The sequence below is a fragment of the Winogradskyella vidalii genome, assembly GCF_013403955.1.
Classification (GTDB): Bacteria; Bacteroidota; Bacteroidia; order Flavobacteriales; family Flavobacteriaceae; genus Winogradskyella; species Winogradskyella vidalii.
Map to the genome: position 1 here is coordinate 57,672 of NZ_JABFDG010000001.1, position 57,671 is coordinate 115,342.

The 57,671-nt window shown below is 34.2% G+C and carries 48 protein-coding genes and 1 riboswitch (2 of these 49 cut by a window edge); of the genes, 19 read left to right on the forward strand and 29 right to left on the reverse strand.

What is annotated here, in order from left to right; translation table 11 throughout:
- Nucleotides 1–4,621: the 5' portion of a choice-of-anchor D domain-containing protein gene (locus HM982_RS00265; protein ID WP_179351127.1), read on the reverse strand. It extends 974 nt beyond the left edge of the window; only the first 4,621 of its 5,595 coding nucleotides appear in the window; it begins with the start codon at nucleotides 4,619–4,621; its stop codon lies beyond the left edge, outside the window.
- A 320-nt stretch (nucleotides 4,622–4,941) separates the two neighbouring features.
- On the opposite strand from HM982_RS00265, the gene HM982_RS00270 reads away from it, so the two are divergent.
- Nucleotides 4,942–5,418 (forward strand): regulatory protein RecX, encoded by a 477-nt coding sequence (locus HM982_RS00270; RefSeq protein WP_179352336.1) that lies wholly within the window; start codon nucleotides 4,942–4,944, stop codon nucleotides 5,416–5,418.
- Between the two features lie 251 nt (nucleotides 5,419–5,669).
- Here HM982_RS00270 and HM982_RS00275 read toward each other — a convergent pair whose 3' ends face one another.
- The 6 genes from HM982_RS00275 to HM982_RS00300 all read right to left on the reverse strand — a co-directional run bounded on the left by HM982_RS00275 (nucleotide 5,670) and on the right by HM982_RS00300 (nucleotide 12,688).
- Nucleotides 5,670–6,155, reverse strand: a complete 486-nt coding sequence (locus HM982_RS00275) for a DUF6646 family protein (RefSeq protein WP_179351128.1) — start codon at nucleotides 6,153–6,155, stop codon at nucleotides 5,670–5,672.
- Nucleotides 6,156–6,214: 59 nt separating this feature from the next.
- Complete coding sequence (locus HM982_RS00280) at nucleotides 6,215–7,075, reverse strand: cupin-like domain-containing protein (RefSeq protein WP_179351129.1); 861 nt, start codon at nucleotides 7,073–7,075, stop codon at nucleotides 6,215–6,217.
- A 121-nt stretch (nucleotides 7,076–7,196) separates the two neighbouring features.
- Nucleotides 7,197–7,901, reverse strand: a complete 705-nt coding sequence (locus tag HM982_RS00285; RefSeq protein WP_179351130.1) for a T9SS type A sorting domain-containing protein — start codon at nucleotides 7,899–7,901, stop codon at nucleotides 7,197–7,199.
- A 233-nt stretch (nucleotides 7,902–8,134) separates the two neighbouring features.
- Nucleotides 8,135–9,502, reverse strand: coding sequence for a flotillin family protein (locus HM982_RS00290; protein WP_394354344.1), 1,368 nt, complete (start codon nucleotides 9,500–9,502; stop codon nucleotides 8,135–8,137).
- An 82-nt stretch (nucleotides 9,503–9,584) separates the two neighbouring features.
- Nucleotides 9,585–10,226, reverse strand: a complete 642-nt coding sequence (locus HM982_RS00295; protein WP_179351132.1) for a hypothetical protein — start codon at nucleotides 10,224–10,226, stop codon at nucleotides 9,585–9,587.
- Between the two features lie 635 nt (nucleotides 10,227–10,861).
- Nucleotides 10,862–12,688 carry a TonB-dependent receptor plug domain-containing protein gene (locus tag HM982_RS00300; protein ID WP_179351133.1) on the reverse strand — a complete coding sequence of 609 codons (1,827 nt, stop codon included), beginning with the start codon at nucleotides 12,686–12,688 and terminating at the stop codon, nucleotides 10,862–10,864.
- A 159-nt stretch (nucleotides 12,689–12,847) separates the two neighbouring features.
- Between HM982_RS00300 and HM982_RS00305 the strand changes: the two genes are divergently transcribed.
- Nucleotides 12,848–14,344, forward strand: coding sequence for an aminotransferase-like domain-containing protein (locus tag HM982_RS00305; RefSeq protein WP_179351134.1), 1,497 nt, complete (start codon nucleotides 12,848–12,850; stop codon nucleotides 14,342–14,344).
- Here the strand turns inward: HM982_RS00305 and HM982_RS00310 are convergent.
- Complete coding sequence (locus HM982_RS00310; protein WP_179351135.1) at nucleotides 14,334–14,750, reverse strand: putative signal transducing protein; 417 nt, start codon at nucleotides 14,748–14,750, stop codon at nucleotides 14,334–14,336. The two genes, HM982_RS00305 and HM982_RS00310, sit on opposite strands and share 11 nt — an antisense overlap.
- A gap of 91 nt (nucleotides 14,751–14,841) precedes the next feature.
- A complete protein-coding gene (locus tag HM982_RS00315; RefSeq protein WP_179351136.1) occupies nucleotides 14,842–15,390 on the reverse strand; it encodes a hypothetical protein in 549 nt (182 codons plus the stop codon).
- A 236-nt stretch (nucleotides 15,391–15,626) separates the two neighbouring features.
- On the opposite strand from HM982_RS00315, the gene HM982_RS00320 reads away from it, so the two are divergent.
- The 5 genes from HM982_RS00320 (at nucleotide 15,627) to HM982_RS00340 (ending at nucleotide 18,842) form a co-directional block, all read left to right on the forward strand.
- Entirely contained in the window at nucleotides 15,627–16,136 is a 510-nt protein-coding gene (locus tag HM982_RS00320) for a hypothetical protein (RefSeq protein WP_179351137.1), read from the forward strand.
- Nucleotides 16,137–16,145: 9 nt separating this feature from the next.
- Nucleotides 16,146–16,655: a DUF2975 domain-containing protein gene (locus HM982_RS00325; RefSeq protein ID WP_179351138.1), complete on the forward strand. Its 510-nt coding sequence runs from the start codon at nucleotides 16,146–16,148 to the stop codon at nucleotides 16,653–16,655.
- 2 nt (nucleotides 16,656–16,657) lie between these two features.
- A complete protein-coding gene (locus HM982_RS00330; RefSeq protein ID WP_179351139.1) occupies nucleotides 16,658–16,870 on the forward strand; it encodes a helix-turn-helix domain-containing protein in 213 nt (70 codons plus the stop codon).
- A gap of 57 nt (nucleotides 16,871–16,927) precedes the next feature.
- Nucleotides 16,928–18,184, forward strand: a complete 1,257-nt coding sequence (locus HM982_RS00335) for a Y-family DNA polymerase (protein ID WP_179352337.1) — start codon at nucleotides 16,928–16,930, stop codon at nucleotides 18,182–18,184.
- A 214-nt stretch (nucleotides 18,185–18,398) separates the two neighbouring features.
- Nucleotides 18,399–18,842 carry a LexA family protein gene (locus HM982_RS00340; RefSeq protein ID WP_179351140.1) on the forward strand — a complete coding sequence of 148 codons (444 nt, stop codon included), beginning with the start codon at nucleotides 18,399–18,401 and terminating at the stop codon, nucleotides 18,840–18,842.
- Here HM982_RS00340 and metF read toward each other — a convergent pair.
- From metF to HM982_RS00360, 4 genes are all read right to left on the reverse strand, one after another.
- On the reverse strand, nucleotides 18,839–19,792 hold the full coding sequence (gene metF / locus HM982_RS00345; protein WP_179351141.1) for a methylenetetrahydrofolate reductase [NAD(P)H]: 954 nt from the start codon (nucleotides 19,790–19,792) through the stop codon (nucleotides 18,839–18,841). The genes HM982_RS00340 and metF overlap by 4 nt on opposite strands.
- A 177-nt stretch (nucleotides 19,793–19,969) precedes the next feature.
- A complete protein-coding gene (gene metH, locus HM982_RS00350) occupies nucleotides 19,970–22,660 on the reverse strand; it encodes a methionine synthase (protein ID WP_179351142.1) in 2,691 nt (896 codons plus the stop codon).
- Between the two features lie 27 nt (nucleotides 22,661–22,687).
- Nucleotides 22,688–23,689 (reverse strand): homocysteine S-methyltransferase family protein, encoded by a 1,002-nt coding sequence (locus HM982_RS00355; protein WP_179351143.1) that lies wholly within the window; start codon nucleotides 23,687–23,689, stop codon nucleotides 22,688–22,690.
- A gap of 60 nt (nucleotides 23,690–23,749) precedes the next feature.
- On the reverse strand, nucleotides 23,750–24,919 hold the full coding sequence (locus tag HM982_RS00360) for a trans-sulfuration enzyme family protein (protein WP_179351144.1): 1,170 nt from the start codon (nucleotides 24,917–24,919) through the stop codon (nucleotides 23,750–23,752).
- Between the two features lie 96 nt (nucleotides 24,920–25,015).
- A riboswitch (SAM riboswitch) is annotated at nucleotides 25,016–25,139 on the reverse strand.
- A 135-nt stretch (nucleotides 25,140–25,274) separates the two neighbouring features.
- On the opposite strand from HM982_RS00360, the gene HM982_RS00365 reads away from it, so the two are divergent.
- The 3 genes from HM982_RS00365 to HM982_RS00375 all read left to right on the forward strand — a co-directional run bounded on the left by HM982_RS00365 (nucleotide 25,275) and on the right by HM982_RS00375 (nucleotide 28,037).
- On the forward strand, nucleotides 25,275–25,865 hold the full coding sequence (locus HM982_RS00365; RefSeq protein WP_179351145.1) for a HupE/UreJ family protein: 591 nt from the start codon (nucleotides 25,275–25,277) through the stop codon (nucleotides 25,863–25,865).
- 105 nt (nucleotides 25,866–25,970) lie between these two features.
- Nucleotides 25,971–26,399 carry a deoxycytidylate deaminase gene (locus tag HM982_RS00370; protein ID WP_179351146.1) on the forward strand — a complete coding sequence of 143 codons (429 nt, stop codon included), beginning with the start codon at nucleotides 25,971–25,973 and terminating at the stop codon, nucleotides 26,397–26,399.
- A gap of 24 nt (nucleotides 26,400–26,423) precedes the next feature.
- Complete coding sequence (locus HM982_RS00375; protein ID WP_179351147.1) at nucleotides 26,424–28,037, forward strand: S41 family peptidase; 1,614 nt, start codon at nucleotides 26,424–26,426, stop codon at nucleotides 28,035–28,037.
- Between the two features lies 1 nt (nucleotide 28,038).
- Here the strand turns inward: HM982_RS00375 and HM982_RS00380 are convergent, their stop codons facing one another.
- Nucleotides 28,039–28,641 (reverse strand): FAD-dependent oxidoreductase, encoded by a 603-nt coding sequence (locus HM982_RS00380; RefSeq protein WP_179351148.1) that lies wholly within the window; start codon nucleotides 28,639–28,641, stop codon nucleotides 28,039–28,041.
- Between the two features lie 144 nt (nucleotides 28,642–28,785).
- Here HM982_RS00380 and HM982_RS00385 point away from each other — a divergent pair, with 144 nt between their 5' ends.
- A complete protein-coding gene (locus tag HM982_RS00385; RefSeq protein ID WP_179351149.1) occupies nucleotides 28,786–31,803 on the forward strand; it encodes a CHAT domain-containing protein in 3,018 nt (1,005 codons plus the stop codon).
- Nucleotides 31,804–31,835: 32 nt separating this feature from the next.
- Here HM982_RS00385 and HM982_RS00390 read toward each other — a convergent pair whose 3' ends face one another.
- The 5 genes from HM982_RS00390 to HM982_RS00410 all read right to left on the reverse strand — a co-directional run bounded on the left by HM982_RS00390 (nucleotide 31,836) and on the right by HM982_RS00410 (nucleotide 36,409).
- Nucleotides 31,836–33,458, reverse strand: a complete 1,623-nt coding sequence (locus HM982_RS00390) for a T9SS type A sorting domain-containing protein (protein ID WP_179351150.1) — start codon at nucleotides 33,456–33,458, stop codon at nucleotides 31,836–31,838.
- A 21-nt stretch (nucleotides 33,459–33,479) separates the two neighbouring features.
- Nucleotides 33,480–34,139 carry a hypothetical protein gene (locus tag HM982_RS00395; protein WP_179351151.1) on the reverse strand — a complete coding sequence of 220 codons (660 nt, stop codon included), beginning with the start codon at nucleotides 34,137–34,139 and terminating at the stop codon, nucleotides 33,480–33,482.
- Between the two features lie 37 nt (nucleotides 34,140–34,176).
- On the reverse strand, nucleotides 34,177–35,097 hold the full coding sequence (locus HM982_RS00400) for a hypothetical protein (protein ID WP_179351152.1): 921 nt from the start codon (nucleotides 35,095–35,097) through the stop codon (nucleotides 34,177–34,179).
- A gap of 63 nt (nucleotides 35,098–35,160) precedes the next feature.
- Nucleotides 35,161–35,868 (reverse strand): hypothetical protein, encoded by a 708-nt coding sequence (locus HM982_RS00405; RefSeq protein WP_179351153.1) that lies wholly within the window; start codon nucleotides 35,866–35,868, stop codon nucleotides 35,161–35,163.
- 1 nt (nucleotide 35,869) lies between these two features.
- On the reverse strand, nucleotides 35,870–36,409 hold the full coding sequence (locus HM982_RS00410) for an RNA polymerase sigma factor (protein ID WP_179351154.1): 540 nt from the start codon (nucleotides 36,407–36,409) through the stop codon (nucleotides 35,870–35,872).
- Between the two features lie 147 nt (nucleotides 36,410–36,556).
- On the opposite strand from HM982_RS00410, the gene HM982_RS00415 reads away from it, so the two are divergent.
- On the forward strand, nucleotides 36,557–37,027 hold the full coding sequence (locus HM982_RS00415; RefSeq protein WP_179351155.1) for a DUF6252 family protein: 471 nt from the start codon (nucleotides 36,557–36,559) through the stop codon (nucleotides 37,025–37,027).
- Between the two features lie 55 nt (nucleotides 37,028–37,082).
- Here HM982_RS00415 and HM982_RS00420 read toward each other — a convergent pair whose 3' ends face one another.
- On the reverse strand, nucleotides 37,083–37,289 hold the full coding sequence (locus tag HM982_RS00420) for a hypothetical protein (RefSeq protein ID WP_179351156.1): 207 nt from the start codon (nucleotides 37,287–37,289) through the stop codon (nucleotides 37,083–37,085).
- A 13-nt stretch (nucleotides 37,290–37,302) separates the two neighbouring features.
- Entirely contained in the window at nucleotides 37,303–37,884 is a 582-nt protein-coding gene (locus tag HM982_RS00425; RefSeq protein WP_179351157.1) for a MarC family protein, read from the reverse strand.
- Nucleotides 37,885–38,140: 256 nt separating this feature from the next.
- Between HM982_RS00425 and HM982_RS00430 the strand changes: the two genes are divergently transcribed.
- Nucleotides 38,141–38,710, forward strand: a complete 570-nt coding sequence (locus tag HM982_RS00430) for a DUF3109 family protein (protein ID WP_179351158.1) — start codon at nucleotides 38,141–38,143, stop codon at nucleotides 38,708–38,710.
- A 168-nt stretch (nucleotides 38,711–38,878) separates the two neighbouring features.
- Nucleotides 38,879–39,598 (forward strand): DUF4412 domain-containing protein, encoded by a 720-nt coding sequence (locus HM982_RS00435; protein WP_179351159.1) that lies wholly within the window; start codon nucleotides 38,879–38,881, stop codon nucleotides 39,596–39,598.
- Nucleotides 39,599–39,603: 5 nt separating this feature from the next.
- On the opposite strand, the gene HM982_RS00440 is transcribed toward HM982_RS00435, so the two are convergent.
- Both HM982_RS00440 and HM982_RS00445 read right to left on the reverse strand, forming a co-directional pair.
- A complete protein-coding gene (locus tag HM982_RS00440) occupies nucleotides 39,604–41,550 on the reverse strand; it encodes a tetratricopeptide repeat-containing sensor histidine kinase (RefSeq protein ID WP_179351160.1) in 1,947 nt (648 codons plus the stop codon).
- 3 nt (nucleotides 41,551–41,553) lie between these two features.
- Nucleotides 41,554–42,288 (reverse strand): LytR/AlgR family response regulator transcription factor, encoded by a 735-nt coding sequence (locus HM982_RS00445; protein WP_179351161.1) that lies wholly within the window; start codon nucleotides 42,286–42,288, stop codon nucleotides 41,554–41,556.
- Between the two features lie 808 nt (nucleotides 42,289–43,096).
- On the opposite strand from HM982_RS00445, the gene HM982_RS00450 reads away from it, so the two are divergent.
- A complete protein-coding gene (locus HM982_RS00450) occupies nucleotides 43,097–44,371 on the forward strand; it encodes a ribonucleotide-diphosphate reductase subunit beta (protein WP_179351162.1) in 1,275 nt (424 codons plus the stop codon).
- A 30-nt stretch (nucleotides 44,372–44,401) separates the two neighbouring features.
- A complete protein-coding gene (locus tag HM982_RS00455) occupies nucleotides 44,402–46,186 on the forward strand; it encodes a ribonucleoside-diphosphate reductase subunit alpha (protein ID WP_179351163.1) in 1,785 nt (594 codons plus the stop codon).
- 101 nt (nucleotides 46,187–46,287) lie between these two features.
- On the opposite strand, the gene HM982_RS00460 is transcribed toward HM982_RS00455, so the two are convergent.
- The 3 genes from HM982_RS00460 to HM982_RS00470 form a co-directional block, all read right to left on the reverse strand.
- The gene (locus tag HM982_RS00460) at nucleotides 46,288–47,007 is read right to left on the reverse strand and encodes a DUF6503 family protein (protein ID WP_179351164.1); all 720 of its coding nucleotides are present in this window, start codon (nucleotides 47,005–47,007) and stop codon (nucleotides 46,288–46,290) included.
- Nucleotides 47,008–47,119: 112 nt separating this feature from the next.
- Nucleotides 47,120–47,971 (reverse strand): OmpA/MotB family protein, encoded by an 852-nt coding sequence (locus tag HM982_RS00465; RefSeq protein ID WP_179351165.1) that lies wholly within the window; start codon nucleotides 47,969–47,971, stop codon nucleotides 47,120–47,122.
- Between the two features lie 240 nt (nucleotides 47,972–48,211).
- On the reverse strand, nucleotides 48,212–50,485 hold the full coding sequence (locus tag HM982_RS00470; protein ID WP_179351166.1) for an inorganic phosphate transporter: 2,274 nt from the start codon (nucleotides 50,483–50,485) through the stop codon (nucleotides 48,212–48,214).
- A gap of 533 nt (nucleotides 50,486–51,018) precedes the next feature.
- On the opposite strand from HM982_RS00470, the gene HM982_RS00475 reads away from it, so the two are divergent.
- Nucleotides 51,019–51,372: a toxin-antitoxin system YwqK family antitoxin gene (locus HM982_RS00475; RefSeq protein WP_179351167.1), complete on the forward strand. Its 354-nt coding sequence runs from the start codon at nucleotides 51,019–51,021 to the stop codon at nucleotides 51,370–51,372.
- Between the two features lie 77 nt (nucleotides 51,373–51,449).
- Here HM982_RS00475 and HM982_RS00480 read toward each other — a convergent pair whose 3' ends face one another.
- Both HM982_RS00480 and HM982_RS00485 read right to left on the reverse strand, forming a co-directional pair.
- Entirely contained in the window at nucleotides 51,450–54,275 is a 2,826-nt protein-coding gene (locus tag HM982_RS00480) for a TonB-dependent receptor (protein ID WP_179351168.1), read from the reverse strand.
- Nucleotides 54,276–54,348: 73 nt separating this feature from the next.
- Entirely contained in the window at nucleotides 54,349–55,608 is a 1,260-nt protein-coding gene (locus HM982_RS00485; RefSeq protein ID WP_218849743.1) for a hypothetical protein, read from the reverse strand.
- Nucleotides 55,609–55,790: 182 nt separating this feature from the next.
- On the opposite strand from HM982_RS00485, the gene HM982_RS00490 reads away from it, so the two are divergent.
- Entirely contained in the window at nucleotides 55,791–57,131 is a 1,341-nt protein-coding gene (locus HM982_RS00490) for a deoxyguanosinetriphosphate triphosphohydrolase (protein WP_179351169.1), read from the forward strand.
- Between the two features lie 92 nt (nucleotides 57,132–57,223).
- A complete protein-coding gene (locus HM982_RS00495; protein ID WP_179351170.1) occupies nucleotides 57,224–57,394 on the forward strand; it encodes a hypothetical protein in 171 nt (56 codons plus the stop codon).
- Here the strand turns inward: HM982_RS00495 and HM982_RS00500 are convergent.
- Nucleotides 57,368–57,671, reverse strand: partial view of a 1-deoxy-D-xylulose-5-phosphate synthase gene (locus HM982_RS00500; RefSeq protein WP_246296547.1) — the end only. The gene runs 1,499 nt beyond the window's last position; 304 of the gene's 1,803 nt are visible here — the last part of the coding sequence; the start codon falls outside the window, past its right edge; its stop codon occupies nucleotides 57,368–57,370. The genes HM982_RS00495 and HM982_RS00500 overlap by 27 nt on opposite strands.

The window sequence follows — 57,671 nt, forward strand, 5'->3', positions numbered from 1 at the left end:
TTAGATTTTCATTACCATTTTCAGTATCAGAAGGTGGAGTGCTTTGAGACCATAAATATATGGCTCCATTAATTATTGGGTTTGGCTCAGGTATGGCCTCATCTATTAATCCCATATTGGTAGCTAAAAAGACATCAGCACTAATGGCAGAAGGGTAAGGGTTTCCTACGAAGTTCCAATTGTTATCATTAAGCTCCTCATCATTTCTATATAAAGGGACTTCAATAATACCGTTATTGAAAAGTCCAGAAAAAGTATATTGTATTCTACAAGTTGGTCCAGGGCAGCCGAGTGTACTAGAAAAAGTAGAAGGGTCGTGAGTAGTTGCATAACCTACACCAGGGACTAAATAAGTAGTTGAAATGTTGCCCCAATCATCCCAATTATCATCGATATCATCTACTCCTGCTCCATTTGTTGTTGTACCATCATTTGCCGTTTCATATGTTGAATCTCTATAGTATTCAGCATTGTATTGGTAGCGTCTTGCAGGGTGTGCATTTGCAAAAGCAGAAGCTGGTGTTTCTTCAAATACTGGTGAACTCCAATAGGTATATTCATACCAATTGTTTGCTGGAGCTGTACGTTTGCTTACTGTGAGGTTTGTAGGTGTGGTTGCTGTTACATTACCAAAATCGTTAATTTGTATAAATGATCCTTGAGGCTCAATGTTGATTGCACTATCTTCTCCATTTACAATTAAATTGTTTTGTACTTCAACAAATGTATTATCTGATATAGTTAAAACGGCCCCCGAATTGATTTCACATTCACATGATGTAAAGCTTCCTCCGTCATTAGCAGTTACATAATCCCCATTTAAAATTGCTTTTTGAGTACTTGTAGGAGGTAATCCATCTCCACTCCATGCTACACCATCCCAAGTTTTCTCTTGAGCAACAGAGTTTGTTAGTTTAAAATTATCAAAACCAGCGCTATCGCTACCATTTTGGATAATACGTAATTCAAAATAAAAATTATTCACTGAGTCTGGAATATCGATGTTAACTGTACCTTCAGTTGAGAAATTACCTGAATTATTTACTAAGGTAACCTCTGGTTGCGGTACATTATCATAAAATAATTGATAATATACATAGTCAGGAGAATCGAATTCATAAACTTGATAATCAAAAGAAAAGGTGACATTTATTTTAGTTGAGATATTGACAGAATCAAAAGTAAGTACTCCTTCTCCGGTAGTATTTGAACAACCATCTCCACTCTCGCACTTTAAATCTTGTAAGAACAAGAAATTATCTTCAATTGGTAAGTAATCTATTTGGTTTGCTAATGCTATACCTCCTGAGTTTGTGGTTAAACCCCAAAATCCATCTGAAGAAGAGCCTCCAAAATCAAAAAAGTTAAGTGACCCGAGAGAGTAGCCCCATGTTGGTGTAGTAGAGTCAAAATCTTGTATAACTATTATTTCTGAATCTCCAGAAGCGCATTCTGTGTAATTTAATGCATTACCTTGTATAGAAAATGTATATGGGTTTTCATTGTTTGTACTGTCGTTATTTGCAATGGAAACAATTGCATTTTTAACTCCTAATGTTGTGGGATTAAAAGTAATAGTTATAAATTCAGTACTACCAGCAGCTACTGATAATAATGTTGGTGAAACAGTAAAATCTGTGGCATCAATTCCGGTAATTGTAATTGATGATATATCTAAAGGTAGGTTTCCTAAATTTTCAATTTCAAATATTTTAGATGCTGTAGTAGGGGTAATAGGATTTATATTAGAATTACCAATGTTGGTATAGTTTGATGTGCTTATATTAACATTTCCGTTCGGGATATTAATATTATTTCCTTTTACGTTTATTTCTGATCCATCTCCTGTGCCTTGAATATTAAAAATAAATGGATTTTCATCACTGTCATTACTAGTTATTTCAACAGTTGCGTTTCTAATGCCTAATGCTAAAGGAGAAAATCTTATTTCTAAAATTTCAATTCCATTTGGGGCAATTGTAAAGTTAGGAGCTGTTCCTGTAATAGTGAAATCTCCTGGATTATCACCTCCAATTACAATATCTGAAATGTTTAATGTTAAACTACCTGTATTCACTATTCTAAACGACTTATCTTGGAATTCTGAAATAAGTTGGGAAGCAAACAATGTATGATTAACACCAATCGGTATATTTGATCCATCTCCAGGGATATCAGGAAAGCCAGCTAAATTTCCCTCAACATTTATGTCTGGTTGTGGAGTAAATCCTTCGCCAATTAGATTAACAGTACAGGTCCCTTCATCAGCATCATCACTAGTAATGGTTAATTCTCCTATTAAAGTTTCGTCGGAAAGCGGTGTAAATCTTAAGGTCACAGTTTCAGAGTCCCCTGCAGGGATTGTAAATGGTGTACTAGCAGGTGATACAATAGTATAATCGCCAGTAATCGCTAAATTACTAATGTTAAGGTCTAGGGTTCCAATATTTTCAATGTCAAAGGTTAGGTCTGATGTTGACCCTATGGATACATCTCCAAAGTCTAAGGTGAAACCGCAGTCTTGATTGGTTGCCGTATTATCTACTAATTGTAGTTCGGCGTTTGGTGAAGAGGATCCACAATACACACTTAAATCGTCTATATAATGAGTTCTGCTATCTGCTGAACGTCTTAACCGCAATCTTACGTTCGTTAATGCAGTTATGCCACTTAAATCAGCCGTGAATAATTCATAGGACGTAGAAGTCGAAGTATGTTCAATAATATCGACCCAATAAGATCCATCGAAGTATTGCACCATAATTCTATTATTACCAGTTGCACTAGAGCTTATACTACCGTAATATTCTAAAGAAGATGGATTATCCACAGGTGGTAATTCTAACCAATCTCCAATATCATTCATCTGTATTCTTCTATCAGGATTACCTGCATATATACCATTACCGCTCCATATTTCACCATTAGAATCTGTGTTTGTCCAATTGCCATATCCATGATCACTCCAGCCATCTGCATTTTCAAAGCCAGTTGTTAAACAAGGTCCTGAAATAGTCGTTGCAGTATCTGTTAAAGGACTAGTAGTATTATAAGTTGGTCCACCAGAACAACTAGAATCATTAAGTGCAAAGACAAAAAAGTAATATTGTGTTGTTTGCGATAAGCCTGTTGCTGTAAATGTTGTAGTGTTAGAACTTTGCACCACAGTACCAGAACCCAAAGGGTCACCATTAGAATATGACGTTCCATTTACTGGGTTAGCACCTAAAGTAGGTGATGTGCTTGCTACAACTAAATAGTCATCTGCAGTAGTTGCTGTAAATGACCCATCAATAGTTGAGCCTGTAATGTTATTTAAAACTAATCCTGTTGGTTGGGTTGAAGGTGCGGCACATGGTGTTGGTGTAGAAACACAAATTCCAAAATCTCCAACTATATAACCAGAATATTGCCAAATGCGTATATATATGGTGTCCCCAGGTGTAAAATCATTTCTAGAAATTAATGACATAAATCCATTAGCACTATCGTCATCATCACATTCGATGGAAACTAAGCTACCACAAGAGCCAGAGTATATTTCCATACCGCTATCAGTGAAATCTATATTTTGAGTATCAATAGTTAATTCTCCAGATGCTGGTACTATAACAGAAAACCAAACATCTTCACCGCCATAACTAGAACAGCTAGGGCTGCCTATGCCACTATCTGTAGCATTGACATTTGTATATGACGTAAAATTACATGTACTCGTAGGTGTAAGACTAATAGCGCCACTACAATTATCGTTTGACGGGGCATTAATAACTTCTCCTTCTAAATTGACCACGGCATCTGTTGCTCCTGTACTTGATATTGTTGCGATAGAGGAAAAACTGCCGACTAACCCTTCCTTTAGTCTTACGTATATTGTAGTTGTACCATTAGCAGATGCTTGAGGAATAGTAACATCATCTCCATATGGACCCGCTGCTGACAGTGAAATTTCGAAACCTTGATTTATTGTTACAGCTACGTTTATTTCTTCAGTTAATAAAGTGCCTGTTACAGTAAAACTCTGCGCCGTAGAAGGGCCATTGCCAGTTGTGTAATCTAAACCTGTAATGGTTGTTGGTGTTGCTGTGATTGTTGGGCCTGATACTGCATAATCTGTAATTTCAAAATCGTCAATCATTAATCGTTCGTCGTAAGCGGTTGATAGTAACCTTATCCTTATATTATCTCCTGAAAGGTTTAAATCATAACTAAATTCAGTGTAAGTTTCAGATGTAACCACTACTTCTGTACCAAAATCAACCCAACCAAAATTGTTTTGATTATATTGCATTTTGAATTTAACAGAATTATTATCACCATCCCAATGCTTATACCATAAAGATACAGACCCTACACCATTGTCTTTGCCGCCACCATCTGTTCCATTATAAATTATTTCTCCCCCACTATCGTCATCAATATTTGCAGCATAGTTTCCGCTACGTTGTTTGTCACTTCCGTATAAACGTCCATTGTTAACTGTCCAGTCACCAAAAGTATAGTTGCTATTAGAGCTTGAATGATTATAAGAGGCATTTTCCCATCCTTGAGTTGTCTGCCCAAAACCAGACAAGCTAAAACATAGGAAGGCTATTAAAATTAGAGGGTAGTTTTTAATCATAGGGCTAATTAAAGAGGGTTAGTTGCTCGCAAATATAGTTGAATAGCTTGGCTATTGATGTTGCTTGAAAGGTATGTTTTTATTAACAAAACATTAATAAATCTTTACCAATAAACTATGAAATACCATAAAAATCGATAAGATGTTTGTTCTTGTGTTATTGCGCTATAATTAATGTAAGAATTTAAGATAAGTGTTAAGAATAATTTAGTGGGTGTTTTAGGTGGGGTTTTGGCGCTTTGGTTTTGTATAATTACCCTTACTAAAATCCTTAGCTGTTATAAATAAAAATAGCGCACAAAACAGTATTTTTGAATCTTATGGATACCAATAAAACCTATACTGTTGACCAGGCGCAAAAAAAACTAGAGCACTACTGTGCTTACCAAGAACGCTGCCATAAAGAGGTGCGGCAAAAGCTTAGGGATATGCGTATGATTCCGGAGGCGATTGATGCTATAATGGTGCATCTAATACAGCATAACTTTTTGAATGAAGAACGTTTTGCAAAAGCTTTTGTCCGTGGGAAATTCAGAATAAAAAAATGGGGTAAAAACCGCTTGTTACGCGAGTTGAAGTTTCGGGATATTTCTAAGTATAGTATTGACAGTGCGATGAAAGAAATTGACCTTGACGACTACTATAACACTTTAGATGACTTGGTGCAAAAACGCATTGCCCAAGTAAAGGAGCCTAATGTGTATAAGAAGAAGAAAAAAGTGGCTGATTATTTGTTGTATCGGGGTTGGGAATCTGGTTTGGTGTATGAGAGGCTTAATGCTTGGTTTGAGGTTTGAGGGATTAGGCAATTAAGGATTAGGGATTAGGTGTTAGGGATTAGGTGTTAGGGATTAGGTGTTTGGTGTTTGGGATTTGGTGTTAGATATTGGGTGTTAGGTGTTTGGTATTAGGGATTAGGTTAGAACTAAGAACTTTGATTTAGGGGTAATGGTCACTGTGGATTGGTTCTATAAATAAAGCCTTAACACGTGAATGAAAAGGCTTATTCTATTTGCTTTAGCCACTAGGCTAATCGCTCAAGGTTTTATTATAGGTTGAAAACAGCTCCCAGATTTAAAGTAAACTGGTTGTGTATGTCGATATAATCGTCTGGATCGTATTTTGCTAAAGGAAAGTTAGCTTCTGTAAAAAGACCAAAACCTTCTGTAAAGAAATAACGCGCCCCTACATGACCACCAAAGTTTTTAAGGCTTAGGTTTAATCCTGGGTAAAAATCAAAGTTTTCGTCAATGTTAATCACGTTTCCGAGGTTAGCGTTGAAACGTGCTTTTAAATCGAAACGATCACCGAAGTCTAAATCTTTAATGCCTTCAGCTCCACCTAAAGCATAAGATGAAGAGACACCTACAGAGATGTTTTCTCCTAAACCGTGATCGAAACTTACATTAATGCCTGTTGCGCTGTCTTGAATATTAGCACCTACTTGGAATTTTTGGTCACCATCGCCTATAAAGGCTTGTGCATTACCAAAACTAAACGCTACTAAAGCGACAATGAGTAAACTATTTTTCATGTTTTTATTTTTTTAATAGGGCTCAAATATACAAATAGTATTTTATTAACATCAAAAAATCACTCGAAACGCTTGGTGTTGATGATGGCCTTATTGTTTTTCCATGCTATCCATTTTTGGCCTTTGGTGCGCCGCATGAAATTATCGATGTTGCGCATGATTAAAATATTATAGAGTGCCTTAGCTAAATTTTTAGGCTGTCTGGGTATGGCGCGTAAGCTCATGGAAAACCCTGGGGTTATGTAGCGCATATAATGCCAGTAGCCTTCTGGCATATAGAGGACGTCGCCATGGTTGAGGTTGCCAACCCACCCTTTCGCTTTTTTTAAGGCGGGCCATTTTTCTAAATCGGGATTGTTAAAATCAATATCTTCTCTAGTGATGAGTGCATGTGGTACTTTATACAAATACGGCGTTTGTTTTTGGTCGAATAGGATACACTGTTTTTTGCCTTCAAAATGGCAATGGAAAATATTAGCCAAATCTATATCGTAATGCATAAAGGTGTAAGCGTCCTTTCCTCCAAAAAATAACATCGGCAATTTTTTCATGAGTCGCAGTCCGAAGTCGGGAAACTTAAAGTCGTTTTGAAGTTGTGGGACTTCCTTTAAAATATTCCAAAGAAATATGCGGTATTTAGTGGGTTCGGTTTGCAGTAAGTTGATATAGTCGCTCATCAACATGGTGGTGTGCGCTTGGTTAAATTTGTTTTTAGAGCTTATGGGTCTGTTATCGTATAGCGGAACGCTAAGGTCGCCAGCGATTTCTTTTATATAGTCTAAATTCCACTTGGTGTAGGCAGGCCAATCGGTGATGCTTTGCTCTATTATTACCGGTTTTTGTGGTTTGAAATAGCGCTTTATAAAGTCTGCCTTAGTGATGGTTTTAACACGTGGAATATTTTGAAGATTTAGTTTCAAATGTTAGCAGCGTTTAAGTTGTAAAGTTAAGAAAACGTTACCAATTTGTATGGCGTTGTTTTTAGATTGATACACTTCTGTTACAGCACCTATAAGAGACAATAGGGGTGATAATTTTAGATTACTCTTTTATAAATTTATGCAGATAACTATTCCCGTTTTCAAATATAATCTCGGCAAAATAGAGTCCGTTTTTTAAAAAAGACAGTTCAATTGCATGATCTTGATTTAAGTACTGGGTCTGAAAAACACTGGTACCTACCAATGAAAAGATATTTATTTTCTCAATGGCTAAAGCTTTAGAATCAATATACAACAGGTCTTTGGTTGGGTTAGGATAAATTTTAATGTTTTCTTTTTCAAATTCATTGGCGGATAGAACGTAGTTGCCATGTACAGCAGTATGACCTTCGGGAGTTGTTATAGTTAATATTTTATTGCCGTTTGACTCGTTAATTACTTGGTAAGCAAACTCTTTTTCAAACCCAAACAAGATGGTGTTTAAGTATTGATTTTCGAGTTCGCAATTAGGCTCGCAGTCCCCTAAAGTGACCGTGCCTTCATGAACTATGAAGGTATCTTGATTAAATGTTGATGGCGGTGCAAATTCAGCGAAATAATTAAGTCCATTTACTGTAGCAAAGACATCAAAACCCACCGCAGCATCATTGAAGACGATATAAGGGTAGGGCGGAGACGTTATATTAATAGTTTCTCCGTTAATAACCATATAATGTAAAATCCAATCGGTATCAGGTAAATCTTCTTGGGACAGCCCCGTAAGGGAAATCATTAGAACTTGAAAACATATGATAGCTTTTTTCATGATGTTGGTTTTTTTAAAGATACAGAAAAAGAAGTAAGTTCAAAAAAGACTCCATCGTTATGAATGGTAACTCTTATTTTGTTGAGGCCTAGTATTATGCCTCGATTAAGCCTATGGGCTTACTCAATTGGGGTTTTGAGTTGTAGTGTTTTATTTTGTGAGCTATAATAAAAAAACCAGAACCTTAATTTGGGCTCTGGTTTTTTTGATTGTAGTATTATAAGGTGAGCTGTTTAGCTTTCAATTTTAGCATCTTCGGCTTCAATCTCTTTTTTGTCTTTTCCTTTTAAGTATTCTGGTAAATCCATACCTGCCATATTAAACATTTCTTGTAGTGGTGGTACTGATTTGTACATACCCGATAAGAAGTTGGCCGTTGATGATTTGCCGTCTTCGCCAGTTGCGCCGCTATCCCAAACCGTTACTTTATCGATTTTAATATTCTTAATCGCTTCGGCTTGTGCTTTTACTAATTCAGGTAATTTGTCTGCAATTAGTAATAATACGGCATCTCTACTATTGTTACCCGCTGCTTTTACAATTTGCTCCATACCGGCCGCTTGTTTGGTTAAGATTTCAAACTGACCTTGTGCTTCGGCTTGTGCTTTAAATAAGATGGCATCTGCTTCCCCTTTTGCTTTACGTCTAATGCGTTCTGCTTCGGCTTCAGCATCAATTTCAACTTTACGCTTATCAATTTCTGCAGGGACAATTACATCTGCCATTTGTGATGAACGCTCGCGTTCTGCTCTAGCGGTTTCAGCTTCTTGCTCTGCCGCATACGATTCTTGTAAGGCTTTTGCGCCTTGTACTTTTTCTGAAGCGATTGCAACACGTTCTGCTTCAGCTTCACGTTGACGACGTAAGGAATCGGAATTGGCAACGGCAATTTTAGCGGTGTTTTCACCTTCTACGGCCTGTGCATTAGCAGCTGCAACCTGAGTTCTTTCATCTTGTACGGCATTAGCTTCACCAATAGAACCATCTCTAGTTTTTTCGGCTACCGATTTACGTGCGGCGTTAATAGCGTGTGCTGCTGCTTCTTTACCAAGGGCTTCGATATAGCCAGACTCATCAACGATATCGGTAATGTTTACGTTAATCAGTTTTAACCCGACTTTCTTTAATTCCGTTTCAACAGATTGCGAAATGTTAGTTAAAAACTTGTCACGGTCATTGTTAATTTCTTCAATATCCATAGAGGCTACCACTAAACGCAACTGACCAAAAATAATTTCTTTGGCTAATTCTTGAACGTCTTGAGCGCCTAAACCTAATAAACGTTCGGCTGCATTTTGCATAACGCCAGGTTCTGTAGAAACCCCAATAGTAAAACGTGATGGGACATTAACACGAATGTTTTGTTTTGAAAGTGCATTTACTAAGTTTACTTCAATTGAAATTGGTGTTAAGTCTAAGAATTCATAATCTTGAATGACTGGAATAATAAAGGCCGCACCACCATGAATACATTTGGCCGATTGACCACCACCCACTTTTCCGTAGACTACTAAGATGCGATCCGAAGGACAACGTTTATAGCGTTTGATTAAAATTAGTAAGGTTAATACAATAAATAGGACGACAAAAATGATGAGCATAGGCCCACCGAGACTGCCTACATTTAAATTTTCTTGAAAGGTTAATAGGTACATATAGTTATAAGTTTGAAAGGTTAATTTTTTAGTTTGATAGTTTCTTTTGACTGTTTTGGTTTAATAGGGTATCGTTATTTTGAAGTTGTGAAGCTTCTATAGGTTTCCGGGTTTGGTCAACAATAAGAATACCATTAGAGGTTACATCGACGACCTTTATGACGGTTCCTGTTTTTAATGTGGTTAAGGAATCGGTTAGTGCTTCTAATTCGCGCATACTTCCCTGCACATTTACATTTACTTTTCCTATGCTAGAGCGATCGGCACCAATGGTTAAATAGACTTCGCCAACGGCATCAATCGCATTTTTATAGTTTAATGTGCCGCTATCAGCAAGTTTGCTAATAAAATAGAATAGTGTTGCCATGATAACCATCATTAATAAACCACTAATTATTGAAATAATAATGGTTGTTGGTGTTGAAAACCCGGCATCAATACAAGCAATACCACTCCAGCCAAAGATGGTAAAAAAGCCCACCAGGTTTTTAAAGGATATGAACTGAAATCCGGCTTCGACATCAAAATCGGTATCTAAATCGCCAATCTCATCGGTAGCTCCTCCTGTAAAAGCCATCACCATTACTATAGAGAAAATGAGAGAACCAATAATAGCGACTAGCCAATACATTTTGGATAGAAATTCTAAATTTGAAAACCATTCTGCCATAACTTTTAAGCTTTAGTTTTTTGAGTTAATAAATATACGACCATTACACATTTAAAACCTTATTTTTTTTTGAAAGTAAATGAGTCGCACTTTTACCACTGGAACAGCGACTTATATTCTTAGGTTTTAAATTTTGTATTGAACGCAAAAGGTTCAAGGTTTGAAATATGAGTTGTGTTTTGATGGTGGTTAAAAGTACAGTCGTATTTTGTACTTCTGGTACCTCAAAAAGTTTTGAGTTTTAGACCACTTTCAATATATAAGTAGCGGTTGAAGAGGTTTTGTTACAAGAAAATTGGGAAATATTTTTATTTCACTTAAAACACCCCTAAAGTCCCCTCAAGGGGACAATCTACAGATTAGACATTTTGGATTGGATAAAAATTAGTTCTAATGCTCTATTTTGTTTCTCACTAATCCTTAAGGGGACCGTGTATTATATGAGATTATTATGGATGGGAGTAAAGCGGTGTTTGATTTGGTGGATGGGCTTTTTTTGGATGGTTCTCTATTACTATGCTTTAAGTTTTTTTTAAAAACAAAACCCACAAGGACGGATACTGAATCTATTGCAGTATATGCCTTGCAGGATTGTTACGATAAGTATTTAGTTTCAATTTATGTGGTTCCTTTTTTTAAAGGAATTTGTAACGCAATCCGAATAAGACATTACTTGGAGGCATTGGTGTAAAGCCTGATTCTATATAATCGGCATTAAAAATATTGTTTGCTGTAATAGAAAATTCTAGCTGTTTTAATTGCATAACCATAGAGGCATCCCAAACATTATAGGTTTGGCCAGTGGTACGTTCGGCATATTTGTAAACGATATTTTGACTGATGTTTTTGAATAATTTGGTACTGAAACGTGTGGTAAAATGATGTTTTAGTGTGTTTAGAGCGTAGCGCGATAATTCTTCGTTTTGTTCTAAAATATCATCATCTAAAAATGCATAGCCAAATGCTAAGGTTTGGTTGAAGTCTTTTAGTTTAAAATGGTATGAAATATCAAACTCTAGGCCTTTGGTATTTACTTCTGCAATGTTGGTTGCGGTATAGATTTCATCAGTTGTATTTGGTCTTATAAAATCAATGAGGTTGGTGGCATCTCTGTTAAAAGCAGATAGACTTGCTCTAATGTTTTGAGTGTTATACTTTATACCAATTTCTTGCGCAAAAGCTTCTTCGGGTTCTAAATTCTCATTTCCAATAGTTCCTGGGTCATTATAATATAGATCGGTATAGGTTGGAATTCTGTAAGTGAAGCCAATGTTTCCGTAGGCTTTTAGATTATTACTAATATCGAAACCAATATCTAATCCTGGAAAGGCGTTGAATTTAAAATCTGAAAAATAGGTGAGTGCCGCACCTGGTGTAATATCTAAGCGTTTGTCTAATAATTGAAATCTATGTTCTACAAACATGGTGGTCATAAACCGATTGCGATTGCCTAAATTATTACTTCGTAAATAGACTTTAGACATATCGATTCCGAAGCCTGTTATACCCCATTTAGACGTGTATGAGGCGTTAGCTTCTACGCCCATTTTGTTTGAGATATGCATGTTTCTAAAGAAATTAGGCTCATAACGTTTTAAAAGGAAGATATCTTGGTTGCGTTTCCAATAGATACGCGGTTGTATTTTTAGTTTTTCGGATTGAAATTTTGTGGTAAAGGCGATTAAGCTATTTTGGGTTTCTTCGTATTCTTTAAAATCAGGATTGGTGGTGTAGAAGTTTTCGGCGCCAAACTTTCGTTCTGAAAACATGGTTATCATCTCAACAGCTTGGCCTTTTTTGTTGAAGGTACTTTTTAAGAAATAATTAGAATTGTCGTAGTCTGTATTATCGGTATAGCCTTCTGAAGTCATTTTACCAACATGAAGCAGGTGCGTGGAATTTTCTAGTTCAGAACCTACGGTTACCGAACCATTAAGCTGGCCAAAAGAACCGGTTTCAACATTGGTTGACACCGAATTACCTAAGGTTGATTTGGTAACAATATTAATGGCCCCCGTAAAGGCATTTTGCCCAAACACACGTGCGGCAGGACCTTTGATGATTTCTATACGTTTAATCACTTCAATAGGAACAGCGGCATTTAAGGTATGGTGACCGGTTTGAGCATCGTCCATTTTAACGCCATCTACGAGTAGTAAGGTTTGGTCGAATCCGCCACCTCTAATAAATAAATCGGCCTGACTGCCGCCAGTACCACGACGTCTAATATCTACACCAGCGACTTGCTGTAGTAGATCGACAACCGTAATAGCAGCACTACTTTTAATGTCTGCTGCGCTGATAATATTTATGGTTCTGGAGTTGTCTTTAAAAGGTAAATCGATACGTGTTGAGGTAATGATTACTTCGCTTAACGAATCGGTTTTTATCTCTTGTGTTTGTCCATTAACTTTAAAAATGGCTATGAGGAAACACAAGAAAAGTGGCGCTTTATTTTTCATTGATATAAATTTTGTAATCCTTTATTGCTTTAGTATTAGCGGATTTTAGGCCGTTATAAAGTTACTAAATCTGTACTATATACAGTGCTGTAATGGGGTGTTTTTATAGTGTAAAATTCGTAACTTTCCGGACGATTAAACTAGTCCAGTTTTAAAATAATGAATAGTCCGGTTACTGATATCATAAAACAACTTGTCACTATTGATAAGGCAAAGGTGCAGCCTGTGTACATACAAGTGGCACAGCAAATTATAAATGCGATACAGCGTGGGTATTTGCATAAAGGGAGCAAATTGCCAGGAACCCGTGTGCTCAGTGGATTGTTGACTATTCATAGAAATACAGCTGTGGCTATTTATGATGAATTAGCATCACAAGGTTGGGTAGATATTGTCGCTAATAAAGGCACGTTTGTTTTGGTTCCGGAATCTACAACAACAAAAATTAAAGCGGCCACACAGCACTTAGACCATGCTTATACCTATCCGAAAGTTGCGGGCTTTCCGTTTCAAAAGTCGTTTCATTTGGCTTCAACAGCACAAGAAACCACGGCGAAATATAGTATTAATGATGGTCAACCCGATTTACGTCTGCATCCTGTGCACCAGTTTTCTAGATGGTATAGTGCAGCTATGAAACGTAAAACGCTTATAAATAAATGGAATCATACAACGGCATTAAGCGCCTCTATGTTTAGTACGCAGCTGTGTAATTATTTGAATGCGACGCGTGGTTTTCATATTAATTCGGATAATTTAGTAAATACCCGTAACACAGACTTGAGCCTTTTTATGGTTGCACAATTGTTAATAGCGCCTAAGGATTTGGTGTTGGTAGGGCAGTTGAGTAATTATGCGTCTAATATGATTTTTCAACAAGCCAAAGCTACCATTAGAACTATTCCGATGGATAAGGAAGGTTTAGATGTTGATTATATACGCAAGCATTTTGTAAAGCGTAGTATACGATGTGTGTATTTGTGCGCCAATAGAGACTATCCTACTACCATAACGTTGAGTGCTAAACGTCGTTTGGAATTGCTTGAACTGGCAAAAACCTATGAATTTGCGATTATAGAAGACGATTATGATTTTGATTTTCAGTTAGAAGGTTCTGCTATGTTACCGATGGCAAGCGCGAATGCTAATGGGATGGTGATTTATTTGGGGAAATTGGGGCAGTCTTTGTTTCCAAGTTTTCAGACCGGCTTTGTGGTGGCGCCAGAAAATTTTATCTCAGAAGCTAAAAACTATTTGCAATTATTAGATAAGCAAGGCGATTTAATACAAGAGCAGATGTTGTCTGAACTTATTGCTGAAGGTGAAATTTATCGGCTTAAGAAGAAAAATATTGTGACATATAAGCAGCGTCGCGATTGTTTGTGTCATTATTTGACATCTTATTTTGAAGGTGTTCTCACTTGGGAGAAACCGTCTGGAGGCTTGGCGATATGGTTGCAATTTGTGGCAACGATTTCTTTAGTGAAACTTGCAGAAGAAGCCGAAAAATTGAATTTATTTCTGCCAAAAACCATTTTGTATCAAGATAAAACGACTTGTGCGATTCGTTTTGGTTTTGGTCATTTAAACGAAAATGAAATAGAAATTGTAATGAAGACCTTGAAAAGCGCTTATAATAACACCCTTAGTTGTTAAGCGGGAATTCAGTTTTACAGTCTTCACATTTGTATTGGTAGCGTGTGCTAAAAGGCAAAGTTCCGGTTATAAAACCAATGAGAAAAGATATTAAGGATTTAAAGTCGGTAATGGTAGAATAGAGCTCAATACGGTTGTTGCCACAATTAGGGCAGGTAATCGGTTCGCCAACATCATTCAGCGCATATGCATTTATAGATTGTAAAATATCTTTTGCTTTGTCTTGGTCTTTTGCTAGGACGTTTAATTTAATGCCACCAATTGCATGGCTGACCAATGGGTCGGTATCAATGGTGATATTGTCTTTTAAAAAGACTTGAATGCCATCAGATTCTAAACGGCCTTTGATGATTTCGGCTTCAGCAGAATATTGAAATTTAGCGATGGTAACAAAGGTGTCTTGCATTTGGTAAATATACTATATTCTTGTGGAGACTTGTTAGGTTATATATTGAAACAAGTTCAGCATTAAAGAAACCTGACAGGTCTAAAAACAGTTAATCAATTTTGCCAGAAGCTATTTTAGCTTTCCATTCGTCTTTATCCACCCATTTAAAATCGTTAGGCACTGTAGCGTCTAATAAATCGATGTTTAGTTGTTCTGAAAGTTCGTAACCCATTAGAAACGCTTCTTGGTAATTATTAACGAAATAGAGTTCAAAATGTTTATTGTCATCGTACCATAAATTCACTTCAAAAATGTAATTACCATCTACAGTAGGTTGGTGAAATACAGAAACATATTGGTAGTTTTTAATGGTTTGCCATTGCCCAAATTTTAAAGGGCCAACGCTAAAGGTAGGTCTGAATTTTGAGTTTTTAAGATCTACGTGAACACTTTTTCTTAATGAAAATGCGACGCCAGGTGCCATAAATAGAACGCATGATTTAAGCTCATAAAGAAACAGTTTTAATCCGTCTTCATTAAAACTGAGATTAGATAGCGCTAAAATTAGTATCGCTGTTGCGATTGTAAAAAAGATTGCAGCAATGGGTATTTGCCAAATAGGCCTGTCACTTTCTGAAATGATGGTGCTCGATTTCATGTGTTTATATTTATTGTTTTTTATCGGTCACATGGTATATCCATTTTATCATTTCTTTGGGTATCAAGAGCGCGTTATGGATGTTTCATGTTTCATGTTTCAAATATAGTTTAAAGATTTTGAGACCTACTAGGTTTTCAAAACCTAGTAGGTCTAGTTCATAATTCACTCTTTTTTAATAGTAAATTATTGTTTTTCGATAATTTTAGTATATTTGTTATCGTAAAACGATAATTATGAATTCTGCCAAAACACTTTATGCAATACTAAATGTTATTATTTTCCTTATTCTAGCTAGCATTGGTTTAGGGATTTTTGTTTTAGCCATGGTTTTCTTTGGTGTAAAACAAGATATTATTGGTTTAAAATATGAGGAGATAATTTTTAAAACTGAAGCCATGCTTTATGGTTTTACCTTTTTAGAGCTTGTGGTTTATGCTGGCTTTGTCGTATCGCTTTGGAAATTAAGAAAGGCGACAAAATTGTTATTAAAAAATGATTTTTATAATACTGAACTTATGAGTGGCATGTTCGATTCGGGAAAACTCATGGTTTTTTCTTCCGTTGCTTTATGGGTTATTGATGAGGTGAGCAATATGTTTTTTAAACGGCAAGTTGTACTTGGTTTAAGTGAAAAAACATTGGTCTATTTATTAATTATTGCGATGGGATTGTTTTTAATGCTAATCAGTACGGTTCTTAGAGATACTAAGGTTATAAAGGAAGAAAATGATTTAACTATATAATTATCTATAATGCGAAAATTAGTCATCTTAAAAAGCTTAATCGATGTTGTTTGGATACTGACTTGTATTCCTTCAATTCTGCTATGTTTATTTCTAATGGTCTATATGTTTGTAGCTCCTGAATCCTTAAGTCTCTTTGTTGATATTAATGATTCTATATTTGAAACTTCTACATTAGCAATTCAGATGTTTGGTTTGATCTTTATTGTTTTAGCGTTAGCTACTATTTATTGTGTGTATTTGTTTAGAAAAACGTTGCGCTATTTTCAGAAGGTCAAACCGTTTCATAAAGTTGTTATTGCTAATTTTTATAAGATAGGGTATTTGCTTTCGGGTATTGGGATTGTGTCTTCAGCATTGGTTTTTACGGCACAATTAGTTTTTAAAAGTGAATTTAAAATCCATTTGGGCTTAAGTCCTTATCTCATGCTTATTTGTTTGGGGTTATTTTTTATGGTTTTTAGTGAAGTGTTTAGGGTGGCGAAGTACGCTAAAGAAGAAAATGATTTAACAGTTTAGTTATGCCAATAGTAGTTAACTTAGATATTTTATTAGCTAAACGAGGAATGAAGAGCTATGAACTTGCCGAAGCTATAGGAATTACCACCGCAAACTTATCGATTTTAAAAACAGGCAAGGCTAAAGCGATTCGGTTTTCAACTTTAGAAGCCATTTGTAAAGCTTTAGAGTGTCAGCCTAGTGATATTTTGGAGTATGTGGAAGACGAATCATAAATTTTAACTAGACCTGACAAGTCTAATGTAATGACTTTCTTTTTACCTTTGTCGTCTATGTATGCCTTAGTCGATTGTAATAATTTTTATGCCTCTTGCGAGCGGGTTTTTAACCCCAATTTGCAACAACAGCCCATTGCTATATTAAGTAATAACGATGGTTGTGTGATTTCGCGAAGTGATGAAGCTAAAGCGCTAGGTTTGCCTATGGGCGCCCCTATTTTTAAATGGGAAAGCTTTTGTAAAGCCCATAATATTAAAGTGTTTTCTTCAAATTATCCCTTATATGGTGATATGAGTAGTCGGGTTATGCGCATCTTAGAACAATTTACACCCGATGTTGAAATTTACAGTATTGATGAAGCGTTTCTTCAGTTTAAAGGGTTTGAAAATTATGATTTTGAAGCTTATGGCATTCAAATGCGGCAGCGTATTTTAAAATGGACCGGTATTCCTACTTCTGTTGGTATTGCACCAACAAAAGCGTTGAGTAAAGTGGCGAATAAAATAGCGCGTAAGTTTCCTGAAAAAACTAAAGGTGCTTATGTGATTGATTCGGATGCGTCTAGAATAAAAGCCTTAAAATGGTTGAAAATTGAAGATGTTTGGGGTGTAGGTCGTGGTCTGCAAAAACGCTTAAAAGCAAAAGGCTGTCATACCGCTTACGATTTTACACAGTTGCCAGACGATTGGGTGCGGAAGACTTTTTCTATTACGGCATGGAAACTGAAGAAAGATTTGGAAGGCGTTTCAAAAATTACTTTAGACGAACCCACAACCAAACGTTCTATTGCCACTACCCGAAGTTTTGAATATACCTATTCGGATATCGATAATATAAAAGAACGTATTTCTACGTTTGCCACACGTTGTGCCGAAAAACTACGCAATCAAGGTTCTAGTTGTCATATGATTATTGTGTTGCTAAGTAGCGATCGGCATAAAACTGATACCGAACAGCATAAAGCAAGTACTATGGTAAGTTTTCCGTACCCAACGGATTCCTCGTTGTTGATTAGCACGCAGGCTGTACATGCTGTAAAATCGATATACAAGTCAGGTGTTAAGTATAAACGCGCAGGGGTTATCGTTACCGGTTTGGTGCCCACTGATAATTTTCAGTTAGACTTGTTTAATAAAGAAGACCCTAAACACAAGCCTTTAATGTCGGCCATAGATGTGATTAATAAAAAGTATAAAACCAATATGATAAAGTTGGGTAATCAAGATTTAGAGCGTACTTGGAAGATGCGCCAAGAACGTTTATCGCCCAGATATACCACTAATATTAATGATATTATTGTGGTAAAATAGAAAGCGATTATATTTTGCTAATTAATAAGTAGGTTTCGACTGCGCTTAACCAGAGATTTAGGTGAAATTTGAATCACTATTGGTAGTCGTTATTTAATGACTCTTAAATTTTTATAGAACTCGTGCTTCAATAAGTACTAATTCTTATTTATCATATTGTATATTTATAGACTGAAGTTTAATTTAAAAAGATTACCGCCGCTGCGGCAATGTTATGAAAACAAAATCAGCAGGAAGTTTAACGTTTTTTTTTCCAGAAGCCATAGAGGGTGGCGGAACTAATTTTTTTGATACCGGCATATCTGCAGGTTTTCCATCGCCAGCAGAAGATTTTAAAGAACAACGATTGTCTTTAGATGACGAACTGGTAAAAAATAAAGAAGCGACCTTCTATGCTAAAGTGAGTGGGCAATCTATGATTGGCGCCGGTCTCGATGATAATGATTTATTAGTTATTGATCGTAGCTTAGAACCGGCAAATAATAAAATAGCCGTATGCTTTTTAGATGGTGAATTCACGGTAAAACGCCTTAGAGTTTCTAATGACGAAGTATGGTTACAACCCGAAAACCCCAATTATCCTATTATAAAAATTACAGAAGATAATAATTTTGTGATTTGGGGCATTGTGACCAACGTGATTAAAAAGGTCTATTAAAACAAAGCAGAAGCAATCGCTTTTACATTATCACTTTTTCCCATAGAGTAGTAGTGCAATACTGGTACACCTGCTTGTTGTAATTCTTTAGATTGCTGAATAGCCCATTCTACACCAACTTTTCGCACTTGAGCATTAGATTTACAAGTCTCAACGGCATCGATTAAATCTTCTGGTAAATCAATTTTAAAAACCTGTGGCAATAGTTGTAAGTGTCGTTTTACCGCAAGGGGTTTTATGCCTGGAATGATAGGAACATTAATACCTTCGGCTTTAGCGGCTTCAACAAATTTAAAATACTTACTGTTATCAAAAAACATTTGAGTCACCACATAATCAGCACCAGCTTCTACTTTTTCTTTTAAGCGTTTTAAATCTGTTCTTAGAGAAGGGGCTTCTAAGTGTTTTTCAGGGTAACCCGCCACACCAATACAGAAATCAGCTTTATCATGACCTTCTACAACATCATGTAAATATTGTCCATTATTAAGTTTTTGAATTTGCTCAACCAAACCCTTAGCGTATTTATGACCACCATCGCAAGCTTCAAAATATTGTTGGTGTTTCATGGCGTCGCCACGTAAGGCCATCACATTATTAATACCCAAATAATGGCAATCGACGAGCAAGTATTCGGTTTCTTCTTTAGTAAAACCACCACACAATACATGTGGTACGGTATCTACATTATATTTATGTTTTATAGCCGCACAAATGCCAACTGTTCCCGGTCGCATACGTGTGATTTTACGGTCTAAAAGGCCATCTTTTTCAATATAAAGGTATTCTTCTCTAGAAGTCGTTACGTCTATAAAAGGTGGCTTAAACTCCATTAAAGGGTCAATATTATTATAGAGTTGTTGAATGCTATTTCCTTTTTTTGGGGGAATGATTTCAAAAGAAAATAAGGTTTTTCCGTTCGCGTTTTTTATATGGTCTGTTACTTTCATGTGCTTACCGTTAGTGTATTTTTATGGTCACATGCTGTTCGCTATTAATCATTTTGGTAAATGATGAGGTTTTGAACATGCTCGTTTCATAATTAGGCCTGCAAAAGCAGGGTCTTTTTAATTTTTATTTATACCTACAAGGTTTTTGAAACCTGCTAGGTCTGAGGTCTCGTTTTATTAATCTGCTAAATTTGGGCTTAACCATTTTGTAGCTTCTTCTATTGTTATGTTTCGTCTTTTACTATAATCTTTAAGTTGGTCTTCTTTAATTTTTCCAAGGCCAAAATATTTAGCTTCCGGATTACCAAAATAGTAACCGCTGACACTTGCTGCTGGCCACATGGCTAAGCTTTCCGTTAGTTTTACACCTATGTTTTCTTCAACCTTTAAAATATCCCAAATTGTTTTCTTTTCTAAATGGTCTGGACAGGCAGGATAACCTGGTGCTGGTCGAATTCCTTTATAATTTTCTTTAATTAATTCGTCGTTAGATAAGTTTTCATTGTTTGCATAACTCCAATGTTTTGTTCTTACTTCTTTGTGTAGATATTCTGCAAAAGCTTCGGCTAGTCTATCGGCTAAAGCTTTAATCATAATGGAATTATAATCGTCGTGTTCGGCTTCAAATTGCGCAGCTAATTCTGCGGTTCCAAATCCTGTAGAGACACAAAAACAGCCCATATAATCTTGTTTTCCTGTTGCTTTTGGTGCAATAAAATCGGCTAAAGCAATGTTGGGTTTGCCTGCTGATTTTTTGGATTGCTGACGAAGCGTTAAGAATTTATAGAGTTCTTCATTGTTCTCGACTGCGCTAGAACTGACAGAAATCTCTATGTCATCATCATTAACCGTATTGGCTTCAAACAATCCAAAAATGGCTTTTGCTTTAAGCAGTTTTTCGTCGAAAATGCGTTTCAATAACACTTGTGCATCTGCGAATAATTCTGTGGCTTGTTCGCCAACAACATCATCTGTTAAAATGGCTGGATACTTTCCATGTAAATCCCAACTTCTAAAAAATGGCGACCAATCAATGAATTCTTCAAGTTTAGTAATGTCAAAATCTTCAATAATTTGAATGCCTAATTGTTTAGGTTTTACAATTTCAGAGGTATTCCAATTGATTTTAAATTTGTTTTTTCGAGCATCAGCAATCGTTAAATATTCCTTTTTCTTGGTGCGTTTTAAGAACTGCTCTCGGAAGGCATCATACTCTTCTCTAATTTGATTTTTGTAAATCTTATTATCTTTCTTAAGCAAGTCGCCAACAACGGTTACTGCTCTAGATGCATCGTTTATATGAACCACAGTATCGGTGTAATGAGGTGCAATTTTCACCGCCGAATGTGCTCTAGAGGTAGTTGCGCCTCCTATGATTAAAGGGATTTCGACCTTTTGTTTTTCGAGGGCTTTAGAAACGTAAACCATTTCGTCTAAGGAAGGTGTGATTAAACCACTCAACCCAATGATATCCACATTTTCTTTTATGGCTGTTTCAATAATTTTTTCTGGTGGCACCATGACACCAAGGTCGATGATTTCATAATTATTACAACCTAAAACTACGCTCACAATATTCTTTCCGATATCGTGCACATCACCTTTTACAGTAGCCATTAAAATCCTTCCCGAGAACTCTTGTTTGCCATCTTTTTCTGCTTCAATAAAAGGTTGTAAATAAGCAACGGCTTTTTTCATTACTCGTGCTGATTTTACCACCTGTGGTAAAAACATTTTACCACTACCGAATAAATCACCGACGACATTCATACCAGTCATTAAATGACCTTCTATGACTTCAATAGGTTTGGCAGCTGCTAAACGTGCTTCTTCAACATCTTCAAGTATAAAAGCGTCAATTCCTTTTACTAAGGCGTGTGTAATTCTATCTTGTAATGGGTCATTTCGCCATTCTTGTACTTTATTGTCTTGCTCTTTTTTCTGTCCTTTTACCGACTCAGCAAAATCTAATAAGCGTTCCGTAGCATCATCGCGTCTATCAAATAAAACATCTTCAACACGCTCTAATAAATCTTTATCAATTTCATCATAAATCTCTAACATGGTCGGATTTACAATGCCTAGATTCATACCATTTTTAATCGCATGATATAAAAATGCCGAATGCATGGCTTCACGTACCACATTATTTCCTCTAAATGAAAACGAGACATTACTCACACCTCCAGAAACATTGGCGTAAGGTAAGTTTTCACGAATCCATTTGGTCGCTTCAAAAAAGTCGAGTGCATTTCTACGGTGTTCATCCATTCCTGTGGCTACCGGAAAAATATTGGGATCAAAAATGATATCTTGTGCCGGGAATTGAAGTTCATTCACCAAGATGTGATACGAACGTTTGCAAATTTCTATACGTCGGTTGTATGTATCGGCTTGACCTTCTTCGTCAAAAGCCATCACCACAACAGCAGCGCCATAACGTTTTATCAGTTTAGCATGATGCTTAAATTGTGCTTCACCTTCCTTTAAACTTATAGAATTAACGACACATTTACCTTGTGCGACTTGCAAGCCAGCTTCTATGATTTCCCATTTTGAACTATCAATCATTAACGGAATTCTTGAAATATCGGGCTCTGAGGCAATCAGATTTAAAAAGGTGGTCATGGCATACACGCCATCGAGCATGCCTTCGTCCATATTAACATCTAGAATTTGCGCGCCTCCATCAACTTGGTCTCGTGCTACTTCTAAGGCTTCGTCGTATTTTTCTTCTTTAATTAGTCGAAGAAATTTACGAGAACCCGTGACGTTGGTGCGTTCTCCAACGTTGATGAAGTTACTTTCTGGTGTTATTACTAAGGGTTCTAATCCAGATAACGTGAGGTATTTTTTATTTTGAGTCATGTGAGTCTTTTCAAAGTGGATTCTTGCCTACGCAGGAATGACAATTTTTCTTGGTTTGTATTTTTGAGCGACTTCCGCAATGGCTTTAATATGTTCAGGACTTGTGCCACAACAGCCACCAATTATATTGATGAGGTTGTCTTTGAGATAGGCTTCAATATAACCTTGCATTTGCTCTGGTGTTTCATCATATTCTCCAAAGGCATTTGGTAAACCTGCATTTGGATGTGCTGAGGTGAAAAATTCTGTTTCGTCAGATAAGCGTTGTAAATAGGGTTGTAGTTGTTGCGCGCCAAGGGCACAATTAAAACCAACACTCAATAAGGGAATATGAGATACTGAGGTTAAAAACGCTTCAACGGTTTGTCCGGATAAGGTTCTTCCAGACGCATCCGTTATGGTACCAGAAACCATAATAGGAATATCAATATGACGTTCTTCTTTTACTTCTTCAATAGCAAATAAAGCCGCTTTTGCGTTAAGTGTATCAAAAATAGTTTCGACTAAAAGCATATCTACGCCGCCATCAATAAGCGCTTCTACTTGCTGTTTATAGGCGATTCGCAATTCATTAAAGGTAATCGCTCTGTATTCTGGTCGGTTGACATCTGGCGATAAACTCGCAGTTCGGTTTGTTGGTCCAATACTTCCGGCTACAAAGCGAGGCTTTTCAGGATTCTCTTTCGTAAATTTATCAGCGACTTCTTTAGCGATTTTAGCGGATTCATAATTTAGTTCGTAAACTAAGTCTTCCATATCGTAATCTGCCATGGCAATTGTGGTGCCCGAAAACGTATTGGTTTCTACAATGTCTGCGCCAGCTTCAAAATACTTAGCATGAATTTCTGCTATGGCTTTCGGTTGCGTTATGGATAATAAATCGTTATTTCCTTTTAATGGCGATGGATAATCTTTAAAACGTTCGCCTCTAAAATCTTCTTCTGAGAAATTATATTGCTGAAGCATGGTTCCCATGGCGCCATCAAGAACTAAGATGCGTTTTTGTAATTCTTCTTTTATTTTGCTCATAATATGTATGTGTTCTCGATACAATTTTATTCCGATGTTATAAAATCACTCGAACTGACTTTAGTTTTCTAATGCCTGTTTTAAATCGTTAATAATATCTTCGGGATGTTCTAAGCCTACGGAAATTCTGATTAATCCTGAAGTAATTCCGGTTTCTAAACGTACATCTTCTGGTATTTTAGCATGTGTTGTAGACGCCGGGTGCGTAACTATAGTTCTGGTATCTCCTAAATTTGCAGAAAGGGATAATAGTTGAATTGAATTTAAAAATTGTCTTCCAGCTTCAATACCGCCTTTAATTTCAAAAGCGACAATACTGCCCCCGAGTTTCATCTGTTTTTTTGCTAATTTGTATTGCGGATGTGATTTTAAAAAGGGATACTTTACAAAATTCACCTTGTCTTGTGTCTCTAAAAATTTGGCTATTGTGAGCGCATTTTCGCAATGTCTATCTACTCGCACAGGTAGGGTTTCTAAACTTTTAGACAAAACCCAAGCGTTAAAAGGAGAAAGTGAAGGTCCTGTGTTTCTTGAAAACAAATAGATTTTCTGAATTAAATTGGCACTACCCACCGTGACACCTCCTAAAACGCGCCCTTGACCATCCATTAATTTGGTTGCGGAATGAATGACTAAATCAGCACCAAATTTAATAGGCTGTTGTAAATAAGGGGTTGCAAAACAATTATCTATAATGAAAATTAGGTTGTGTTTTTTTGCGATGTCTCCTAAATGTTGCAGGTCTAAAATATCTACAGCAGGATTTGTTGGACTCTCCGCATAAATGACTTTGGTATTGGGTTGAATTAGGCTTTCAATAGTGTCTAATTCATCAATTTTAAAAAAGCTTGTTGCAATATTCCACTTTGGTAAAATGTTATTAAATAAGGTCTGTGTAGAACCAAAAATACTTCGGCATGAAATAATATGATCATCTGCATTTAATAAGGCTGCAAAAGTTGAAAACACAGCCGACATACCAGAAGCAAAGGCATAGCCGCGTTCTGCGCCTTCCATTTTGCAAACCTTTTCTATAAATTCGGAGCTATTAGGGTTGGAGTAACGACTGTAAATATTACGTTCCTTTTCATCGGCAAACGACGCGCGCATATCTTCGGCATCTTCAAATACATAGCTCGATGTGAGATACATGGGGCTTGAATGCTCTAAAAATTGAGAACGTTCTATTTGTGTGCGTATAGCTTGTGTTTCGATACGTTTAGAATCCATTTTTTAAATTTTAAAAAAGCAAAAAACTAAAACCGTCAATGACGTATGAATAGAAAAAGTTATAAAGAATTTTAATTACAGATGAGTAATTATGTTGGGTTATCTATCCAATTGTGCGATAAATGAATCGACAATTACGTAGAAGTTAGCACCTTCTTAATAAGTTTAAGGGTTGCTAAGGTATCAAAGGGTCTAATCCCTCCACCTTTCTTGATAACGTTTCAATAAGTTGTTTGAACTTTGTGAACTGCAATATTGCAAAAGAAAAAGAGAAAAAGCAAATTTCACTCACTTTATTTAATGAAAAAATATTACTTTTTTAATTGTAACTTTGATTTTCCCAAACACACTGATTATGTTAGAAAATTTCTGGTTTAATGTTCAATATGGCATGAACCACGTATTAGATATTAATGGCTATGACCATGTACTTTTCTTAATGATTTTGGCTGTTCCTTATGTTTTTAAAGACTGGAAACCCGTTTTGTTATTAGTTACTACATTTACCCTAGGGCATACTTTGTCTCTAATTTTGGCGGCTTATGGTATTGTGAGTGTTAATGGATCGCTCGTGGAATTTCTAATTCCTATTACGATACTGATTGCAGCTGTTTACAACATATTTACAGCAGGAAAAACAGGTAAAAGCAATAAAATTGGTTTATTGTTTTTTACGACTTTGTTTTTTGGTCTTGTTCACGGATTGGGCTTTGCTAGAGAATTTAAGATGTTTTCGGGGCAGTCTGAAAATAAACTCGAATTGCTTATTGAATTTGCTTTAGGCATAGAACTTGCTCAGGTCATTATTGTATTTATCGTCTTATTTGTTGGATTTTTATGTCAAACAGTATTTCGATTTTCCCGTCGCGACTGGATACTTGTAATTTCTTCAGTAGTTGTAGGTCTAGTGATTCCGATGATTTCAGCAAGTGATTACATCAACTAAAAACGAAAAGTTTGGTAAAACTTTAACGACAGGTAAATTGGTTATAAAATACAATCCCTATATCTTCGTTAGTACCATTATACGTTTGTATAACACTAATTATTAATGTCAAAGACAAAACAGTTACGTTACGATAAAGCTTATTTGCGAATAGCCCGAGAATGGGGAAAACTATCCCATTGTAAGCGCAAACAAGTTGGTGCTCTTATTGTAAAAGATCGCATGATTATTTCGGATGGCTATAATGGGACACCAACCGGTTTTGAAAATTATTGTGAAGACGACGAGGGCTATACCAAATGGTATGTGTTGCATGCTGAAGCTAATGCCATTCTAAAAGTGGCCTCATCAACACAATCTTGCCAAGGAGCAACCTTGTATATTACGCTTTCGCCTTGTAAAGAGTGTAGTAAATTGATTCACCAAGCCGGCATTGTTAGGGTGGTTTACCGCCAAGGTTATAAAGATGAATCGGGCATTAAATTTCTTAAAAAAGCAGGGATAGAAATAGAACTTATTGAAGCTATCGATTAAGATTTCCATTTTGTAGGAAACCATATGACAACAAAAAATAAATACATACCATTAATTGTTGGTGCCGCTATTGCAGCGGGTATTATTATGGGTGGGAAACTAAATTTTTCGGATACTTCAGACAACCTCTTTACAACCAACAGCAAAAAAAATAAACTTAATCGGTTAATAGATTATATTGATTATGAGTATGTAGAAGATGTTAATACAGATAGCATTGTTGATGTTACTGTAAACGGGATTTTAAACAATCTTGATCCGCATTCTACGTATATTCCTAAGGAAGATTTACAGCGTATCACAGAAAACATGAAAGGTGATTTTGTGGGTATTGGGATTAATTTTTATCCTTATAAAGATACTATTACAGTGATTAAGCCCACCGAAGGAGGCCCTAGTGAACGTGCTGGTATTATGAGTGGTGATCGTATTCTTTTAGCCGATGGTGATACACTCTACGGCCGTAATATTTCTGAAGAGTATATTAGTCAAAAACTTAAAGGTGATAAGAACAGTTCCGTAACATTAACTGTTTTTAGAAAAGGCGAAGAAGAGCTGTTAGAGTTTGATGTAAAACGAAAAAGCATTGCTATTAAAAGTGTAGAAGCCGCCTATATGTTAACCGATGATTTGGGCTATATAAAGATGAATCGTTTTGCAGAATCTACTTTTAATGAATTTAAAGAAGCGCTTGCAGAGCTCAAAGATCTTGGTGCTACCAAAATGGCATTAGATTTAAGAGATAATCCTGGGGGGTTTCTTGGTATTGCAGAGCAGATTGCTGATGAGTTTTTAGAAGCTGATAAATTAATTTTATTTACAAAAGATAAAAAAGGAAAAGAAGAGCGTATTTACGCTACTCGACGAGGCAATTTTGAAGATGGTGAAATCTACATTTTAATTAATGAAAACTCGGCATCTGCAAGTGAAGTTATTGCTGGGGCACTTCAGGATAATGATAAAGGTGTTATTGTAGGAAGACGCTCGTATGGAAAAGGTTTGGTTCAGCGCGAAATGGCTTTGGGAGATGGTAGTGCCGTACGCCTTACGGTTTCTAAATATTACACGCCAACGGGGCGCTCTATTCAAAGACCTTATACTAATGGTGATAAGAAGAACTACTACGATGATTATTACAAACGTTTAAGAACTGGTGAATTGGTTGATGAAGGCAGTATAACTGTTGATGATTCTTTAAAATTTACGACACCCAAAGGTAAGGTGGTTTATGGTGGTGGAGGTATTATTCCAGATGTGTTTGTGCCTGTAGATCGTTTGTTTGATAATGAAACGATTAATTATCTAAGACGACGAGGCCATTTTGGGTATTTTGTATTTGAAGAGTTAGATAAAGACCGAACCTTATATCAGGATATTTCTAAGTACGATTTTATCAATAACTATGAGGTTAGTGATGATATCGTTGTGCGTTTTCAGGATTATGTGAACCAAAAAGAGTTAACCAACATAACTTTTGTAGCTTATAATGATGAAATAAGACGTCTCATTAAAGCGACACTTGCACGCCAGTTATTTGATGATAATGCTTTTAGTGAAATACTGAATAAGGAAGATATTGTGGTAAAGGAGGTTATACTTCTAAGTTCAGATTATCCGAGTATAAATAGTAATTATTAAGTTATAATTTATCGTGTACTTTAGTTTGTTTCCCATCATTCCAAAGTGTTAAAATATCTGTTGCCACATGTGCTCCACTGCCGCAAGCCATGGCAAACTGACTCCGCCAACCTGCTAAAGTTCCAGCTACGTACAAGTTTTTTTCAATAAGATGATCGGTGTTTTTTAACCAAATTCTATCTTTTTCGATGGCAGCTCTAGGGTGCGGCTCTATATAGCTTTCAAGCCCTGTTATGGTCATTAGATTCGTATAGCCAACCGTAACAACTACAATTTTGGAGTGGTAATTTTCTTTATTGGTGGTCACTATAAAACTGTCACCTGTTTTCTCAATGGCTGTAACTTTTTCATTTTCAATTTGAGAAACATGAGGGTATAAATCTTTTAATTGTGTTATACCACTGTCTAAAATATCAGCTCCTAAAGTACCAGGTTGTAGACCTAAGACATTATTAAATAAGGCATTTTGAAGATGTGATGTTTTTTGATGCGTTACAATACCAATGTGTTTGTTTTCTGCAAACGGTTTATTTTTTGCAGACCCTAAGACTAAAGCACAAGATAAACCAGCTGCACCAGCTCCAATAATTAATGTATTAAACATGTTTATTAATTTTATAACAAAATTAAGCTAATTGCCGGACATGAAATTACTTAATAAAAAGTGCCTGTTTTTATTCAATAGCCAAAGCAGATTGTTCATTTGGCTTATAAATCTTAAATTTAGCTAATTATTCTATAATTATTTATGAAGCATATATGTATTTTAATAGTTACACTATCTGGTATTTTTTCATTGTCTGCGCAAAATTCATGGGAGGATTATACTAAGGTGGCTGATTCATTAGAATTACTCTCTCAATTTAAGCAGGTTTTAGATTGTAGAGGCAAAGCTGTTGAAATTGCAAGTGTTACAACAAAAGACACTATCCCATATTTAGAGTTATTAAGAAACATTTCTCAAAACGAATCCCTAATTGAAGACAAAAATTCAAAGGAAGAGGCTTATAATAATTTGAAAAGTCAAATTGAGGAATTGAAGATGTTTAGTCCAAATCCAGATCGGTTATACAGAATATATAATCGATTATATAAAGCTTCAAGTCAATCTAATAATATTGACGACAGTGATTACTTTATAACTCAATCTTTAGAAAATCAGTACAAGAGTTCTGCAATTGATTCGTTGATGCTGTTAGAAACATTACAAAACGCGGGTGCAACATATAAGCAGATTGGTAAGTTAAATGAATCCGTAGCAATGTTTCAGAAAGCTGAAATTTATTGTCAAGATTTAAAAATCGAAGATGCCAGTATGCTTGGATTTAATTATATGAATTTGTCTGAACTTCATAGGTACAGATATCTCGACAATCCTAAAAAATTTATTGAATATTTAAAAAAAGCACAAGATGTTTATGAAAACGCTCATGCCGTAGATGATATGATACGTGTGTATCTAGGGCTTTCTGATTTTAAAAGTTCAGAAGGTGATTTTGAGCAGTCCATAAATTATTTAAAAAAAGCATTTCGGGCTTATAAAGAAGATGTTGAAGAATATAAAAAAGAAGGTTTAGATAAAAGTAATATTAATTTAGAGATGAAACTTCATAACTATTTTATTGAGAAATACAGAATGGTGGGTAATGAAAAATCAATGCTATACCATCTTAATGAAATGTTAAAGAAAGCGACACCAAAAGTTTTAAATGATAACATCAAAGATTTAATTAGCCTAAGTCATCTTTATCTAGTGGAATACTATGAAAATGATAATATTGAACAAGCCCTTATTTATTTAAATCAAGGAAGTAAATTTTTCCCAACGGAGGATTTGTATTTCATTCGACAAGAATACGATATGCATTATGTTAATATATTCATGAAAAAAAACGAATATGATAAAGCGCAGACTATTTTAAAGGCCTTGAGTGAAACAAAAGGATTACCGCTATTTATAGCAAAGACAACACTTGAAAAACGGATTATCCTGAACATAAAATCCGAAAAGTATGATGATGCTTTTTCAGGAATTAATGCGTTCTTAATACGCTATTATGATGCTAACGAAGCTACAGATATTAGAACATTGGCTTATAAAGATTTCAATCCAGGAACAGTTTTGAGTGATACACAGCGTTTTTTGAATATCGCTAAAGAACTTGAAGCAACACCAAATGACCAAGTAACCGAAAATTTATATTGGTTGGCATTAAAACAGTTTCAAGCCAATCTAAATCAAGAGATTTTAAGTGATAGAGTTAATTTACTTTACGCTGATGTTTGCTACTATTTTTACACAAAAGCATCAAACAAAGCATTGAGCCCGTCAAAATTAAATCAATTTATAACATTTACTGAAACGATTGAGTCAAAACATCTTTTAAATACCTTCATTAATAATAGAATAGATTCTCATGCCCTTGAAATAGATAGCTTAATCAACAAAGAGCAAAAAATAAGAGCCAACATTACTTATCTAAAAAAGCAAAATATTGAAAAGCCAATAGATAGTATTAATCAACTCATTTTTGAAGATAATTTAAAACTAGAAAATATTAATGAGCAGCTTAAGAAAAACTCAAATAGAATGGCTGGTTTGGTGAACACTGAAAATATTCTAGAACAGATCAAAGACAATTACATTATTAAGTATAAGCAGGTCAACAATAGTCTATTTAGAATTGAATTTAACACTACAAAAGACATTACTGTCAATGAAATTAAAGATTATGACATTTTAAAAGATAAAATAAAAGAAACCGTTGCGCTTTTAAAAAATCCAAATTCTTCACCTGAAACTATAATTAAAAACACGGATTTTTTATTTAACAAACTTTTGAGCGATACGATTATTCTCAAATTCTCTGATACGGTCTATTTAATTTTAGATGATGTTTTACACTATTTACCCTTTGAATTGTTGACTCATAATAAGTACTACCTTATTGAAAATACAACGATAAGTTATGCATCAGCTTTAAGCTTTATAAATAATAACAGTATGGCACAAACATCAGATGACAAAAAAAATATCGCTTTATTTGCTCCTTCGTATAAGTCATTTGCACCAACTAATGCGCAGTTAGCTGTGCGTGGCACACCGTATTATTTAGAAGGAACATTAAATGAGGTTAAAGCTATTTCTAAACTTTTTGCAAATAGCGATTTGTATATCAATGATAAAGCATCAAAAGAATCTTTTAAAAATCTATCGAAAGACTATTCTATTTTGCATTTATCCATGCATTCCTTTATAAACGACCAAGAAGCTGAACTGAGTAGTTTAGTTTTTTCAGATAATGACAAGGACTATGAGCTTTACATTTCAGAGTTATATGGTTTAAATTTAAATGCTGATATGGCGGTTTTAAGTGCTTGTAATACAGGTGTTGGGGAATTTAAAACAGGAAAAGGCATTGTGTCTATGAACACTGCTTTTACAGCAGCTGGAGTGCCTTCTGTTTTGTCAAGTTTATGGAGTGCACCAGATGAGGCTACAGAGAAAATAATGACCTCATTTTATAAGCATCTTAAAAAAGGTGAAACAAAAAGCGAAGCTTTAAAAAATGCAAAACTAGATTATTTAAAAATTACTGATGATCCTAACCTAAAACATCCTTATTATTGGGCAGGTTTTGTACTAACTGGAGACACATCTGCTATAGTCTCTTCGACTAATTATTGGCTTTATGGGGTTGTAACTTTTGTATTAATTTTAATTGTTTTTATAATTGCAAAAAGGCGATTAATACCGAAGCCATAATCGCCAAAACTAAAATTTTATAAGTTGGATTTTTACTGTTTTAAAAACTTTAAAGTACTGTGTTTTCCATCATTCAGTTTTATTGATGCCAAATAAGTGCCAGCAGATAGGTCTTGTACGGAAATAGCTTGAAAATTAGATGTAATGGTTTTAACTTTTCTGCCTTCAAGAGAGAAAATGGCTATTTCGTTAATTGTATTATTTAAATCTTTTATGGCGATAGTATCTGAACTTGGATTTGGGTATAATAAAAAGTTGGTTAGAGATGGTTCATTTTCTTCTATAGACAACAAGTTAGCATTTGTAATCCATAAGTCAATACCTTGATTTGAATTGCTCGCACCACTACCATCTCCGTTGGCCTGAAAAATGAGCTTGCCATTTGTATTGAAAAATTTGTCTGGTTGTCCTCGTCCACTTGAAGGGTTTATTGTTGTATTAAGCAGTGTCCCAGTTTCTGTGCCATTAGATGACCACAACTCTCCACTTAAATCGGCTTCTATATTGGGATCATCATCATAAAAAGTAGCTTCAAAAAACAATAAATTTCCGCCGTTGCCTAATGAGGGTTCGCCGACCAAGCTATCTTCTGGTCCTGGATTTATATCTCTAGTTAACAGCGTGCCTCCGGGTGTGCCATTTGTTCTCCAAAGTTCATAGCCGTTTGCGTCTGTATTTGCAGCAAAAAACAAGTAATTATTTGTTCTTTGAAATACATCAGCATAGTTTAGTCCGCTGGTTAAAATTGTGCTTCCAGCAACTGTTCCGTCGGTTTTCCAAAGGTCTACAAAATTGAATGAGGTGTCGTAAGCTGTAAAATAAAGTTCGTTATTATATTCATAAAACGGGTATTCAGAATTGCTATCCATTCTAAGATTTAAAAATATTACAGTTCCTGCTTCGGTACCATCAGTTTCCCAGATGTCATTCCCTAAACTAAAATAGGCTTTGCCATTAAAACTGGTTAGTCCATTTATAAAAGAATTCCCTGAAGTATTAATATCTTTTACTAACAGTGTACCAGCGTTTGTGCCATCCGTAACCCAAAGTTCTATGCCGTTGGTGCCATCATTAGCTATAAATACCACTTTGTCGTCACCAACCTTTGTGAAATAATTGGGTTGACTAGATGAAGTGCCTGGTCTTATGTCTTTTAAAAGTATTGGGCTGTTGGGTGTACCATCACTAATATATAGTTCATAGCCCGTAGTTATTGTTCCATGTCTAAATACAAAGTTGGTGTCTAAAATGGCAACGCTTCTGTTATCAAAACCAACGACTGGAGATTCTGTGTTTTCTTGAAGAAACGGAGTTTTTATAGCTCCATTTGTTTTATAAACTACGGTTTCTCCTAGTTGAAAGGCATTGTAGTATAATTCATTGTTGAAAACAAATATTGGACTAGCACTAGTAATGTCATTAGAGTTTATAAAATCGGATGTGCCAATTTCAGTTCCATTTGTTTTCCAAATAGTGCTTTCGGTAAAGTTTTTAGTAGCACTGAAATATCTGTAACCATTAAATTCAATACCTGTGTCTATAGTTAAATTGGTTGCGGTTGTAGTATTAATTGTTAAAAAATAATCTGCAGTTTGTGCTTTTATATTTTGCATACTTAGCACAGAGAAAGTAATAATGATGTATAAATATTTCATATTTAATTAATTTTATTTGTTTTAATGTAGGACCACCTCAAAAACACCTAATGGATCTGTTAAGTTAGGATTGCTATACAAATTACCTGTGTACTTAGCAGTTGTGTCAATGGTTAAAGTGCCTGAAAATGATGCTTGTACCCCGTTTTCCGGATTGGTGAGGTTTGCAATTATGGTTGTATTATTTTTAGTCCATGTGCCATATGCCGTTGGTGGACTGCCAGAGTCTTCTAATTTAACTATTATTGTACCGTCTGAGAAAAATTCCATTTCTAAGTACTCACTATTGCCATTAATAATAAAACCCGTGAAAACACCTTGAAGTGGATTACTCAAAGTGATATTCTTTACGGTTTGACCTGCACTATTTGTTATTGTAACCTGTAGATTGTGAATGCCAATTGGTAAAGATTTGTCCCAGCTAATTATGCCATTTGTAGTATCAATATCTAACCCAGCTAATGGTGTTGTCAGAGAAAATGTACCTTGGTCTCCATTCCAATCTATAGTAGGTGCGGTTGAGTTACCTGTTTGAAAAAATGTAGCATCAAAGTTAGTCGCAGTATAATTTACCGTAGGTATATCAACCGTTGAGGATTCATCATCTTTACTGCACGATGCGAAAATTAAAAAAGCTATAAATAAGCGTATTAATTTTGATTTAAATAAAATTGTTTTCATTGTTGGTTGTATTGATTAATAAAAAAAAGAGTTGGCTTCAATCTGTAGTATATTCCCAAAGGATCTCAGCTGAATAAGAAAAAAAACCGCCAGATATATTGACTTCTGAAGAGCTAGGGTAATCATCTATTAAATTGTAAGAATAATTTTCACTCAACGCATCATTAAACGGCGAAGAAATAATGGTACTTAAAATATTGTTTTGAGGTACGTAATTGATTTTAAAACCTTCGTAGTGACCAAAGGCAGTATTAGACAAAAACGATGGTGCTAGTTCTTTTAGCGTAATCATGGAAATAGAATTATTTAAATCTAGATTGTTATAAATTGGTACTAAGGGATTTCTTGAAGAATCATAGGTGATTTCTACTTCTTCAATTAATTCTAAAGGTGTGTTACTTTGTTCAGAAACAAAAATTTCATAATTGGTTAACTGTTCATCATTGTTGTATTCTAATACATATTTGTCTATTCTATAATTATTAGTTTCAGTTTCTAATATTTCAGTGATTTGATTATTATCATTATACGATAAGTCTCTAGTAATATGTAATTCTTCTTTGCTACCTATTGAGTTAGGTGCAACAATCTCTTGCCTTATTAATAGATTTTGACTATTGTAATGAAGTGTGCAAATACCATAATCTAAATTGGTTATCGTTTTTAAACGATTCTCGGTATCAAAAGTGTAGGTGTTGTTTGCAAACTTAAAAAGTTTGTCGCCTTCATAAATAACAGAGTGTATATTGCCATAAGTATCTAATATGGCTTGAGGCTTTCCATTGTTTAAATAATATATTTCACTTGTTTCTGAAGTATTAATAAAACCACTGATAGTGCTAGTGAATTTTTTAAGCTTAACGTTTGATTCAGATTCTTCTAATTTACCGTCATCATCGCTACTACAATTAAAAGCGACTAGAGTAATTAAAAGATATAGAATAGTTTTCTTTGTCATAAATTGCTCCATAATAGAATTTGTTTTCCTATTAATGGCAACTTTATAAAAAGGTAAACCTATTTATTTAATTTTTTTAAGAATGGCATCTGCAGCCTTGTATTTATAGGACTTTTTGGCTGTAATAGTCTGTAGTAAAACTTTAGCGTCTTTGATATTGTCGCTTTTTAAATACGCTAAAGCCAAATACCAATTGCGATGAGTTGCTAATTTATCCTCGAAGCCTTTATGTTGTTCAAATAAATTAATAGCTATTTGCGTATTACCCAATTGTAGTTCGCAGATGGCCTCATAAAATAGATAATAAGAGGTGTTCGTTGTATTAAATAAGGTATGAAACTTCTCTGATGCTACTTTATAATTATGTGCATCGTAATAAGCAAAAGCTTCTGTTTTGGTGTTGGTGTGTTCATCACCACGAGAGGCTGGTACTATAACATTAGCATAAGGTTGAAAATATTCCGCAAATAATTGCTCATTTGAAAAACGCTCTGTTGGTTGAAGTAGGCTAAAGATGCCTAGGGCAATAATTAATGAGGCTGCAATGACTATTGCATAATAATTAAAACGTTTTTTGGGAGCTTCTAGTTGTTGAAGCTTTCGTTTTAGATCATCTTTTTTTATTGAAATAATAGCTGTTTTTGTTTGTTTTTCAAATTCAATCTGTGCTCTGAATTCAGCATCTGTTGACATTAATTTATCAAACAAGGTTTTTTGATTGGCATTGAGTTTACCATCAAAATAAAGTGCTATTAATTCTTCGTTTTTCATACTATGCATTTACGAGATGTTTTAGTTTTTTTAAACATCTCGATTTTAGGCTTTTTACAACATCTGTTTTGTCATAGTTCTCAATTTCTTTAATGTCTTTTAAGGTATTTCCTTTAAGATAAAAAAGTTCTAAAATGCGCTGGCATTGTTTGCCTAGTTTTTTAAAATTTGCTTTTACGAGCTGTTCTCGCTCAGATAATACTTCATTTTCTAAAGTTAAATCCTCAAGAGTAATCTCCTCATTAATGGGGGCATCAATAATATTTAATTTAGAATGTGCTCTGAGGTGCTCATAAATTTTAAACTTGCCAATACTAAATAAGTAGGTTTTTATACTACTTGTAAATGCTGTTATTTTTCCATTCAATAAATTTTCATAAAGACTTAAAAAACTGTCTTGGTAAATATCTACGATTTCATTGTCCTTTAATGAGAACTTTCTACCAAAAGCTATAAAATCACCTTTATAGTTTTTATAAAGAAGTTCAAAGGCATTATCCTTATCCTTTAAAAGATCTTCTAGTGTAGGTTCTTTATTCATTAATGCGTTAGAGACTAAAAAGTAAACTCAAAGTTAGAAAAAACAATTGTAAAGAAAATATTTTTAAATAATTGTGCTTTATGATGTTTACCTTTTTAATTACATGTCATAAATGGAAGAACTATTAATTTAAAACCTATTTTAAAAATGAAAGTATTACAAACAATTTTATTTATGGCATTTGCGTTCTTAGCAACATCATGCAGTGGAGATGACGATTCTCCTTCGGAACCTTCTAATAATAATTTGTTTTCTGTGAAAATCAATGGAACAGATTATAATCCACAGTTTGTTAACGGATTAATTACAGTAATAGGCTCTACTATTACAATAAGTGGTAGCGAGTCTAATGGTGATAATGTGGTTATTAATTTTCCTATCAGTGCAGAAGCGGGAGATACGTTTGCCGTTGCAGACACACAGTTTGTGGCTAGCTACGACGCTAGTAATGGTGATAGTGCTCTATCGAGTAGCGGTAGCATTACAATTACAGCTCATAATACAGAGACTCAAAAAGTATCTGGTACTTTTAACTTTGTTGGAGATCCAATACTCACAGGAGGTACAACTTATACTTTTACTGAGGGGACTTTTGAAGTGACTTACAGTTTAAATTAAGTAAAGCTATTTTAAGCGTAATGAGCCTAATTACCACTATTTTGAGTTAGCTAGATTAGGCTCTATTTTTTTTAGAAAGCTTTTCAATCTTCTTAGAAATTCTAAGAATTTGCAATAGAATAAAAGCGCATAATGCAGTTATTATAGTAATTAATGCCGCTTGACTTTCGCCTTCAAAAAGCGCATTAAAATTCAGTTTAGTCGCATTAAATATAACTAGTGCTATTGCAATTACAGAGAGTATAAGCGTTAATATCTTCATGTTTAAATATGTATTATGCCAATAACTCTTTAATATTATGGGCAAATAGTTTTACAGCAATGGCTAACAAAATTACACCAAAAACTTTTCTTACAATCATAATGCCGTTAGCACCTATAATACGTTCAATTTTTGCTGAGGTCTTTAGAACAATAAAAATAACAATAACGTTACTAATAACTGCAACGATTATGTTTTCAATATCAAATTCTGCACGTAAAGATAATAAAGTTGTTAGAGTTCCTGGTCCTGCCATTAACGGAAATGCTAATGGAAACACAGAAGCGGTCATGGCATTGTGTTCTTCATCTTTATAAAGTGTGATGCCTAATACCATTTCTAAGGCGATAAAAAAGATAACAAAAGCACCAGCAACAGCAAACGAATTGACATCTACACCGATAAGGTTTAATAAACTTTTTCCGACAAACAGGAACACAATCATAATAATACCTGCTATGATTGATGCTTTTCCACTTTGTATATGGCCTACTTTTTTACGTAAGTCTATGATAATAGGAATATTTCCAATAATATCAATAACGGCAAAAAGGACCATAAAGGCTGTAAATATTTGTTTGAATTCGAGTTGCATTTTAGTGTAATTTTAAATCTTTAATAAATGGTTTTTTTTAACTATAAGTAATTGGTTTTTAAAAACTTATTAGCTAAATTTTTGTCATGGTTTTCAAATTTTTTGCAAAGGTGCGATAATATTATAGATATACAATACTAAATTAATGTTAAGTTTTTTTAACGCAGGTTAGGCTAATGTTTTGTAGGTTGTATTTTTAACTTTAAGTACTTGTTATTTTAGTTGCACTTCAAATTGAAACTCCTATTTTTGCACTATGTTTCAACTCGGAAAAACCATAGTCTCAGAAGACATTATAGAAAAGGATTTTATTTGTAACCTTTCAGCATGTAAAGGTGCTTGTTGCATTGATGGGGATGCTGGCGCGCCTTTAGATAAAGCAGAAGTTAAGATTCTAGAAGATATTTACCCTAAAGTTAAACCTTACCTTAGAAAAGAAGGTATTGCAGCTATAGAGCGCCAGGGGACTTCAATTACAACAGACTTCGACGATTTAGAAACACCATTAATTGATGGCGCCGATTGTGCTTATGTTATTTTTGATGATAAAAAAACGGCACTTTGTGGTATAGAAGAAGCTTATAATCAGGGTGAAATTGATTGGAAAAAACCGGTGTCTTGTCACTTATATCCTATTAGAGTGAAAGATTACACGGAATTTTCGGGTGTGAATTACGATAAATGGGAAATTTGCGATGATGCCTGTTCTCTAGGTAAAGAATTACAAGTACCCGTTTATAAATTTGTAAAAGAAGGCCTTATTAGAAAGTTTGGTGAAGATTGGTATGCTGAGTTGGAGAAGGTGGCTGAAAAAATGAATAGCTAAGCATTTATTTTAATTACGATATACTTTTTTAATACTTATAGGTTAAGGTTTTAAATTACATATCTACTTTCCGTTTATACATTATTAACCTCTACTTACACATTATCAGGTATATACTTTGGTTTAAAGTTTTATATTGAAAGAATTGTAAATCTAAAATTCTTTCATATGAAAACGTTAAGCGTCACAAAAAGCATTATAACACTGGTTTGTTGTTTGATGCTACAAACCACATTCGCACAATTCGGAAAAGCTAATAAAATAGAACTTCCCGAAACTTACAATTTTGATTATATCTACAAATTAAAAATGACGCATAAAAAAGGTGATATGACTATGGATTATTACCTTAAAAAAGACGCAAAATACTTTGGGTTTGACACTGCTGAAATGTCGAAAAGTTCTAAGGATACTAAAATGTTTTCGGTTATAGACGGTGAGCTAGAAGTTGTTGCTATGTTTATGGAGATGATGGGTAAGAAAATGGTGCAAAAAACAGCCATAAAAACTTCAGATTTTAACGCTGATGAGGAGGATATGTCTAGTTACGATGTTAAGCAAATAGCCTCTAAAACAATCAACGGTTATGAGTGTGAAGGATTTGTAAGTGAAAACGATAAGCATATAATCACCTTTTATATTACAGGTGATGTTGATGTAAGTTTTAATCAGGTATTTGGAAGTAGTAATGCTAAAAACCTTCCCAAAGGTTTTGATGCTGATTTAATGAAAAAATATGCAGAGAATGGTTTAATGATGGAAATGATTTATGAAGATAAAAAGAAATCCAAAAATAATATGACTATGTTATGTACAGGTTTAGAGCCCACTGATTTCTCTATTGATACTGGTGAATATCGTTCTATGCTAGGTGCTTTTGGTGGTTAAAACCGTTATTGTATATTAGTTTTGTTTGTTGGTATTTGTAAGGTAACCTTAGTTCCGCTGGGGGTTTCTCCATCATATAAATCTTCAATATCTAAGGTGTACGAATTAGGAAATGATTCTGAAAAGTTAGCCAAACGCGCTTTGGTAATTTTTATACCTACCGAGTTTCGATTAAGTCTTTTTCTTTCGTTAATTTTTCGTGAAGCAATTCTGCCAATACCATTGTCTATGATTTCAACGGTTATATAGCTGGGTGAATGTTTACTGACGTTTAAGTATATTTTTTTATTATCGGGTTTTGAAGATAAACCATGCCATAGCGAATTTTCTAAAAAAGGTTGAAGCACCATGGATGGTATTTTAGTGACTTCGGTGTTTATGGAAGGATCTACGGTAACAATAAACTCTATTTCATTAGAAAATCGAATGTTTTCGATATTCATATAAAGCTTCATGGTTTCTAGCTCCTCATTAAGTGATGTCTCTTTTTCTTGTGAAGCCATTAAAATTTTACGAATCAATTTTGAAAATTTATTGAGATAATAGACCGCATTCGTTTTATCATTATTAATAATGTAGAGTTTAATGGAGTTTAATGAATTGAAAATAAAATGCGGATTCATCTGGCTTCGTAACATATCTTGTTCTAAGGTTAGAATATGTTTGTCTCGCTTTAAAGCTTTTGTTCTATTAATAAGAAATAATGCCGTTCCTAAAATAAGCAGTAGTAAAGTGGTGTAGAGTAAAATATTTTTATTGCGTTCTAAACGTAAGCGAACAGCCTCATTTTCTATGGCTAAAGCTCTGATTTGATTGTTCTTGTTTTCATTTTCGTATTGAATAGCAATATCATTTACGTATTGCAGATTTTGCTCCGTTAAAATGGTGTTTTCTATTTCTACGGCTTCTTTGTAGTAGGCTAGAGCTTCTTCAAATTTGTTGTTGTTTTGGCTGAGTTCAGATAGTAATTTACTCGATTCTGCCACTGCTGATTTTAGATTATACGACTTGGCAATTTGGTATGCTTTTTCTAAATGCTCTTCGGCTATAGCGCATTGCTCCATTTCGAGCTCTAACTGTCCTAGATTAATATATGATGAGGTAATATAAAATTGATCCTCTAGTTCTAAAGCTTTTTCTAAAGCCACTTTAATGATAGGCGCTGCTTCTTTATAGTTTTTTTGTTTAAGATAGATGCCTCCAATACTGTTATAGCAAATCACTCTACCAATTTCAGAATCAATGCTGTTGTTATACTTTAGAGATAATTGATAGTTTGATAAAGCGATATCCAAATCTCCATTGGCTTCTTGTGCATAAGCTATATTATGATAATTTATAGCTAAGCCCAATTCGTTATTCAGCTCTTCTTCTAATTTAAGTGATTTGCTAAATTGTGAAATGGCTAAGTCGTACTGTTTTAAAGCTAAGTAAATATTACCTATACTGTTTTGGGAAACCGCAATACTGTGTTTTACTGTTTTTGAAGGATTGGTAACAGTGTAAGCAATTTTTAGAGCTTTGGTATGGTAATCTAGTGCTGGTTTTACAATATCCATACGTCTGTAAGCCACACCCAGCATATTAAGACTAATAATGTTAAGCTCCACGTTTTCTCCTTTTTTTGCGTAAGTGTTAGCTTCTTGGTGTAGTTTAATTGACGCATCATAATTAGAGATGTTTCTTTGTATTTCGCCTAAGGCATTTAGCGCATAACTAACACCTTCAAAATAGTAGCGGTCTTTAGAGGCGTTTTTTAAACGTTTCATTTTTAAACTGTCATGTTTAAACGCTTTAAAAACAGAATCAATTTTAAGATGTTGGTGTGGTTGGGTTTTTGTAATAAATTTTAGGGCATTATCAAATTTAGACTCTTGGGCAAAAGCACTAAAAGCAAAGCATAGAATAAAAATAAAAGCAGCAAGTGGTTTATGCTTTAGAAGATATTTCATTAACTATAATTTTTCTAAAAAGTCTGATTTTCGTTGTCTTGCCACAGGGATTTTTTGGCCACTGTCCATAACTACATAGCCTTCGTTTTTTATAAAGGCTTTAATTTTATTAAGATTTATAATGTATGAATTATGAATTCTAAAGAAATAATGTTCGGGCAATATGGCGTTGACCTCTTTTAGTTTTTTAGTGAGTACAATTTTTTTCTTGTTCTGTAAATATAGCGTACTATAATTTCCATCTGATTCGATGTATACAATGTCATCTACATCTAAAAAAAGTAATTTTCCGTCGGTGTTAAGGGTGATCTTTTTTTTGTCAAACTGAGAGTTAAAATTGGTTAGCATCCGTTCTAGTTTTTCAGAATTAACGGTTCGGTCGTTGTGCTTTTTAATTTTGGAAATACAATCTCTCATATCATCAGAATCTATAGGTTTTAATAAATAATCTATAGCTTCGTGTTTTAAGGCTTTTATGGCATATTCATCATAGGCAGTTGTTATGACTACTGCAAAATCGATGGTTTTTAATTGTTCTAAAAATTGAAAGCCACCAATAGTTGGCATTTGTACATCTAAAAATAAGCAATCTGGGGTGTGCTTGTCTAGGTATTCTAGAGCTTCGTCTGGGTTACTAAAAGATGCCATAACTTCTATTTCTTGGTTGAAGTTACTTAGTTCCCAAACTAAACTTTGGATGGCTTTTGGCTCATCATCTACAATTACGGCTTTTAACATCGTTATAAATTATTAATTATAAAGATATATAATAATGAGAGTTTTGTATATAAATATGTGTGTAATGCGTTATTTTATGTGTAGCATGTTAAAAAATAATCTTCAAAAATTAATTTTAGCCACTTATACATTTTTATTTACCAGTGATACATTAAAATTTAACGGAACGTAATTTATCTTGATATTTGACTAATGAATTTGACCAAAAAAATAAGCAATTGAGGGTTTGATTTTTGGTCGTTTATTAGTTATTACAAAAAATCAGAATGAACAAAAATTCTGACTTTTCATTATCAGTATTAATTTATAGTAAGTTTTTTGAAAATGCTTATTATTAATTTAAGTTAGTTATTAGGGAAAAAAAGAGCGTTATTATAACGCTCTTTTTTATGCCGCTATTTCAACCAAATTACTTTTGAGTAACCTTCAATGAAAACGCTTGGTGACCCATGATTTAATAAGATTAAACTTACATTTATAATTAAGTAGGTGTGTGTATAAGACTAACAAAATCAATCGATTATATTGTTTTTTGAAATTCTGTAGTTTTTCTATTCATAATTGAGTTTGTTAAAAACTTGTTGACAATGTTTATAAAATCCTCTTTCATTTTAAGTGACAAATGTCAATCTTTGCCTCGGGCAAAAAAATAGGTTTTCTAAATTTTTCATTTAGAAAAAAAATCTAAAAATACACGCCTCTTTATTCCTAGTTGGGGGAAAAATTAAAACAAATTTTACCGATTTACTATTAAGATTTTGAATGATGAAAATCGTTCTAATGACTTTTGGGCTTTAAATTAAAAATTATGGAGATTACGCAGATTATTAAAAGGGATTATGAAACAAGTCCGTTTGTTTTAAACAAAATTTCTAATGCCATTGAAAAAGCGATGCTTTCTGTTGGAAATGGTACAAAGGCAGATGCCAACACAATTTCGGTAAATGTTTTACAAACGTTATTGGATAGAAAAGGAAAAGATCATAACTATTTACCAACGGTAGAGGAGGTGCAAGATCTTGTTGAGGAGAAATTAATGGAGAGTGCTTTTCACGATGTAGCAAAAGCTTACATCTTATACCGAGATGAACAGGCCAGAAGTAGAAAAACAAATATTTTTGAAAAACGAATTAACCTAAAACCTTATGAGTATCCAGAGCTTAATGAGTATGTAGATGCTATTAGACATTCGTATTGGATCCATTCTGAATTTAACTTTACTAGTGATATTCAAGATTTCAAAACAAGACTGACTATTGTAGAGCAAAATGCCATTAAAAATACCATGCTTGCTATTTCTCAGATTGAGGTTGCTGTAAAATCATTTTGGGGAGACATCTACCACAAAATGCCAAAACCAGAAATAGGATCTGTTGGAGCAACATTTGCAGAAAGTGAAGTACGTCACCACGATGCATATTCACACTTATTAGAGATATTAGGTCTTAATAATGAGTTTAAAAACCTAAAGAAAAAGCCGGTAATAATGAGACGTGTTCATTATTTAGAAACCGCTTTAAAAAATGCTAAAAGTGAAGACAATAAAGAATATGCAGAGTCAATTTTATTGTTCTCTCTATTTATAGAGCATGTGTCTTTATTCTCTCAGTTCTTAATTATTATGGCATTCAACAAACATAAGAACATGTTAAAAGGAGTGTCTAATGTGGTTGAAGCAACGTCTAAAGAAGAACAAATTCATGGAGATTTTGGTATTGATATTATTAAAATCATCAAAAACGAAAACCCAACATGGTTTGATGCAGAACACAGCATTTTAGTACGCGAATTATGTACTGAAGCATTTGAATCTGAAAGTAAAATTATCGATTGGATTTTTGAAGCCGGTGAATTAGATTTTTTACCTAAAAACGTCATCAATGAATTTATAAAAAATAGATTTAACAATTCATTAGAAAGTATTGGCATCGAAAAAGTATTTGATGTAGACGAAAAATTATTAGAGCAAACCGATTGGTTTGATGACGAAATTATTGGAACAAAACACGGCGATTTCTTCGTTAAACGTTCTATAAACTATGCAAAGAGACAAAAAAGTGTCACCGGAGACGACTTATTTTAATACCACCTATTCTAAATTATACACGACCACATGAATCAAGACATCAAAGACAAAGTTATTCAAGAATCAACACAAGCATCTAGCCACGATGAATTAATTAAAGCTAGAAAAGAAGCTATTAAAGAAGCTAAATCAGAACCAGAAATAAAATGGTTAACAGAGCACAGTCGTCAATTTTTAGCCTCTGGTTACCTTACAGGAGATACAACTCCCGAAGAACGTATTAGAGAAATAGCTAACAATGCAGAAAAAATATTAGGTATCGAAGGTTTTGCCGATAAATTCTATGGCTATATGGCTGAAGGGTATTACTCATTAGCATCACCGGTTTGGTCAAACTTCGGTAAAAAACGTGGTTTGCCAATTAGTTGTTTTGGGTCGCATATTTCTGATGATATGGGAGATATTCTATATACACAGTCTGAAGTTGGTATGATGTCTAAATTAGGCGGTGGTACTTCGGGTTACTTTGGTAAATTAAGACATAGAGGTGCGCCAGTTAAAAACAATGGTGAATCTTCTGGTGCTGTTCATATTATGCAATTGTTTGAGAAAATGGTTGATGTGGTAAGCCAAGGGTCAGTGAGAAGAGGTCGTTTTTCTCCATATTTACCAATCGATCACCCAGATATTCATGAGTTTTTAGAAATAGGAACAGAAGGAAACCCTATTCAAGAGCTTACACATGGTGTCACTGTGGGTAACGATTGGATGCAAGAAATGATTGATGGCGACTCGGATAAGAGAGCTATTTGGGCAAAGGTATTGCAACGTAGAGGAGAGATAGGCTATCCTTATATTTTCTTTAGAGACAACGCAAATAACAATGCACCAGATGCATATAGAGATCAAAAACATGAGATTTTCGCTAGTAACTTATGTTCAGAAATTATGTTACCTACTAACGATCGTTGGTCTTTTGTTTGTGTATTATCGTCTATCAACTTATTACATTACGATAAGTGGAAAGATACCGATGCTGTAGAAACAATGGTATATTTCTTAGATGCCGTATTAGAAGAATTTATTACAAAATTAGAAGTTTATAGAGATTCTGATAGCCGTGACGATAGACATACATTTATGTTTATGGAGAAGGCTTATAACTTCGCAAAAGAAAATAGAGCATTAGGTTTAGGAGCTTTAGGATGGCATTCACTATTACAATCTAAAATGGTAGGTTTTGATAGTAAAGAGGCTTTTGATTTAAACAGTGAAATCTTTAAAACAATTAAAGATAAATCGGTAAAAGCATCAGAAGAATTAGCTAAGTTATTTGGTGAGCCAGAGGTGTTAAAAGGGTACGGAAGACGTAATACAACTTTAAATGCTGTGGCACCAACAACATCTTCAGCGTTTATTTTAGGACAAGTATCACAAGGTATTGAGCCAATTTGGTCTAATAGTTATGTAAAAGATATAGCAAAAATAAAAACGACCATTAAGAATCCTTATTTAGTAGCGCTTTTAGAAGAAAAAGGCATGAATACTAATGAGATTTGGAGAAGCATTAGAGATTACGATGGTTCAGTACAACATTTAGAAGGGCTTACCGAGCACGAAAAAGAGGTGTTTAAAACCTATTCTGAAATTGACCAAATGACGCTTATTTACCAAGCAGCAAACAGGCAAAACCACATTGACCAAGCGCAGTCTTTAAATATTATGGTGCATCCAGATATGCCTGTAAAAGACATTAACAAGATTTATGTGACCGCTTGGCAATTAGGTGTAAAATCATTGTACTACCAACACAGTATGAATGCAGCACAGAAGTTTAAGCAAAAGAAAGAATGTGCTAGTTGTGAAGGGTAATTAAACAAATTCCTGCGAAAGCAGGAATCTTATAAGGTAAAAGAATAAAAAAACATCTCAGAAATGGGATGTTTTTTTATGTTTTACATGTTTCAATTTTTTTATTCTTCCACCAAAGTATCCGTCCCCAAATATTTATCTGCTTTATTATAATACCAGGCTCTTACTTTAGGCATTTTAATACCGTTTACAAGCATTTCTTCAGATAATAAGATATACTCACCAGAGTCGGGTTTTATCTGGCCATTATTATCTGTTTTAAAGAATTGATAGATTTCCATGGCATAAGTCTTCGGATTAAAATAAAAGTACCATACATCGCTGCCTACAGCTTCGTCATAAGTTACTTTCAGTACTAAGTAGTCTTTGCCTTTAAAGGTTTTTTGTTCCACCTTATCACTAAGATTGGTACCAGCATCTTTAAGCTTCATAGGTAAGCCGTATAAATAAGAGTAATAGTTTTTATAGAGTGAGGCTCTATCGCAGCTCATTTGCTTTTCTTTTGCGCTGATGCTATCTAAAACAACACCATTATATGCCATGGTGCACTTTTGTTTTGTTAGTGTGTAAGCTGTAGTGATGCTGTCTTTAACTGCTGTAACACTAAAGTGTTCTTTAGGTAAATTTATCGTAATTGTACTGCTGCGTTTGGGTGCTTTTGGCATAGTCATTACAACGGTAAACGTACGGTTAAACTTTGCCCATTTACCATCGGGGTCGTGGTAGTTAATGGTTTTTTCTAATAGTGCTTCTGGGCTTATATGCTGACCAAAACTTAGCGATGTAAATACTAAGCTGAGGCTGAGAAGTAATAATTTCATGACTTTTATTTTGGCTTCAAATTACAAATTAATACAACAAAAAAAAGCACCCAATACCGAATTGTTCCGGAAGGATGCTTTTTTATATATACCCATAAATAGGCTAATGGACTTATTCTGCTTCCATTAAAGCAAAGAATTTATCAATGTTTGGCATTAAAATAATTCGCGTTCTTCTGTTTTTAGCACGGTTTTCTCTTGAATCATTTTCAACCAAAGGTTGGTAGCTACTACGACCCGATGCAATTAATTGCTCTGGTGCTACATTAAATTGGTTTTGTAATTTCTTAACCACTGAAGTTGCACGTAATACACTTAATTCCCAGTTGTCTGATACTTTTGCCGTGTTAATAGATCTAGAATCTGTGTGACCTTCAACCATAACATCTAAACTTGGCTCTGAATTAATAACATCAGCTAATTTCTTTAAGATTTTATCAGCCTTACTTCCAACTCTGTAACTTGCTGTGTTAAATAACATATCGTCAGCAATAGAAATCATGACCACAGTTTCGTTAATGTCTACAACAATTTCTTCGTCTTCTTCCAAATCGCTAGTGTCCATTGCTTTGCTTAAGTTGTATTGTACCGCAATGTTCATAGAATCTTTTAGCGTTTTTGCTCCAGCTAATTTTTCTGGATCTACGTTTTGTAGCGTAGCACGCATTTTTTCTTTGCTTGCTCCTGATGCTACTGTACCATCTTCAGAGACTTGAAATTTAGCTTTGTTGTCTAAAGTTAGGCCTTCAACATCGTCATTTAAAGATTGTATTTTAGTGTTATATTGATCAACACGCGCTTCAATAATGGCGAACTTAGTTTCTAATTCTTCTTTTTCAACTTTAGTTTTGGTGAGTTCACTTTTAATTTCGCCATTTTCTTGTTCCAAGGCAAGGTATTTCTTTTTTGAAACACAAGCGGTCATTAAAATTGTTGTGACTAGTAGGATTGAAATTTTCTTCATATTACAAATTTTAGTTAATATCATTTTAAAGTTATATATACGATAAAAGGTCGTTTTTGGATGTTGAAAAGTAAAAAAAATCTCAGAGATTACCATTTATAATGAATTATTAATTTATAGTAGTCTGAATTTGTTGCGCTTGTATGGGCTCTAATTTTTGTGTTAGGTTTAAAAAAATAAAAAGCTTCAAACCTTATTACAGTTTGAAGCTCTATTGCCTTTTTATTTTAGAGGTTAGTTCTAGTTTTCATCCTCATTATTAATGGTAGCAGGTTCTACAGTGCTATCATGAGAATTATAATATTCTTCAAGAAGATTCATTAAAGCGTTTAATAAATCTTTAGTTTCAAGTAGTAAACTAAAATAAAGTGTTGTGTTTTTTGGACTCGATTCTTCAGTACGTGTACGTTCAACTTGTTTTTGGATTTTTTCTTTCAACAAGCTATAAACTTCAGTTTTTTCTGTTAAAACAGCACCGATTTTTTCAAAAGAACGCGATTCAAATGCATTTTTAGTGGTTTCAAATAAAGCTTCAATTCGTATATCGATATCTTTAAGTTCTTTAATCTGGCTGAACTTTAATTTCTTATGATTATTATTAATGTGCTTATGGCTAACTTTAGATATATATTCTAAAGATTGTGCCATATCTTGTAAATAACCTAGTATATTGATGTAGAAATTACTGGCTTCAAGACTCGGTTCTTCAAGGTTCTTTATAAAATAGAAGACGTTATCTCTAAGGTCGTCTATTTCGTCAGATAGTTTCGTAATTTGTTTTTTATTCTTTTTTAATAATTTTAAATCTTGAACAGCTAAACCATTAATTGCAGATGAGTAAATTTTATTACCTCGCTTAATTACACTTGCTATATTAGAAGCACTTTCATGAATTACACCTTGGGTAGAACTACTTTCAGCTTTCTCTAATTGATCTTCTTCTTTTTGTGTTTTAGAACTTTTACGATGCGAAATAAAGCTTCGTATTAGTAATAATATCGCTAAAACTAATAAGCCTACTAAAGCATAACCTTCACCATGAAATAGTATAAAAGCCATAATTGCAGCCGCTACAAAAGCAATAAATGCCGTAAAGAACCAGCCGCCAATAACGTTCAGTACACCAGCAACTCTATAAACCGCACTTTCACTACCCCAAGCTCTATCGGCTAAAGAGGTTCCCATGGCAACCATAAAGGTAACATAGGTTGTAGATAGTGGTAATTTCATAGAAGTTGCTATTGAAATTAATACACTTGCTACCATTAAGTTTACAGCTGCTCTCACTAAATCGAACGCAGGCATATCATGTTCCTTTGTTATCAGTTTAGGTTTTGTAAATTGATTGTCTGACCAATTTTTATAAGATTTTGGAAGTACATAATTAAGACTATCAGAAAGCCCTATGGAATATCTCACTATACTTCGTGATAAAAAGTTAGGCTCAAAGCGTTCTTTTATATCATCTTGTCTAGATAAATCAACTGATGTTTTTACAACCGATTTAGCTTTGCTCGAAAACCAAAGGGTCAATACCATAATAAGCCCTGCGATAAGTAGTAAAATAGGCTGAGTTCTTACGGGTTGCTCTAATGCTGTCATTGCATATTCTGTAGGTAGAGCACCGCTTATAGACCAAGCCTCGTAAGAGTTGTAAGCTGCTATTGGTACACCTATAAAGTTTACTAAGTCGTTACCAGCAAAAGCGACAGCAAGTGCAAATGTTCCAATAACGATGATAATGGTATAGATATTAGTCTTAAAGAAATGAATTACTAAATACGATACAAGTGTTAAGACTATAAAGCTAATACTAATTAGAGCAAGCGGGTTAGCCGATATTAAGTTAGCAAATTCGGCGCTCATAAAGCTGGCATTCTTTACGCCCTTAATTAAGATAAAATATAAAATTGAAGTATTTGCCACACCACTAAATACAGCGCCATACCAAGACGGCTTTTCTTGAAACTTAAACGTTAGAAGTAACCTTGAGACGTATTGAATAATCGCCCCTACAGTAAATGCAATGGCGACGGATAGCAAAATTCCTAGGATTATCATAATAGCTTGGCTATTATTAATATATAGAGCTAGATCGGCAATGTTTTGGCTACTGTCACCATAAATCTTTATTAAAGCTACAGCTACGGATGCTCCTAAAAGTTCAAATACAATAGATACTGTAGTTGATGTAGGCATGCCCAATGTATTAAAGAAATCGAGGAGGAGGATATCAGTGAGCATCACAGCCATAAAGATGACCATAATTTCATTAAACATAAATTCACCGGGGTTAAAAATCCCTTTTCGGGCTACTTCCATCATACCGCTTGAGGTCATTGCACCAACGGCAACGCCTATACCGGCAACCAGCATTATTGTTTTAAATGAAACTGCCTTAGATCCTATGGCGGAATTTAAGAAGTTTACGGCATCATTACTTACTCCAACTACTAAGTCTGCTACGGCTAAAAATGCTAAAGCAGCCAGCATATAGACATAAAGGTTTTCCATTAAAAATGAATCATAAAAATTGAATGCAAAGTACCTTTTTTATTTCCAAGATAATGTTATCTAAATGTTATTATTAAAAGTGTTTATACCTGTGTTTAAATGGATTTAAGCCATATGCATAATTGCTTTTAAAACAACATATAACACGTTTTAGACACGATTTTATAAATTTCAATTGTTTTCACTATCTGTAAAAATTATGGTTTTATTTCGATTTGCTATCGTGTTAAATTGGCTATTTATTTAAGGTTGTAAATGTTAAGTTTACATAGTATCCTATTTTAAGGGTTTTTGTTTCAAGAATATTAGAAGTAATTATATCAGTCAATCCCTTTGTGTATAAGGGGTTAATGAGTTTAATCTATTTACTTTCTTTTAATGTATTTTGTTATATAAACTTTGTATCAAGTGTTAAGGTGTTGAAAATAAGCTAATTAGGATTCTAATGTTAACTCAATGTTATGTAAGTGTTGTTTAAATGTAAAATATATGTTATCTTCGTAAAGTAAATATTAACTAAAACCCAAATAGATATGAAAAAGATAGTAATGATATTAGTGATGTTGTGTGTAGGGTTTTCTTACGCTCAAACTGTTCAACCGAAATTAGAAAAGAAAGGTGATTTAACTATAGCGACCTATTATCATGATAATGGCGAAGTAGCACAAAAAGGTACTTTTAATGCCGATGGTAAATTACAAGGGGAATGGACGAGTTATGATGTTGAAGGCAATAAATTAGCCTCTGCAACTTATGATGCCGGTAAAAAAGTTGGTAAATGGTTCTTCTGGGAAGGTAATTCTTTAAAAGAAGTAGACTACGAAAACAATAGCATTGTTAGCGTTGTAGAATGGTCTAATGATAGAACATTAGTTTTTAGAGATTAAGGAAAATTTCTTAATAATAAAAGAGGTCGTCTATATATTATTTAGACGACCTCTTTTTGTATGTAGTAACTTTTTTGTTACAAGTTCATACTATACCCTAGGCTAAAAGTAGTTCCTGGATTTCTTGATGAAAAGTCAGCTTTGATATCTCCATAAGATTCATACTGGCTTAATCTGTCGTCGTTTAGAATATTATCTACTTTAACACTTATTTTAGAGCGGTTATCTTTACCAAAGCTCTTAGATAGATTAAAATTTAAACTGTTGAAAGATTGTGTGTATACATCAGGATTCTGACCAAAACCAACAACCTCTAACGTTTTTCCTTGAACATTGTAAAAAAGTCCTGTTTCAAAACCAGTGTCTGTATTATTGTAGTTAAGTCCAACGTTTACTAAATATGGGGATTGTCCTTGTAGTTCACGCGTGTCATCAATAGTCTCTCCATCTCTAGCAAATTGTTGTCTAGACTCATACTCTTGTCCTTCGCCTTTGGCCATTTCGATTTCAGATTGAATAATAGATACATTGACGTTTAAACTTAAGTCAGCTAAAGTTTCGGAAATAAAATTGAAGTTTTTACGCCCTTCAAACTCTAAACCTAATACTTGCGCTTCTTGCGAGTTTCTTGGTGTAAATTGGTTAGGTGCTACAAATGAATACGCTACTAATTCAATAGGGTCTTTAAATCTTTTGTAAAAGGCGCTTACAGCAAACATCTGAGCCTTTTCGCCAAAGAACTCATATCTTGCATCAAAGTTGTTAATGTAAGACGGTTGCAAGTCTATATTACCTAAAAAGATTATTCCAGTTAATAAATCTGAAATTTGAACAACTGAAGACTCTTTAAAACTAGGTCTTGCTACAGTACGGAAATACGATAAACGAATATTAGATTTTTCGTTAGCTTCATATATGAAGTTTGCTGATGGAAATAAATCAAATTCTTCAATAGTCTGTTCGTTGTCGTAAACATCAGAACCAGAATTGTTTTGTCCTGTAAAAAAGGTTGTAAAGTATTCTGCTCTTACGCCAACGATAGATTTTAGTTTATCTGTTAGCTTAAATTCGTTAGAAACATAAGCTGCTGCTGTGTTTTGTGTAGATTCATAAGAGTTTGCAGGCTCAAAGTTACCACGAATGTAAGAACCTGAATTAGTTTCAGCTGTCCAAACATTACTAGGATCTAAAATAGCATCTGGATCTCCATTAAAACTAGAGGTAATTACATCTCTAAAAGCTACTTCATATTTATAGATGTCGTAATTACGTTGTTTGTAGCTTGCTAATGCACCAAATTTAAGCGCTGCTTGGTTATCAAATAAATCATATTTTTTAGTGAAATCTACTTTTCCTGTGGCATTGAATTCTTCTAAATCTCTCCATAAACGTTGTGGGAAACCAGCATCAGAACTAATGTTAGTTGTGCCATCATTGTTTAAAATAAAAGTGGTTAATCTTACATCTTTATCATAAACACGGCTAAAGCTTGGTGATAATTTCCATTCGGTTATGAAATCATTTTCTATGTCGTTATGTTGGCCTCCAATTAAAAAGTTGGTTAATGACCGTTGGGTATATTCTAAGTTATCTTTGTCAACCGATATAGAATTAGATATTTGAGTTAATTGATTAAATAAGGCTGCTCTACTTTCGCCACTTTGTATATGTAATACATTAAAGTTGTATTTAGAATTATCTGTTTTATAAGATAAACCAGCAAGTCCACTTAAAAGAACATTGTTTTCTCCTAAATCACCTATTTGTCGTCTATCAAATCGTAAGGTGTTTACACTACGATCTTCATCTTTTTGATACACTCCATTTTCGAAACCTTCGTAAAAAAGTGTTTCATTTTTGTAATTTATTGAGGCAATTACACCTAAACGATTTTCACCAACATCAAATTGGTTACCATAGTTAAATCCAAAGCTTAAATTAGGGGCGCTACTTTGGCGCTCTGCAGCTAAAGTACTATTAAATGAACGTGTGATGCCTTCTAAAGTAGAGTTATCAGCTGATGCCGGATTTGGAACTGTGGTTGTCGGTGACACTGGTAAATCTCTATTGCCATTATCAAAGCCAAGAAAGTCTGTTCCGCTACCTTCGTAAGTTACGTAGTTAGAGTTAAATGTCATATCTGGATTGTAGCTACTCGACACCGAAAAACTCATTGCTTTTTTTGAAGGGAAATCTTTTGTAATTATGTCTACCACACCACCTGTAAAATCAGCAGGTAAATCAGCAGATCCAGATTTAATTACAATAATGTTTTCTAAAATATTTGTTGGGAAAACATCCATTTGCACGGTGTTTTTGTCTGGATCAAGTCCTGGGATATCCATACCGTTTAAAATAGACTTGGTATAACGATCACCTAATCCTCTTACGTATACAAATTTACCGCCTTGTACAGAAACACCAGGCACACTTTTTATTGCAGAAGCGATATCACTTGCTCCAGCTTTCTTTATGCTTTCAATAGAAAGACCATCAAGTAAAACCGCAGAATTTCGTTGAAGATTTAGAACGGATTCTTCGGTGTTTCTTCGTGCTGATGTTGTTATCACTACTTCGCTTAAAGTTGATGAAGAAGGGTTTAAGGTTACATTGAGTTCTAATACATTATTAGCCTCAATTTTTACATCTGTTATAGCTTTTGTTTCATAACCAACAAATGAATAGACCAAGGTATATGTCCCTTCATCTAATGTTAATTTATATTCACCATCAAAATCTGTGGTGGTTCCAGTTGCTGTATTTTGAACGACAACGTTAGCAAAAGGGAGTGCATCATTAAACTCACCGTCAAAAATTTTACCTGTTACAGTTCCGGTTTGTTGTGCGGATAAGAAAGAAAATGATAATAAGATTGCCGAAAAAAGCGATAAGGATTTAATCATTTTAATATGATTTTAAAATATAGAAAATGTCCGGAAGTAATTTCCGGACATTTTAAGATTTATGTTTGTTAATTTAGAATGCGCCTTGAGAAGCAGCAAAAGTCCAACCAAATACAGTTGAATTTGCTCCAGCAGTTGTCGCAGCTGAAGCACTTTCAATGCTAGTTGCGTTAAACTTAGCTTCGTTTACTACTTCTATAACTTCTTCACCTTCCTCTTCATTAACACTTAAAAGGTCAGAAACAGCAGCTATACCAGAAGGTAAAACAATTTCCCAGTTTGTAAATACTAATTCATCATTGTTTAGTTCTATAACCGATTGGTCATCATCAAAGTTTACTGTAGATCCAGAACCAAAGTTATAAACTAATACATTTTCTAAGTTTGCAATTAAGCCATCTCTACAATCTGCAATTTTGCTATTTGTAGTAGCATCACCAATTAAAGTAATATTACTCATTGTATATCCGTTTGATGTTGCAGCAGATCCTTCAGGACCATCTAATTCTAATGCGCTACCAGATTCAGCACCTTGAATAACAATAGCATTAGTTACAGAACCAGACCAAGCTTGATCAGCATCTAAACCATCATCACCATTACCCCAAGTAATTAAGTTTGTAGCGTTAACTGTTCCACCGAACCACTCAAAACCGTCATCTTGGTTAAAGATTACTTCAACGTGATCTATTGTAGTACCATTACCAACACCACCCATTGTAACACCGTTGATTTCATTGTCAGCTCCGATAGTAATACCACCGTGTCTTACAGAAATATATTTGTAAGTACCAGAGTTATCACTAACATCTGTACCTCCATACTGACCGTAAGGCTCAGTTGCAGGAATACCTTCAATTTGTGCAGTTTCAACATCTCCAGAAACTGATATAGGAGCACGACCTAAGATGATTAAACCACCCCAAAGACCAACATCATTTTGATCTAAGTTTGTTCCAGAAGTTTGACCAACTTCAATGTTATCTAATACAGATGTCATTATAATTGGATTACTTGCTGTCCCGTTAGCAATAATTTTACCTCCTTGATCCACAACTAAAGCAGAAGCTAAAGATTCTTGTCCTTCACCACCTTTTATAATTGTACCAGCTTCAATAGTTAATGTTACATCTTCATCTACTACCACTTTACCGTCTAATTCATAAATGTTGTCAGATGTCCATGTTTCATCAGCTGTTAAGATACCTGATTTTACAATGTTTTCGTTTTCTTCACCACCACCATCATCAGTACTGTTATCATCATCACTGCTGCAACTAAATGCAAATAACGAAAGTGTAAGTAATAAAAATAAGTTTTTAATTGTTTTCATTTTTTTTTCTTTTTGTTCATTTAAAATTATGCTGCAAAGTAAAAGCTAAAGCCTAAAATGTTTGTTAAGTCACAGTTAAGCCTTGGTAACAATAAGGTTATCTTAGTGTGTATATTTTACCTTTCTCTAAACATTTAATTAACATTGAAAATGCTATCTTGCTCGCTTTAATTACTTATGCTATGAACTGGGAACAACTACTATCCTTAAAACGTTTTGGAGATACTAATAAACGCTTACGAAAAGAACAAGATGAAACACGTTTAGGGTTTGAGGTTGATTATGATCGTATTATATTTTCTTCGGAATTTAGAGGGCTTCAAGATAAAACACAAGTCGTACCTTTGTCTAAGACAGACTTTGTGCATACAAGATTAACCCATAGTTTAGAGGTTAGTGTTGTTGGACGTTCTTTAGGTCGAAAAGTAGGACAGTTATTGTTGAAAAAACATCCACACTTAGAAAATGTTCATGGTTATAAAATGAATGATTTTGGTGCTATTGTTGCCGCTGCTGCTTTAGCACACGATATTGGAAATCCCCCATTCGGACATTCTGGTGAAAAAGCCATAGGCGCTTATTTTAAAGAAGGCGAAGGTGCACAATTTAAAACACAGCTTACCGATAAAGAATATCAAGACTTATGTGATTTTGAAGGTAATGCCAATGGTTTTAAAATCTTAACCGAAAGTAGAGCAGGGAGAGCAGGAGGCCTAAGATTAAGCTACGCAACTTTAGGCGCTTTTACTAAATATCCTAAAGAATCACTACCCAAAAAACCAACCAAACATATTGTAGATAAGAAATATGGCTTTTTTCAGAGTGAAAAACAGATGTTTGAAGCCATTGCTTCAGAATTAGGTTTGATAAAAAGACATCAAGATTATTTAAGCTACCAAAGACACCCTTTAGCGTATTTGGTAGAAGCTGCCGATGATATTTGTTATACTATTATCGATTTTGAAGACGGTATTAATTTAGGGTTAATTGATGAAGAGTATGCGCTAGAATACTTAATCAATTTGGTAAGAGGAAAAATTAAAACTGAAAACTACCATACTTTAAAAACAACAGAAGATCGCATAAGTTATTTACGTGCCTTAGCGATAGGAACTTTAATTGATGAAGCAGCGGCATTATTTATGACCCATGAAGAAGCGATATTAGCTGGTACGTTTGAAACGGGTTTATTAGATGTGAGTCAGTATAAAGCACAGATTAAAGATATTATTAATATTAGTATTAAAAATGTTTACCAATCTAAAGAGGTCATTAACAAGGAAATTGCAGGCTACGAAATTTTGAATCAATTGTTAAGGTCATTTGCTAAAATGGCGAATCATTATTTTGAAGATAATCTCAATAGTTATGATAAATTATTATTAAATAGTCTTCCTCAAACTGTACAACTTGGTAAGGACTCGTTGTATGATAACTTGTTAGCTGTTTGTCTGTATATTTCAAAATTATCAGACACTAACGCGATGTTAATGCATAAAAAAATACAAGGCCAAATATTTTAATATTGCATTTCGTCGAATAAATTTGTTTTTTAACGGTATTTGTTTTTAATTTACTAGTGTAATTTAATAATCAGCCCTCAAAAAACCTACTTATGAAAGATAATATACTTGGAGGCTTAGTCATTTTCATGGTTGTGGTGACTTGCCTATTAATGCTAGATGATATGACTAGTGTAAAGCAAAATGAAATTGTAAGTGAAGCTGTAGATGTCAATCAAGTTGATCAATCTAAAGAATTAGCTATTGTTGATAGTGAAGAGTAAATTTTCAATCTCATGCTTTATTGAAACTTTATCCAATTGTTGTAATTCTTGTAATTGGTTCACGGTGCCTTGTGTTATAAACTGATCGTCAATACCTAAAGTTACAATGGTTTGTTTGTAATTATTGGTGTTTGCAAAAGCTAATACAGAAGCGGCAAAACCACCAACAATAGTACCATCTTCAATTGTAATAACAGCCTTGTAATTATTAAAAACGTCATAAAGTAACGCTTCATCTAAAGGTTTTACAAACTGCATATCATAAATACCAATGGCG

What these genes read in the sequence shown, in the direction of transcription:
- HM982_RS00270 (WP_179352336.1), top strand. Translation starts at nt 4,942, where the DNA reads ATGGATACCAATAAAACCTATACTGTTGACCAGGCGCAAAAAAAACTA.
- HM982_RS00275 (WP_179351128.1), bottom strand. Translation starts at nt 6,155, where the DNA reads ATGAAAAATAGTTTACTCATTGTCGCTTTAGTAGCGTTTAGTTTTGGT.
- HM982_RS00285 (WP_179351130.1), bottom strand. Translation starts at nt 7,901, where the DNA reads ATGAAAAAAGCTATCATATGTTTTCAAGTTCTAATGATTTCCCTTACG.
- HM982_RS00290 (WP_394354344.1), bottom strand. Translation starts at nt 9,502, where the DNA reads ATGCTCATCATTTTTGTCGTCCTATTTATTGTATTAACCTTACTAATT.
- HM982_RS00295 (WP_179351132.1), bottom strand. Translation starts at nt 10,226, where the DNA reads ATGGCAGAATGGTTTTCAAATTTAGAATTTCTATCCAAAATGTATTGG.
- HM982_RS00300 (WP_179351133.1), bottom strand. Translation starts at nt 12,688, where the DNA reads ATGAAAAATAAAGCGCCACTTTTCTTGTGTTTCCTCATAGCCATTTTT.
- HM982_RS00305 (WP_179351134.1), top strand. Translation starts at nt 12,848, where the DNA reads ATGAATAGTCCGGTTACTGATATCATAAAACAACTTGTCACTATTGAT.
- HM982_RS00310 (WP_179351135.1), bottom strand. Translation starts at nt 14,750, where the DNA reads ATGCAAGACACCTTTGTTACCATCGCTAAATTTCAATATTCTGCTGAA.
- HM982_RS00315 (WP_179351136.1), bottom strand. Translation starts at nt 15,390, where the DNA reads ATGAAATCGAGCACCATCATTTCAGAAAGTGACAGGCCTATTTGGCAA.
- HM982_RS00320 (WP_179351137.1), top strand. Translation starts at nt 15,627, where the DNA reads ATGAATTCTGCCAAAACACTTTATGCAATACTAAATGTTATTATTTTC.
- HM982_RS00325 (WP_179351138.1), top strand. Translation starts at nt 16,146, where the DNA reads ATGCGAAAATTAGTCATCTTAAAAAGCTTAATCGATGTTGTTTGGATA.
- HM982_RS00330 (WP_179351139.1), top strand. Translation starts at nt 16,658, where the DNA reads ATGCCAATAGTAGTTAACTTAGATATTTTATTAGCTAAACGAGGAATG.
- HM982_RS00335 (WP_179352337.1), top strand. Translation starts at nt 16,928, where the DNA reads ATGTATGCCTTAGTCGATTGTAATAATTTTTATGCCTCTTGCGAGCGG.
- HM982_RS00340 (WP_179351140.1), top strand. Translation starts at nt 18,399, where the DNA reads ATGAAAACAAAATCAGCAGGAAGTTTAACGTTTTTTTTTCCAGAAGCC.
- metF (WP_179351141.1), bottom strand. Translation starts at nt 19,792, where the DNA reads ATGAAAGTAACAGACCATATAAAAAACGCGAACGGAAAAACCTTATTT.
- metH (WP_179351142.1), bottom strand. Translation starts at nt 22,660, where the DNA reads ATGACTCAAAATAAAAAATACCTCACGTTATCTGGATTAGAACCCTTA.
- HM982_RS00355 (WP_179351143.1), bottom strand. Translation starts at nt 23,689, where the DNA reads ATGAGCAAAATAAAAGAAGAATTACAAAAACGCATCTTAGTTCTTGAT.
- HM982_RS00360 (WP_179351144.1), bottom strand. Translation starts at nt 24,919, where the DNA reads ATGGATTCTAAACGTATCGAAACACAAGCTATACGCACACAAATAGAA.
- HM982_RS00365 (WP_179351145.1), top strand. Translation starts at nt 25,275, where the DNA reads ATGTTAGAAAATTTCTGGTTTAATGTTCAATATGGCATGAACCACGTA.
- HM982_RS00370 (WP_179351146.1), top strand. Translation starts at nt 25,971, where the DNA reads ATGTCAAAGACAAAACAGTTACGTTACGATAAAGCTTATTTGCGAATA.
- HM982_RS00375 (WP_179351147.1), top strand. Translation starts at nt 26,424, where the DNA reads ATGACAACAAAAAATAAATACATACCATTAATTGTTGGTGCCGCTATT.
- HM982_RS00380 (WP_179351148.1), bottom strand. Translation starts at nt 28,641, where the DNA reads ATGTTTAATACATTAATTATTGGAGCTGGTGCAGCTGGTTTATCTTGT.
- HM982_RS00385 (WP_179351149.1), top strand. Translation starts at nt 28,786, where the DNA reads ATGAAGCATATATGTATTTTAATAGTTACACTATCTGGTATTTTTTCA.
- HM982_RS00390 (WP_179351150.1), bottom strand. Translation starts at nt 33,458, where the DNA reads ATGAAATATTTATACATCATTATTACTTTCTCTGTGCTAAGTATGCAA.
- HM982_RS00395 (WP_179351151.1), bottom strand. Translation starts at nt 34,139, where the DNA reads ATGAAAACAATTTTATTTAAATCAAAATTAATACGCTTATTTATAGCT.
- HM982_RS00400 (WP_179351152.1), bottom strand. Translation starts at nt 35,097, where the DNA reads ATGACAAAGAAAACTATTCTATATCTTTTAATTACTCTAGTCGCTTTT.
- HM982_RS00405 (WP_179351153.1), bottom strand. Translation starts at nt 35,868, where the DNA reads ATGAAAAACGAAGAATTAATAGCACTTTATTTTGATGGTAAACTCAAT.
- HM982_RS00410 (WP_179351154.1), bottom strand. Translation starts at nt 36,409, where the DNA reads ATGAATAAAGAACCTACACTAGAAGATCTTTTAAAGGATAAGGATAAT.
- HM982_RS00415 (WP_179351155.1), top strand. Translation starts at nt 36,557, where the DNA reads ATGAAAGTATTACAAACAATTTTATTTATGGCATTTGCGTTCTTAGCA.
- HM982_RS00420 (WP_179351156.1), bottom strand. Translation starts at nt 37,289, where the DNA reads ATGAAGATATTAACGCTTATACTCTCTGTAATTGCAATAGCACTAGTT.
- HM982_RS00425 (WP_179351157.1), bottom strand. Translation starts at nt 37,884, where the DNA reads ATGCAACTCGAATTCAAACAAATATTTACAGCCTTTATGGTCCTTTTT.
- HM982_RS00430 (WP_179351158.1), top strand. Translation starts at nt 38,141, where the DNA reads ATGTTTCAACTCGGAAAAACCATAGTCTCAGAAGACATTATAGAAAAG.
- HM982_RS00435 (WP_179351159.1), top strand. Translation starts at nt 38,879, where the DNA reads ATGAAAACGTTAAGCGTCACAAAAAGCATTATAACACTGGTTTGTTGT.
- HM982_RS00440 (WP_179351160.1), bottom strand. Translation starts at nt 41,550, where the DNA reads ATGAAATATCTTCTAAAGCATAAACCACTTGCTGCTTTTATTTTTATT.
- HM982_RS00445 (WP_179351161.1), bottom strand. Translation starts at nt 42,288, where the DNA reads ATGTTAAAAGCCGTAATTGTAGATGATGAGCCAAAAGCCATCCAAAGT.
- HM982_RS00450 (WP_179351162.1), top strand. Translation starts at nt 43,097, where the DNA reads ATGGAGATTACGCAGATTATTAAAAGGGATTATGAAACAAGTCCGTTT.
- HM982_RS00455 (WP_179351163.1), top strand. Translation starts at nt 44,402, where the DNA reads ATGAATCAAGACATCAAAGACAAAGTTATTCAAGAATCAACACAAGCA.
- HM982_RS00460 (WP_179351164.1), bottom strand. Translation starts at nt 47,007, where the DNA reads ATGAAATTATTACTTCTCAGCCTCAGCTTAGTATTTACATCGCTAAGT.
- HM982_RS00465 (WP_179351165.1), bottom strand. Translation starts at nt 47,971, where the DNA reads ATGAAGAAAATTTCAATCCTACTAGTCACAACAATTTTAATGACCGCT.
- HM982_RS00470 (WP_179351166.1), bottom strand. Translation starts at nt 50,485, where the DNA reads ATGGAAAACCTTTATGTCTATATGCTGGCTGCTTTAGCATTTTTAGCC.
- HM982_RS00475 (WP_179351167.1), top strand. Translation starts at nt 51,019, where the DNA reads ATGAAAAAGATAGTAATGATATTAGTGATGTTGTGTGTAGGGTTTTCT.
- HM982_RS00480 (WP_179351168.1), bottom strand. Translation starts at nt 54,275, where the DNA reads ATGATTAAATCCTTATCGCTTTTTTCGGCAATCTTATTATCATTTTCT.
- HM982_RS00485 (WP_218849743.1), bottom strand. Translation starts at nt 55,608, where the DNA reads ATGAAAACAATTAAAAACTTATTTTTATTACTTACACTTTCGTTATTT.
- HM982_RS00490 (WP_179351169.1), top strand. Translation starts at nt 55,791, where the DNA reads ATGAACTGGGAACAACTACTATCCTTAAAACGTTTTGGAGATACTAAT.
- HM982_RS00495 (WP_179351170.1), top strand. Translation starts at nt 57,224, where the DNA reads ATGAAAGATAATATACTTGGAGGCTTAGTCATTTTCATGGTTGTGGTG.